Raw genomic sequence first — 57,671 nt, 5'->3', positions numbered from 1 at the left:
CTTTGCGGGCTGGATCATGAAGATCAGCCATTTACGTAAATCAATGAATTTTAGCTCTGAAGGGTTCTATAACCTGTGGCGTATTGCTGTCCGTGTGGTATTGCCTGTTTCGATTATCGTGGCGATGGTCGCTGTTCTAGGACAACTGTTCTGATGAATAATGCACTGATCTGGGTGGCCTATGCGACTCCGGAGCAACAGTTTCATCTGGCTGTACCATTTCAGCCCGGCATGACAGCATTGGATGCCATCCAGCAAAGTGGCATAGTAGAGCAGGTTACCCTACCTGAACCTTTGTCTTTGGGTATCTTCGGTGTACGCTTGCAAGATCATCAGCAGCCACTGGCAGCAGGTGATCGAGTCGAAATTTACCGAGCACTGACTATCAATCCTAAAGATATCCGACGTAAACGTGCCGAGAAAAATCCGGTGGGTCGTTATGCCAGAGGCAATCTTTTAAGAAAGCTGAAACCATCTTCCGAATAGAAAGCGGCTTGAATGAGCATTAGTTTCAATGATCTGCTCAATCAATCGACTTAATCAAAAAAGCCCCTGATGATTCAGGGGCTTTTTCATGAGAAAGCGACTATAGTGGAGGCGCATTTAAAATTGCTTCTTTTGAACCTGGTAAGCCGGGTTGAGATTCTGGAATGGTTTCCAGACCTTCAACACGTTCCACGATACCAGACTGGTTAAAGTAAATTTTCAAATGCTGGCCTTGGGCTGCCGGGATCTTGGCTTTTTTAGCGTAGGTTCCTGGGGTATAGTTATAGATGTAGTCCCAGCGTAAAGGATTCAGCGGATCGCTTACCGTTGGACTGCCCAGTAAGAAACGCACCTGTTGATGACTCATTCCCACTTGAATTTTAGCGGCTTGAGCTTGGGTTAAAGGGGTTCCTTGTGGAATATCTACTTTATAAACACCTAATGTCGAACAGCCGACGAGCAAGGAAGTGACGAATAACGTCAACATGATTTTTTGCATTTTGCTAAACTATCCCAAATTAATTATGATGCATTTGATCCAAGGATAGATCATACTGCATCTAAAGTTTGTTGCATATTCCAACTTTGATTTTGTTGAGAGACCTTTTTACATGACTATTTCAAACCAAGATTTACGAAAAGCTGGACTGAAAGTTACCCTTCCACGAATTAAAATATTAGAATTACTAGAAAATTCAAGACAACATCATTTAAGTGCGGAAGATATTTACAAGACTTTACTCGATCAGGGTGAAGATGTAGGTTTAGCAACTGTGTATCGTGTGTTAACACAGTTTGAAGCCGCGGGTATTATTGAGCGTCATAATTTTGAAAACAATCATTCCGTTTTCGAGATCATGCAGGAAGATCACCACGATCACCTAGTCTGTTTGAATTGCAGCAAAGTCGTTGAATTCATCAATGATACGATTGAAAAAGAGCAGCATGATGTTGCTGAAAAATTTGGTTTTGAATTAACCGGTCACTCTCTGAATCTGTATGGCTACTGCGATGCGCCGGCCTGTCAGGAAGTGTTTCGTAAAAAATAATTTGCGCTCCGGTTGAAACAAAAAAAAACAGGCTTCGATTGAAGCCTGTTTTTTTTATGTGTTCAATCTGATCAGGACTGGCCATCAAAGGTGATATTGGAATGTGCACGTAATAAATGACTGCCGCCTTCTTCTGCCAGTTTGATTTGCAGACGTAAGTCATTGGGTGAATCCGCATGTTTCAGCGCATCTTTATAGCTGATCTGCTTGGCCTTATACAGGTCATACAGTGCCTGGTCGAAGGTTTGCATGCCCAGTTCACGGGAACGCTTCATCAGGTCCTTGATCTCATGCACATCACCTTTACGGATCAGGTCAGCAATCAGGGGGGAGTTAATCAGAATCTCAATCGCGGCACGACGACCATTGCCATCGATGGTTGGGATCAGTTGCTGTGCCACAATGGCTTTCATGTTCAGTGACAAGTCCATGAACAGCTGGTTATGCCGGTCTGCTTCAAAGAAATGAATGATCCGGTCAATGGCCTGGTTGGCGTTGTTAGCGTGCAGGGTCGCAAAGACCAGATGACCAGTTTCGGCAAAGGCAATCGCATAATCCATGGTTTCACGCGAACGAATCTCACCAATCAGAATCACGTCCGGTGCCTGACGTAAGGTGTTTTTCAGGGCAATTTCAAAGGAATCGGTATCAATCCCGACTTCACGCTGGGTGATGATACAGCCTTTATGCTGGTGAACGAATTCGATCGGATCTTCAATGGTAATGATATGACCTTTGGAATTTTCATTGCGATAACCGACCAGCGAGGCCAGCGAAGTTGATTTACCGGTACCGGTTGCCCCGACAAAAATAATGATGCCGCGTTTGGTCATCGCCAGTTCTTTTAGAATCGGCGGTAATTTGAGTTCATCCATGGTTGGAATCACGGTTTCAATCCGACGTAACACCATACCCGGCTGATCACGCTGCTGAAAGGCACTGACACGGAAGCGGGCACTTTTATCCGGTGTACTGATGGCAAAGTTACATTCACGCGTGTCTGCAAATTCTTTACGCTGCTTGTCACTCATGATGGAATGGAGCAGTTGTCCTACTGCCGCGCCGGGTAATTTTATCGAACCAATCGGTAAAATCTGCCCGTTAATCTTGATTGAAGGTTCGACATCGGCTGTAATGAACAGATCCGATGCTTTTTTCTCCACCATATAATCGAGTAAGCCGTTAAAATCCATGTATAAAAACCCCAATACAATTAATTTTTCTTATAAGAATGCTTCTGGCTGTTTGGCTGCAGTACGTGCCACTTGCGGGCTGATGAGACCTTTAGATACCAGGGTTTTCAGAGTCTGATCCAGTGTGGTCATGCCATAGTTGGCACCGGTCTGAATCGCAGAATACATTTGTGCGACTTTATTTTCACGAATCAGGTTACGGATTGCAGGAATACCAATCATGATTTCATGCGCTGCAACACGTCCGCCGCCATTTTTCTTTAATAGGGCCTGTGAAACCACAGCCTGCAATGATTCCGATAACATGGCACGAACCATATCTTTTTCTTCGGCAGGGAATACGTCAATCACACGGTCAATGGTTTTGGCCGCAGAGGTGGTATGCAGGGTGCCAAACACCAGGTGACCAGTTTCTGCCGCAGTTAAGGCCAGACGGATGGTTTCAAGGTCACGCATCTCACCGACCAGAATAATATCAGGGTCTTCACGCAGTGCGGAACGCAGGGCTTCATTAAAGCCATGCGTATCACGATGCACTTCACGCTGGTTGATCAGGCATTTCTTGGATTGATGCACAAATTCGATTGGATCTTCGACGGTCAGAATATGGTCATAACGGTTGTCGTTAATATAATCCAGCATCGCCGCCAAGGTGGTTGATTTACCCGACCCGGTTGGCCCTGTGACCAGTACCAGACCACGCGGATATTCACAGATGTCTTTAAAAATCTGTCCCATGCCCAGATCTTCAAGGGTCAGAACTTTGGATGGAATGGTACGGAATACTGCACCGGCACCACGGTTCTGGTTAAATGCGTTGACACGGAAACGGGCCACACCGGGTACTTCAAAAGAAAAGTCAGTTTCCAGATTTTCTTCAAAATCACGGCGCTGTTTATCGTTCATGATGTCATAAACAAGTTTATGTACTTCTTTATGTTCTAATGCTGGCAGGTTGATACGACGAACTTCCCCATCGACACGAATCATTGGCGGTAAGCCTGCAGACAAGTGTAAATCCGACGCACCATTTTTAGCAGAAAATGCCAACAATTCTGTGATATCCATAAGGTCCCCGAGTTCATTAAAATGTTAATTATTTTGATAGAATAATAAGGCTTTCCCACAGCTTAACCAACCCTTAGTTTATGGGCAAGGGAAAAAAAGATGAATGAAATGAGAACCCCATCAATGAATATGTTGCAACAGTCACGAAATCGGGTTTTAGCGCAAATTGAAACAGCCTGTGCTCAGGCCGGTCGTGAGCCAGATTCGGTGCAACTGCTGGCCGTTTCCAAGACCCAGCCGAGTGCAGTACTGGCTGATATGTATCAGGCGGGACAACGTGCCTTTGGCGAAAACTATTTGCAGGAAGCGCTGGAAAAAATTACGGCTCTAAAAGACTTGGAAATTGAATGGCATTTTATTGGCCATGTACAGCGTAACAAGACCAAACATCTGGCAGAAAATTTTGCCTGGGTGCATGGGGTGGATCGTCTGATTATTGCCGAGCGTTTATCCAATCAGCGTAGAGAAGATCAGCTCGCGCTGAATATCTGTCTTCAGGTCAATATTGATGCTCAGGATACGAAAGATGGTTGCCAACCGGAAGAAGTTACTGATTTAGTTAGACAAATCAGCCAACTGCCAAATGTGCGCTTACGTGGCTTGATGGTGATTCCAGCGCCGGGCAATCCTCAAGCTTTCATCGAGGCTAAAGCTTTATTTGATAGGGTGAAAGCTCAGCATGCGCATCCTGAAGATTGGGATACTTTAAGTATGGGCATGTCGGCCGATATGCAGGCTGCAATTGCTGCCGGTTCCAGCATGGTGCGTGTCGGCACGGCATTATTTGGTGCACGTCCTCAAAAGGATTAACAGGCGTTGTCGGGTTATTTTGAAAAAGTATGATTAAGCGTTATTCGATAACGCTTTTTTTCTTTGTGGCTCCAGCCATTTTGCCATGAGCCAGGCAAAGACAATCAGGCTGCCCATACTGCCGAGCAAGGCTAAAACAGCGCCGCCCAGACCATAAGCCAAGGTTGCCGGAACACAGCCCAGAATAAACAGCAGCAAAGGGAAATGGGTTACATACAAGGTATAGGAAAAATCAGCGGATTGTACCCAGACCGGATTGTAGTGACTGCGCTGCTGCTGGAGTTGTACCAGCCAGCAGCTAAATGCTAGGCCGATACAGAAATTAAAGAGAGTAAAATTTGCAGCGCGATATTGTCGGGCTTGATCGACGATATGAAACTGGTAAGCATCAATGCAGGCGATTAGAAATGCCAAGCCAAATAACCCCAGTTTAAGCACTTGTAACCGGTTTAGAAAATGTCGCTGGATATGACGAAATGAACAGGCAAAGGCCATCAGCCAGACCAGAAAATAAATAAAAAACTGAATATTCAGGATGGATAAAACGATTAAAACACTAAGAAAGCCGATTTTGGCTATTTCTGAATCTTTGAAAAAAGGCAGAAATCCGGCCAAGACATAGAACCAGACTTCATAACTCAGGCTCCAGAGCGGGGCATTGGCTGAAACTGTAGGCGTGATGAAGCCATTCAAAAACAGCAGAGCGCCAATAAAATCACCTGAATCGAGACCATAGTCAGTCCGGATCATCATGCCAAAACTGTTTTGAAAGGCATGGCTTTGAGTGGCAAAGAGTAGTGGTGCCAACAGATACAACAACAGGCTCAGAGCCATGGCAAACAGAAAGGGTGGCAAAATCCTGCGATAACGCTGTTGGGTATAACGGCGCAGATTGAACTGACCATGCTGATGAATATTGTGCTGGATCGAATAGCCAATCAGATAACCACTCAGAACAAAGAAAATCATGACCGCGGCCTGACCAAGCAGGCGCACCCATGAATACAGGCTGAGGTCAAAAGGGGCGATAAAGGCCTGAAAGCAATGCGTGAACAGTACAACAATGGCACTGATGCCCCGTAGGCTCTCGAGCTGTAAGCTGAAATAGGGCGAGAGCTTGTCTGGGGCAGGGTGCATCATTGTCAACCTATAATCTGAATGGTACTGGCGCCAGCACCGACTGGCTTGACCTGAATCTGTACTGGAATCCGTTCATGCATTTCCTGCACATGCGAGATTAAGACCACTTTACGACCCTGACTTTGTAAATGATCCAGTGCATTCATCACCATATGTAATGAGGCTGGATCTAAAGTACCAAAGCCTTCATCAATAAATAGCGATTCCAGTTTCATCGAACCGGAAGCCATATTGGCAATCGCCAGTGCCAAGGCCAGAGAAACCAGAAAGGTTTCTCCGCCAGATAAAGACAAGACCGGACGTACTTCGCTGTTCATGTCCAGATCAATAATCGCCAGACTCAGGCTGTCTGGAATACGGTGCAACTGATAGCGCGGTGCCAGCGGTTGCAGTTGTTGGTTGGCGTATTCCACCAAGATATCCAGATGATGTTCCTGAGCAATTTTCTGGAACTTGGTACCTTCCTTATGTCCGATTAAATCGTAGATACGGCCCCAGCGATATTCTTCGGCTTTGACCTGTTCAATCTGTTGCTGATATTTGGCATAGGTATTTTGATTATTGGCATTCATACGCAGTTTGGTATCAATCTCATTGAAGCTGTTTTGTTGCTCGGTTTTTTCCTGTGCCAAACTATTTAAATGTGCTTCCACTTCCTCAAAAGCAAGTTCAGGCTGTTGCTGGAGATGCTTCTGGTATTGATCTTCCAGCGTTTGCCAGGCAATTTTGGCATTTTCCAGTGCTTGATGTTGTGCCTGTAATTGCTGCCGGATTTGCTGATGTTCACTCAGACCAATGGTCAGACATTGTTGGATCAGTTCCGCATTAAAATGTCGATGCAGATTTTGCCATGTACGGATGGCCTGATCAGATTGTGCCTGCTGTTGAGTTAGCTGTTGCATTTGGGTCAGCAAAGCCTGCTGTTTAAGCAAAGCCTGATGCAGAGCTTGCTCATGCTGTTCATATACCTGACGTTGTGCTTGAAGCTGGCTATCAAGCGCTTTTAACTGGGTATCCAGTTGCAGTCGCCATTCTGCTGCCAGCTTATAGGTCTGACCGGCATGTTGTTCGGTCAGCTGATTGAGTTGCTGACGTAAGTCTTTGCCTTGTTCAAGCAAATAATGGGTCTCGGCCTGTATTTGCGTATGCCGCTGCTCATGTAGCTGAAGTTGCTGTTGAGCCTGATTCAGTTGCTGCTTGAAACCTTGTAGCTCCTGTTCCGCAGTTTTGACTTGATTGACAAGATGTAATCGCTGCTGCAAATGTTGTTGCAGCTGGGTACAGGCAGCAGGCGCATTCTTATGCCAAGCGAGCTGCTGTGCTTCGGGCAGTACTGTAAGAACTGGCTCAATCAGTTGATCCAGTTGCAGCATTTTTTGCAGACTCAGTTGTAAGCTGTCGAGTTGCTGTTGCTGTTGTCGCCAGTTTTGCCAAGTCTGTTGCAGGATTTTGAACTGTTCGTTTGCCTGAGTGTGTTGCTGTTGCCATTGGCCAAGCTGTGTTTGCAGGGGATGGAGCAACTGAGCTGAATGATCAGGATTGGCTGGCTCAAGTCCTAACTCTTTTAAGTTTTGTTGTAATGTCTGGTGCTGTTCATTCAGTATCCGTTCAATGTGGATTAAACGCTGTTGTTTTTGCTCAAGGAGCATCTTGATTTTGGATTGTTGAATCTGGGTTGCTTTTAAATCATCTTTAAGCTGATTCAGTTGTTGTTGTGCCTGTTGCAGCTGTTGATCTTGCAGCTGGTTTAGCGCTGTGTCTAATAATGCTTGATGTTGGACAAACGGATGCTGTTGGCTGCCACAGACCATACAGGCTTCATCAGGTTTGAGCTGCGCGCGCAGTTCCTGCACGCTTTGGGTTTGCAGCAGGCGCTGTTGCTGCAGCATATTTTGTAGTTGTTCAAATTCCTGTTCGGTGTTGCTGACTATTTGCTGCAGTTGAATTTCCGTATGTTCAAGCTGGGTTAATTCTGTCTGTGCATGCGCTACGTCTTGTTTGAGTTGCTGTTGTTCGGCTTCCTGTTCCGCTAGACGTGCCACGTGCTGGATCAAGCCTTCCAGTTTAAGCAGTTGAGTCGTGCTCTGTTGCTGTACAGTCTGCTGCTGCTGAAGCTGTTGTTCCAATTGGGCTTGATTGCCAAATTGTTGCTGCAAACTTTCGATTTGTTGAGCCAGCTGCTGCCGGGAATGTTCCAGTTCAGTACGCGATTGAGAGAGTACTGCCGGCGCCTGTTGCTGCATCTGTTGATACAGCTTTTGATAGTCTTGCAGTCGTTGCAGTGTACTTTGTGGTTCCAGATCAAACACGGCAAGATCAGCCTGCTGTTCAAGTTGCGTCAGGCGTTGCTGTTGCTGCTCGGCAGCAGATGCGAGTTGCTGTTTCGATGATTCAATCTGTTGTTGCAAGGGTTGGATATACTGCTGTGCATAGTCCAATAAATCTGCTGATTTTTTCTTATAGTCATTGCCGACCAGATGCATCTCATGATCCAGTTTTAGACCTTGTTCCAGATGCGGCTGCATGGCATGCATATGTTGAACCTGGGCCTGCTGTTGTTGCTGGATCTGAGCAAGTTGTGCAAATTCAGTATCACGTTGCTGTTGTACCTGTTGCAGCTGCTGTTCGAATGATTGTTGTTGTATCGTAAGCTGCCGTTGCTGCGTGAGCATTTGATTCTGCTGGATAAACTGTTCGCGAATGCCCTGAAACTGATCCAAATGAACCAGCAACTGCTTTTGTGCGGTCAGCTTCTGATTGGCATCCAGCTGTACATCGTAAATTTCTTTTTTGGCCTGAATTTCAGTATATAAAGCATGTTTCTGCCGATGCCATTTTAGGTCATTTTCTAGTAATTTTTCACTTTGGTTAAAATGCTCAAGTATCTGGTTGAAGGCAGTATGTTGCTGTTGCAGCTGGGCAATATCGTCTTCGGATAATAATTCCAGATGACCGAGCCAGTTTTCCAGTTCATGGCGCTTTTGTCGAACCTGACTATGCTTTTCCGCTGCTTTTTTACTGACCTCACTGAAAATCTGCGAATTGGTCAGATATTCCAGCAAGTCTGCACGTTCATGATCTTTGGCTTTTAAAAATGCGCCAACTTCCGACTGCGCCAGCAGTACCGCGCGGGTAAACTGTTCAAAGCTCAGGCCCAGCAGTTTTTCAATTAAGGGAGTAACTTCAGATATTTTTTGCGTTAGCGTCGTATCATCATCGATGCACTTGATATAACGATCTACTTTTAGATTGCCATCGACTTTCTGACGTGCCCGGCGAATCTCCCAGCGTGCTGTATAGCGTTTGCTATCCAGTGCAATAAACTCCAGCTCGGCAAAACCATGCACGCAGCCACGGCGTAGAATATTCTTGGAGTCTTTAATCGAAACATCCTGACCGCCGGCATCTTTCAGGCTGCCAGTCGCACCTTTTAGACGTGGAATTTCGTTATAGAGCGCCAGACACATGGCATCGAGCAGGGTCGATTTTCCAGCCCCGGTTTTTCCAGTGATCGCAATCAGGCCGGCATGTGTTAAAGGACTGGATTCAAAATCAATATGATGGGTGCCGGTGAGGGAGGCCAGATTGTTGAGACTCAAACGTAAAATTTTCATGGCCGATCCTAGGCTTGTTGTTTCTGAGCAAGTTCGTGCTGGGCTTCAACCAGAAGTTGCTGAAAATCCTGTTGTACAGAATGATCATGTTCATAGCCCATTTTTTTCCAGATATTCAAAAACAGCGATTCCGGCGTCGGTGGTGCCAGATCAATTTTCGAATCTCCTTGCGTATGTTCGGCCTGTTGCTGATAAATCCGGCTGATGCGCAGCAAGCGGTAACGGTTGGTGGGTAAAGCCAGTTCAATTTGCTGGCGTAAATCGACTGGTGGCGGCGCATCGGTGGTGTATTCTATTTCCAGAAAATGTCGTGCCGACAGTTGTTCGATTTCTCCGGCAGGCAAGGCCTGAAGTTTAGCAATTAAATCTTCCAGCTTTTCCCGAATCCGGAACAGCTCGACGGTGCGTGGCACTTTTAGAACATCGTATTGAAAGCGCTGTTCCGGGCTTTGCTCAGGATCAATTCTGACCTCAACCACCTGATGTTGATAGTTGATTTCACTAAATGACAGCGGAATCGGTGAGCCACTATAACGGATATGCGGCTGACCAACTTTTTGTGGTTTATGCAGATGACCGAGTGCGACATAATCAATCACTTCATCAAACAGCGCCGTCGAGAGCGCTTCTTCATTACCGACAATAATTGGCCGTTCCGAGTCGGAAGTTTCGCCACCTTGCATATGTGCATGCGACATTAGAATCAGAGCTTGATGCGGCTGTTTACGGGCCTTGGCTTCGGCAATCAGTTGTTGATGCAGATAGCTAATCGCATTCTGGCTATTGCTGGTATGTTCATTCAGCCCGGTAATTTCGGCACTGCGTAAATAGGGCAGGGTCAGACACCAGGCGATAATATTTTTATCCTGATCATAAATCGGAATCAGCAAGCGATCTAGATTCAGGGTGTTTTCTGCGGTTCGGCCCACAATTCCCACAGCTTTGGCATTGAATTTAGACAGAAAAGGTTCAACCTGCTCAATCCGGTAACCGGAATCATGGTTGCCGGCAATCATCAAAGTCTGCATATGCGGGGCCAGATCATGTGCATCGGCCAGAAACTGATACAGTTGCTTTTGCGCACTTGAGGCTGGATTGATCACATCAAAAATATCACCGGCAATCAACAAGGCATGCGGCTGTTTTGTTTTAATTTGATCGAGCAACCAAGTCAAAAACTGGGCATGTTCAAATTCACGGTCATGGTTATGGAAAAATTGCCCCAGATGCCAATCGGAAGTGTGAAGAAAATGAACTGCCATGTAGATGAACCCTGAAATGTCTGCCTTGCTACTATAGGAAAAAGCTGAGGGGAAAATCTACTTAAAAAAGATATTTCAGCGAATTGTTGCTGATGTCAGGCTGAATTTATTTTAATCAGTAGGCAAAATGGCAGGATAGTCATGTCTAAATCACCCAGTCTTGAACAGTCATGCAATTCATCAGGCTGAAAAATCGGAATTTTAAAAAATAAAAACCGACGATTCGAGTGATGTGAAATCGTCGGTCAAATTTGTGTTACATGAAGATTTTGGCTGCTATTCAAAATTTCCCTGTACACTGGACTTATTGCTTTAGCTCTAAGGTCAGCAAAAATTCGTGGATGCCAGTCCAAATTTTTGTACCTTGTACCCTATATAACGTCACCTTCTGGCCGATGGTTGACAATAAAATGAAAAAAAACCTGTTTTTTTTTATACTAGCTTGATGAATGTCACCGAGTGATTCCTATGTTGCCTTTAACCCGTTATTTTATCTGGTTTTTTATTATCTGCTTTATTTTTACCTGCATTTGCGGGGTGCTGGCAGCACTGATGCCAACGGGGATGGGCGCCGTACTGACGGTTGTTCCTTATCTGGTAGCCATGATCTGGATCTTATTTAAGTTTTTAAAACAGCAAAAACGTGCCCCAACGCAGTCGGAACGTAAAAAATTCACTTTGGGGTTTAGTCTGATTTATTGGGGCTATAACCTGCTATTTCTGTTACTTGGTATTCTGATTGCTACGCGCTCTAATCCAAATGCTTGGCAGGACTTTTTGCTATATCTACAGCAGCCACAATTTATAAGTATTGTGCTGATCATGTTCTTGCTGATCGCGATTCCGTTATATCTATTGACTTACTGGTTCTATGGCAAGCAGGCACAGCGTATGGCAGATCAAATGTTTGGCAATTCGCCGCAGGCCTGATAGGTAGGTGGCTTTATGACGATTGATCTTGATAGATTGATCGCATCAGGCAGGATACAAATTCACCACGACAAAGAGGGCATTGATTGAAAAACCCCAGAATAAGTTGCGTATAATTTAAATAGAAAAAATAACAGGGCTAAGAATGACTTATGGATAAACCTGTAGTGTTGGTGACCGGAGCGAGTGGTTTTATTGGCAGTCATCTGGTGCGTTTTTTATTGGAACGTGATTATCGGGTGATTGGGCTGACCCGCCGCAAGAATCAATCTGAACCGCATCCAGATTTTCACTGGATTAACCAGCTGGATGAATTAAAACAGCCTCAGATTGATTATGTGATTAATCTGGCTGGCGAAAGCATCGGTCAGGGACGCTGGACAGCAGCGCGTAAAAAGCAATTGCTGGATAGCCGTTTAGACACCACCAAACAGTTATTTGACTATTTAGAAAAATACCAGATCAAACCGAAACGGATTATTTCAACCTCAGCCGTTGGTTATTATGGTATTGACCCGAGTGAGTGCTGGGAGCAGGTCTGTACGGAACAAAGCCCGCCACAAGATATTTTTATGTCTGAGCTCTGTGCGAAGTGGGAACAACTGGCTTTGTCCTATAGCAGTCAGAACACCAAAATTGTTCGCTTTGCTGTGGTCTTCGGCAAAGGTGGTGGAATTCTGCCGCAGATGTTATTGCCGATTAAACTGAATCTGTTCGGGCGGATTGGTCATGGGCGTCAGCCAGTCACTTGGGTGCATTTAGAAGATGTATTGCGTGCGATTGAATTCTTGATGCTTGAAACGACGACCGGGCAGATTTTTAATGTGGTTGCTCCGGAAAAAGTCAGTCAGGCACAGTTTGCCCGGACTGCTGCACAGCTACTGAAACGCAAACCTTTACTGCCACTGCCAGCATGCAGCTTGAAAATGATGCTGGGAGAACAATCGCAACTGGTTTTAAACGGTCAGTATGTACAGCCTCAAGCTTTACAGGATGCGGGATTTCAGTTTGATTATCCAACCTTGAAAGAAGCGCTGCATAATATCCTAAAGCACTAAGCGACCTGGCTCCAATAGATGGGCCGGAGCATAGGGCTGTGGATCTACAATGGTCGGCGTTTGTTCAAGCATCAATTGAGCAAGTAGCTTGCCTGAGGCTGGGGCCATGCATAAGCCATTGCGGAAATGGCCAAAATTGGCCCAGGCATTTTGCAATTCGGGGATTTTGCCAATATAGGGAATACCATCGGGTGAGCTGGGTCTTAATCCGGCCCATTGCTTGACCAGCGGAAAATCCGCCAGTTCCGGCACCATCTCCAGACAAGCCTGTAGAATATCTTGCCGGATTTCAGCAGAAGGCGAGGTGTCAAAACCGACCTGACGCATACTGGAACCACATACAACATGTCCGTCGCGCCGTGGAATCAGATACATGACCTTGTTCATGCACATGCTCGGTAGCCAGTTTTCTGGGGTTTTAAACAGCAGCATTTGTCCTTGCACCGGTTGCACCGGAATTTCACAGCCAAGCTGTTCTGACCAGCCTGCAGACCATGCGCCTGTGGCGATTACAAACTGATCTGCCTGAAAGTGTTGACCACTTTCACTGGACACACTCGTTACCCAGCCTTGCTGAATATTGAGCTGAGTGATTTTACAGTGCTCTTGCCAGGTGACATGCGGATGCTGTTTTAAATAGCTGATGACCGACTGTAATAGTCGCGGATTGCGGATATTGGCCAGTTCCGGAAAGTAAATCGCCTGTTTGAACTTGCGCTGATCAATTCGGGGATTGATTTGTTGTAGCTGAGTCTGATCAAGCAATTCGGCCTGTTGCTGAGGATCCTGATATTTTCCTGCATAGCACAAGCCAATCTCAAAATCAGCTTCATCAAAAATCAGCATACCACTTTCATGAATCTGGAAATCGATACCGGTCACTGGCTGCAGTTTTTGATTCCAGTCCTGATAGAGCGGTTTGGCATGCCGGGCCAACGTATTGACTGCAGCGGGGTAGCGCCAGGGATACATCGGAGAAAGAATCCCGCCTCCGGCCCAGGACGCAGCCTTCCCGGCAACTTGCTGATCAAAAATCGTGACAGAACATCCCTGTTCAAGCAGTTCCAGCGCCGACATCAACCCGGTGATGCCAGCGCCGATAATGGCGATATGCATTGCGCCGAAATCCTTTTACTTCATGTCTTTCAGTTTAAGCGCAGCTTCTTCGGCAAAGTAAGTCCAGATGCCATCGGCACCGGCGCGGCGGCAGCTCATCAGCGATTCAATAATCACGCTGTCAGATAACCAGCCATTTTGAATGGCAGCGGCCAGCATCGCATATTCACCACTGACCTGATAGACAAAGGTTGGTACACCAAAAGTGTCTTTAACTTCACGGACGATATCCAGATAAGGCATGCCCGGTTTGACAATCACCATGTCTGCGCCTTCCTGAATATCCAGCGCAATTTCATGCAGTGCTTCGGCACGGTTACCGACATCCATCTGGTAATTGTATTTATTGCCACCTTTTAAATTGCTGGCAGAACCGACTGCATCACGGAATGGACCATAGAAGCTGGATGCATATTTGGCTGAATAAGCCATGATTGAGGTATAGATATGCCCATTTTGTTCAAAGGCCTGACGAATTGCACCGATCCGGCCATCCATCATGTCACTTGGGGCAAATACATCTGCGCCTGCTTCGGCATGGCTGAGACCCTGTTTAATCAGACATTCGACCGTTTCATCATTTAAGACATAACCGGTCTCATCAATAATGCCATCCTGACCATGCGTGGTATATGGGTCGAGTGCACCATCAGTAATCAGCACCATTTCTGGCAGTTCTTTTTTTAATAAACGCAAAGTGCGTTGGACCAGACCATCTTCGCGCCAAGCCGCTTCGGCGGTCAGGCTTTTATCTTCTTGTGGTGTGACTGGAAACAGTGCCAGTTTATTGACACCCAGTTCCAGCAGACGCTCTGATTTTTTTAACAGCAAGTCTGCTGACAGGCGCTGGATATTCGGCATACTGGGAATATCTTGACTCTGGTTTTGTCCCGGCAGTACAAATACTGGATAAATCAGGTGATCTGCACTGATATGCGTTTCACGTACCATAGAACGTAAATGCTCATTTTTACGAATACGACGCATGCGAGTTGCAGGAAACGCGGGACGATTGAACGTATAGGTCATAAAAATCTCAGCAATCAGTATTAAACTAGGCACCTATTGTAGCCCTAACTGAAATTTTTGGGCATAAATTAGCGGTTTTTTATTGCGGTGGATTTGAGCAGAGTGATGACTAAGACAGAGAAAAGCTGGACAGGTAATATACACTTGGGGGCAAAGGTGGATATTGATGTGGTCTTAAATCAGTTGGTACATGCTTTTAATAGCTCTCCTTTTTTTAAGCATAATGGTATGAGCATGCGGGTGGTGGAAGGCCAGATCGAAGCCTATGTCGAAATGCAGGATTTTATGATTGGTAATGTCGCGTTTCAAATTTTGCATGGCGGTCTTGCGGCCACGGTACTCGATAGTGTCGGTGGAATTGTAGCGATGGGGGAGCTATATAAAAAAGCCGAACCTGAAACCATTGCCGATACCATTAAAAAAGTCTCGCGTTTGGCGACAGTGGATATGCGGGTGGATTATCTGGCACCCGGGCGCGGTAAATATTTTATCGCGCGGGCAGAAACCTTACGTTTGGGGCGTAAGGGCTGCACCATGCGTATGACCATGATCAATGATGAAGATAAGCCAATTGCTACAGCGATTGCATCTTATGCTTATTGAGGGTAAGAGATAGAAAATAAAAAGCACTGTTGAACAGTGCTTTTTTAGCTTTCGACCTTCAGATTGATACAGGTTATAGATCTTATTTGGCCCGATTTAAGGCCTTCTGCCATTTGGCTAAATGAGCTTCACGCTCATCATTTTGCATTTTTGGTTCAAAGGCACGTTCAAGTTGCCAAGACTGCGAAATTTCCTCCAGACTGGAAAATATTCCGGATTTTAATCCGGCCATGGCGGCTGCCCCCCAAGCGGTAGACTCCAGCATTTTCGGACGCAGCACCGGCACATTGAGAATATCTGCCTGAAACTGCATCAGCATGTCATTGCTACTGGCACCGCCATCGACCCGTAATTCTTTTAAAGGGTGGGCAATATCGGATTGCATTGCACTGAGGACATCCGATACCTGAAAAGCGATTGATTCTAAGGCTGCTCGGGCGATATGCGCTTGAGTCGTACCACGAGACATGCCACAGAGCAGGGCACGCGCTTCACTGTCCCAATGCGGTGCGCCAAGTCCGGTAAAGGCCGGAACCAAAACCACGCCGTCGGTATCCTCAACTTTACAGGCCAGTTTTTCGATATCATTGCTTTTTTGAATAATCCCGAGACCATCACGTAGCCATTGCACTACCGCACCCGCCATAAACACGCTGCCTTCCAGTGCATAGGTGGTTTGACCCTGCGCTTGCCAGGCAAGGGTAGAAAGCAGTTTATTCTGACTGAGCTGGATGTCTTGACCGGTATTGAACAGCATAAAACAGCCGGTGCCATAGGTATTTTTTGCGCTCCCCACTTCAAAACAGGATTGACCAAACAGTGCAGATTGCTGATCACCTAGAATACCGGTAATGGGGATATTGGCACCGAGTAAACCTGAAGCGGTGTCAGCGATATAATTATCCGAGGAAATAATTTTTGGTAAGACCGAAGCAGGAATATGAAACAGCTCCAGTAGTTCTTCGTCCCAAGTTTGTTGATGCAGATTCATCAGCATGGTACGGGAAGCATTGCTGGCTTCAATCACATGTTCTGCGCCTTGAGTCAGGTTCCAGATCAGCCAGCTATCGATAGTACCAAAAGCGACATGACCCTGTTCAGCCAGTTCACGTACGCCTTCTACATGCTCCAGAAACCAGACCAATTTTCCTGCACTAAAATAAGGATCAATCCGTAGACCGGTTTTTTGCTGAATTTTGGTCATCCAGCCCTGTTCAATCAGCTGGTTACACCAGTCAGACGTTCGACGGTCTTGCCAGACGATGGCCGGCGCGAGCGGTTTACCATTTCTTCGATCCCAAACCACCGTGGTTTCGCGCTGATTGGTCAGACCAATGGCTTTAATATCTTTGGCGAGAATACGCGCCGTAGCAAGCGCTTGCTGTACCACCGCAATCTGCGTGCTCCAGATTTCCTGAGCATCCTGTTCGACCCAACCTGAATGTGGCGTCTGAATATGGGTTTCACGTTGAGCCGTTGCCTGAATTTGTCCATGTTCATTAAAAATAATAGCCCGACTCGATGTGGTTCCTTGATCTAGGGCCAGTAAATAGCTCATAATTTTTCTGTTATTCGGCTTGAAAAGTAAAATATTAGCGCAATAATGTAATTAAGCGCATCAAGTTGTGTAAATGTTTAGAAAATGCATCGTAATTTTTGACATCTATGCTATGATTGCCTTGTACTTTGGGGGTGTTTCTGGCTTCGACGCTGGTGATGAAACTCATAGATGCATGCCGAGAGCGCATTTTCTCTCGTAAATCAAATTTGCATTTTTTAGTCGCAAACGACGAATCATACGCTCTAGCTGCCTAAGGGCAGCTTGTCCGCCTCTCCGAATACTTGTGGTTAGAGAGTCCGACTGAAGCGCACGCACACAAGTCCGTATAAAGCCAAGCCTCGGGGCTTTGTACTAAACTAAGAGGATCGCGATTTGTATCCTGTTCGTCGGGTCACAAAGAGTTAAAACAATAGACGATATCTAAGCATGTAGTATTCTCGAGCGTAGTGCTGGCGGACGCGGGTTCAACTCCCGCCACCTCCACCAAAATTCTTTCCGAAGTAATCCATCGGAATCTAAAAAAGCCTTTAAACTCAATGTTTAAAGGCTTTTTTTTATGCCTGTTTGTCCGAGTTTATCCGATATGATTTGACCCTATATTTGCTGTTTGTGGGTCAATATTGGGACAATTTGACCCACTAAATAAGTTTAATTACGTGGGACAAAGATATGTCACTTACTGATGTGATGTGTAAAAAAGCACTGCCGCAGGAAAAACAGTACCGCCTTTCTGATATTAATGGTCTGTCTTTACGAATCGATCCGAATGGGAAAAAATATTGGTCTATCCGATATACAGAAAATGGACAAAGGAAGTCAAAAGCATTAGGCATCTATCCTGAGCTGAGTCTAAAGCGTGCTAGAGAGATAGCGCTTGATCTTAGGTATAAACTCAAAAATACGACTGAGGTCGAGCAGGAGCAGCCTTATTTTAAGGAAGTCGCAGAGGATTGGTTCAATAATCAAAAAGAAACCTGGTCATCCAAACATATCAGTAATGTTCGAGCTTCATTGGATGAGCTTTATATTGCTCTTGCTAATAAGCGTATTAACCAAATTCAAGCACCTGAGATTTTGCAAATCATTAAGAAAATTGAGGCCAGAGGCTCGCTTGAAATTGCAAAACGTACCTTGTCTCGTTGTGGCATGGTCATGAAGTACGCAATTGCGCATGGCTATCGTTATGATAATCCGGCAGGTGATCTGGTTTATGCTCTCAAGAACAAAAGAGTCAAAAACTTAGCTTCGCTTACTGCTGCTGAGATGCCTGAGTTTTTAAGGAAGGTTAGAGCATACCCAAGTGATGCTCAAACACATCATGCCATTATTCTGATTATGCTGACAGGCGTTCGGGTTAGTGAGTTGCTGCAAGCACGCTGGGAGGAATTTGATCTAGAAGGACGTAAGTGGGATATCCCTGAAGAGCGTATGAAGAATCGACTTCCACATCGTGTGCCGTTGACGGACATGATGATTACTGAGCTTCAGGCTTTGAGACTTACTCATAATCAGGAACTCCTCTTTCCACATCGTTTAAATAACAAAGAACCTATGCGTAGCGAGTCTATTTTGGCCGTGATCAAACGTTCGGGCTATGCAGGTCGGATGACCACACATGGTTTTAGATCACTATTCAGTACAGTCATAAACGAATCGAATTTGTTTAATCCAGATGCAATTGAACGTCAGCTTGCTCATGTGCCTCAAAATAGAATTCGCTCGGCATATAACCGAGCGCAATATTGGGATGAGCGGGTGAGATTGATGGAGTGGTATGGAGAAATGGTCAGGATTTGGTTGAATTAAAATGAGTAAATATACCAAGGATTGAGCTCCTTGGTATGAGAATTATGCTTAATATTTTGATCTTCCATTTTCATCTAAAATGGTTATTCGATATTTTTCTTCAATCAGATTTTCTAAAATCTGGCTTTCTGTCTTGTTCAGTACTTCACTAAGAGCTTTGAGTTTTCTGTTTGTCTCTTTTGTCAAAGGGAGGTGGTAAGCTTTCTTAGCTTTTCCACTCATTCTAAATTTCTGTTGGGACCATGCTTTTTTTAATTTTAGAATTAATAGCTCTTGATTTGATAATGGAATTGAAGCTATGAGTAAAAAAATGAATTCATAATTATTACATTTTCTCTTGATAGTATTTATATAATGGATTTGATTTAAACAGATTTCAAACTTCAAAGTGTCTTGGAAATAATATAGTATCCATTGAATTTGTTCATGATTTTCTTTATCTATCCATTTATAATTTTTTTTCTTGGTTTTAACTGTTTCATAATAGTTTAGTAAGTTTGATAAGTATTCTTTCTTATGCTTTAAATTTATTTCATATTTATCTAGTAGGAATATAAAAATATCAAAAAGATTGTCAGAATGTTTGATATTGTTTAAATGATTAATTTTTGGAATTATAATGTTCTTTTCATTTAATGTTATAAAATTATTTTTTTTAATTAAGTTTTCATATTTATTTGTTTCTGGAATAAAAATTATTTGGGTGTTTGAATCTAAAAGGGGTTTAGGGAAATAAGTATCTGATAGTTCTTGATAATTGATATTTGTAGAAGGCCTTAAAAGATTTATAATTAAATATGAAATAAGTATATTGTCTTTCTTATCGATTGAATTCAGGAAATCTTCTTCAATTATCATATTTTTAATAAATAGGTGAGTAAACTCAAGCATCTCTTTGGGATTATTTTGCTTTTTGATTTGCTCAATAACATCATTTTTAATCATATCATTGTTAGGGAGACTGACAGGTGGATTTTCCTGAAATACATCTTGTTGTAGGTTAGTTGGATTGCAAGGAAAATAGACCCAAGCAAGTGTAAAGCCTCTTTCTCCAAAATCATTAAAATATTCTTTGTACTGTTTTTCAAAATCTTCATTAAGCATTCTTAAGTACCGTTGTTAAAATTTTAACAAATTATACAGATATTTTGATTTAATTTCATAAAGATTATTTATTTAATAAAGTAGAATTTATGAATAATTTATGTAGATATTCTGTAGAGTTTATAATTATTGATTTATGAAAAAATTATTATAAATCAATATAATTGTCCTTTGATTGTTGGTGGTTTATAGGTGTTTCTTAAAGATCGTGATTTCTTGTAGTTGCGTGGAAAATTTTTATAGAAAATACCCGCGCTTTTGTGTTTATGGATATGCTATATCAGTACCAGTTCTGAAAATTTTCCCAATGTTGCTGCTGTTTCTGGGTATAAGTAATGTATGATTTTTGCCTCGCACTTTGAGTGATAATTTTTCAGAATAATTCTTGTTGAGATTGGGATGCATAAACGTAATTTTTTTCAACATGCAAAATGGAACTAGAGAAGGGAGCGGGAGACAAGACTTGTATTTTTAGAGTAATCTTCAGGTAAGATGGCTTTGGTATTTCTGATGATAAACTTTAACGCTTATATTTATATTTATAAGATATTCAAATTATTTTAAAAAGATCACTGTTTGGGTTAATAAGTGGATATATTGAATTTGAATAGATAAGCTAATTGGGTGTGAAAATTATTTTTAATGATGGCGATCGTGGGTTATTATGTGCAAGAGATTTTTTTAATTTATTTCCTAGTTTTATCTAAAAATCACAGCTAAAAAAATAAGGTGTTATTCTGATTTATATATAAATATGGTAGGAGAACCTATCTAAAATTGTTTTTTTGGGTTATATGTGTGGTGCATATATTTATGATATATAAACAATAAGATATATAAACAATAAGATATATAGACTACTCTATGAAGAAAAGTATTACTACTAATGACTTGGTATCTATTATTCATATCTTTATGTATACAAAGCATAGTACAGCATTAGGCTAAATCTAAGTACTAACATAAAAAAATATACAAAACAGCTTCCTATGATTTTAGTAGTCATAGGAAGTCTGACATGTCAGTTGAAGAAAGATCAGAATCAATTGATTCTTTACAACTCGATATTTTGATTCAAAGTTTTGAACGTGCCTTGAAAAGAGCTTCGTTTAGATGGGAGCAAGATCCTGAATTAGATTATAAGCTGTCTTCTTGGATCAAACCTTGGGTAATTAATTTTGGTACTACATTTCGAGGCTGGTATTGGTTACTCAATCTCCCAGACCGGAGATACTGTCACCGTATCCAAATATTCTCAGACTGCGTCCATGCCTGTTTTGCAGAGTATAGCGACGAGGAACGAATAAAGGTAATCAAGTGTCATGCTTATGGTGATCTCCCTTCTATTCTAATGGAGTTAGCATTAGCCTTAAATAGTAGCCAATACAAGCGTAGGTGTCATGATAATACCTATCAGGTTAAAGTACGTAAAGCTGAACTCAAAAAGAAAATTGAAGATGTTTTGCCGCGGCGTTGTCGAATATTACCTTATCGATTCGAACTGTATTATCGAGAAAAGTTTATAAATGAAATCAGTAGTGTTGAATTTTATCAGCAGCTGAAAGAATTTACTCAAGAAATCCATAATACGACTAATTTTGCTCAACCAGGTAAACAGGATGTCGAAATATTATTCTTTGCCCGTGTAGCAGAACAAGGGGCAAGGGAAGGACATTTTCATGTACATTTTTTAGTGATATTAGATGGGAAGCATCATCCAAATGTACATCGCTTCAGAACAGGAGCAGAAGCACTTTGGATGCGTATTACTGGAGGAAAAGGGTATTTGAGTGATTACCAAGGTGAAACCAGTTATGGTCGACAAAATATTAGTAATCGTGTGATCCAAAACACCGATTCTGTGTTGTTGGACAGTTTATTTGAGTCAGCCTACTACTTAGCTAAAATAGGCACGGAAAGTAATCAACATCAATACCTAAGGATTCGGCCAAAAGGAATGGATGCTTTTGCCTGTAGTCATCACAGAAAATAAAAAAATATGGGGTGGGTACTTCTATGAACAATAATCTTCATGGAGTACCCAACATGATACAGCATCTAGAACATGTCGTGGCAGTTGAGTTGGAACAGACCCTACAACGCTATTATAAGGCCGTACGATTTGACCAAGGTTCGTTAGATCCAGAACTTTGGTACGAACGATTTGCAGAATTGATTCCACAGTTCAAAGGCGTTCTTTATTCTCAGTACGAGTTTGAATTTGATATTTGGCTAAGCTGTTTTATGCTTTGTTATAATCATACCTTACTGGAATTGAAGCTTCGGTACTTGCCAGTGAAAACCGAGCTAGAGTTTCAACAATGCATTCAATTATTGATGCATAAATTGCAACAGCAGTTCTGCAGCGTTAATTTCATTGAACAACTAAAGAAGCGTGGGGATATAGCGGCAAAGAAAAGAGAAGGTGAACTCGAGAAATACCATCAAGTCACGCAATACATGCATGATCAGACGCTGATACAGTTCTTTTGTCGTTATCATCCTGATGTAGTACCTCAAATCTCAATTTTAGCAATGGCTCAGCATCTGAGGACCTTTGAACGGCAATTGAAAACGTTAACAATACAATATGGTCTTATTTACCAATATCGATCCGTCTTGCGAGATTGTGAGCAGCAACAATATGTAGCGGTGTATAGTTTAGCCTTTAACGCTAAACTCATGAATGGATTAGCGAAGGCTCAATTCATCAATTTAATGAACCAGTTATGGCAACAGAGTAGTCAAGGGGATGGCCAATGGATGACAGTTGAATTGATCCATACATGGGAGGATCGTCTGATTGATCCTGTCTGTCTACTCCTCCAGCAAGTTCAAAACTTAGAAATGGAGGATATGATTCAACGCAACTTCAGTCTCATGGGAGGGAAGATTGACGAATTGGTGGTTCGACCTAAAGGGTTTAAGCTGGCTCAAGCTACGATCATGAAAGGATTTAAACTTTAGGGCTTAAAGTTGTTTTGATTCCTTGCAGGTTGATTGCATCCAATGTGACACTTGGTGATAGAGTTATCAATTTAAGAAATCAATTCATGCGATAAAACACAGACAAACAATGACTTGTAATTGAAATCTCCGCAATAAAAAATATCATCAATCAAGATGTTAGCTTGATGATTTTGATCTCGAATATTAGGAATTTTCAACGCTGACCTACATCTTCAGTGGGTTTTGACAGACTCTCACACAAGCACATCAAAAAAGAATTTTTTTTGGTGGAGAATCTGTTTGTACCCCCTTTGTTGCGGTAGATTGACAGTTATTGGGTAGAGCTCTTTTAGCACAAAGATTATGCCATGCGTCTTATCTGTACATACCCGCCTCTTACTCTTCACTTTTTATATCTTTATGCCCTTAAGTTTGATAAAGACGATGCTGTGCTGTAAGGCATAGCTGTGTTGATGACTTTCTAACAATAAAAAATTTTCAAATACATATTACCGATATGAAGATGAATCTCTAAAGCTGTTTGAGCGAAGTGGATCAATGCACTTTATCGCCTAGAAAAATTCAAACACTCCGATATTCATTACAACATTTACTGCATGGGGCACTGGGGATTTAGGGGGAACCATCCTAGGCGTACCTATAAAAAGAGAAATTCATGATGAACATTTTAATAAAAACCATACTGCTCACCACTTTTTTTGCTGCTTCTGGATGGATGCTATCAGGATGCAGCTCAAGTTTAGACCCGAATACTTTCACCGTTGAACTGAGTGTTGAAGATACCAGTAACTGGTATGCTCAAAATCAAACCGCTACGGTACTGACGATTCGCTCCAACTCTCCTGACCATATTGATGCGACCAATGTGTCGATCAATAATGGTCAATGCAGTTATGAAGGTTACCGAAGAGAAATTCAGTATCCACAAATATTTAAGATGGGACAGGTATTGAAATTGCAGCTTACAGGATGCGGATATAACAATGTAGTGAAAGTGGATGTTGAAACTGAACAGGGTACAGCCAGTTATAGTTTTCAATAAATGATCTAAAAAACCAGTCACGGCTGACCTAAAGACCAAACCGCATCCTTCGGGGGGGCGGTTTTTTTATGTCTGCACCATACCGTATTTTTATAAGGAATTGATCAATGTCCTTTATCCACTGTCCGTATTGCCAGTCTGCCAATATCAAGCAGACCGAATCTGGACACCCTCATGAACAGTATTTCGAACAGCTGCGGCATTTTATTTCCCCCGCTCAGATGGCGCTGTTCGGAATCAAGATCGCAAAGCAGACCGGTGCTCCCCCTTTAGCCGGTGCGATGGTTGGTGTCGTCATCGGTGGTGTGCTGGTGATGGTGAGTCAGTATTGCTTTGAACGGCACTATGGTAATGCCATGAATTTTATCTGCCAGGACTGCCAGCAGCATTTTGCCTGGGCCAAACCAAATTAAATGGCCTGTTCAGTAGATACATGTACTTTTAAACACTATCCAGCTTTGATTTCACCATCTCACATTTTTCATCACTTGATTCATTTCACACATTTTACTTTTTTAAATTAAGGAATATTTACTATGGCACATTTAATCGAAAACATGGCCTATGTCGGTCAAACCCCTTGGCATGGTCTAGGGAATCAATTGACGCAACAACAACCGATTGACGTCTGGGCGAAGCAGGCGGGTATGGATTGGCGGATTGAATCATCCGATGTCAGCTACATGGCAAAGAATGAACGTGGTCAAAGCATCATCATGCCTTATGAAGAACAACGGGTGCTGTATCGCTCAGATACACATGCACCTTTGTCTGTGGTGAGTCAGCGTTATCAGGAAGTTCAGCCTAAAGAAATTTTAGAGTTTTACCGTGACCTGACAGAGCAGTCTGGCTTTGAACTGGAAACCGCAGGCGTACTGAAAGGGGGGAAGAAGTTCTGGGCATTGGCACGTACTGGACAAAGCACCGCTTTAAAAGGCAAGGATGTCAGTAATGGTTATATTTTACTGGCAACCGCTTGTGATGGAACCTTAGCCACCACCGCACAATTTACCAATATTCGTGTGGTCTGTAATAACACCTTAGCGATTGCCTTACGTGGACAAAACATTAGTGCCGGTGTGGTCAAAGTACCGCACAGCACCAAGTTTGATGCGGAAAAGGTAAAACAGCAGCTGGGTATCTCAGTCCGTGCATGGGATGAGCACATGTATGAAATGAAACAGCTGAGTCAGCGTAAAGTGACGCAAGGTGAGGCAGCAGCTTTCTTTGATGCCGTGTTCAACAATACAACGATGAGCGTGGCAGATCAGGAGGAGAACATCATTCAGTTCTATCGCAATGTGGCTACTCCAAATCCAGCGAAAGAAAAGTCTGAGCCGAATGGACGTGCCATGAGCAAAGCCATGAATATGTTTAATGGGCAAGGCCGTGGTGCAGAACTCAGCTCAGCGAAAGATACTGCCTATGGCTTACTCTGTTCAATCACCGAGTTTGCCGATCATGAACGTCGCGCCATGAGTACAGATCATCGTCTCGATTCAGCTTGGTTTGGTGCAGGTGCTGCGTTAAAGCAGCGTGGCCTAGAGCAGGCATTACGTTTAATCGCCTAACCAGATTAAACATCAAGAAAACCCAATATAGCTTAAACATGAATATAAGCCATGTCCTTCGGGATGTGGCTTTTTTATGCCGCAAATTTAGAACAGTAAACAATATTGATCAGGAATAAAACTATGAATCAACTCGCAAAGTTACCCAACCCACCGACTTCACAACCTTTTAACTTGCCGATCCCAACAAGCAAACCATCTAAATCGATAAAGCCTGCTGTAGCGAAACGCTTAGCCAATACCAAAAACATGCAATACCAAGAATGGCTTGAAGTGCGTAAACAAGGCATTGGCAGCAGTGATGCCGCAACTGCATGTGGATTGAATCCCTATATGTCGATGCTGGAACTGTGGATGATTAAAACCGGTCGAACTCAGCAGAACATTGATGATGATAGCTCGGGCGTTGCACCTTTATATTGGGGGAAGCAGCTAGAGCCACTCGTTGCTGAATACTACAGCATGCATACCAACAACAAGGTCAGACGTGTCAATGCCGTGCTTCAGCATCCCGACCCGGATAAATCCTTTATGTTGGCCAACCTAGATTACTCAGTGATCGGTAGTGATGAAGTGCAAGTTCTTGAATGCAAAACCGCAGGAGAATATGGCGCAAAACTTTGGCGTGATGGCGTACCGCTTTATGTGCTGTGTCAGGTGCAACATCAATTGGCCGTTACAGGTAAACAGGCAGCGCATATTTGTGTCTTACTCTGTGGGCATGAAACCAAGATATTCAAAGTCACCCGTAGTGAATCGGTGATTGAACATCTCATCAAAGCTGAACGCTACTTCTGGGAATGTGTAGAAAAGGACGTACCGCCTGATGTTGATGCCTCTGAATCAGCCGCTAAGGCCCTACAACAACTTTATCCGCAACACACCCCTTTAACTGTAGAGGATTTAAGCCAGGACGAAATGGCTAATCAACTCTTTGATCAGTTGATTGAGACCAAAACGCAGATAGAACAGCAGCAACAAAGCTTCGATCAGATCAAGCATCAAATCCAAGCCCTGATGAAAGAAGCAGAACGAGCCACCTTTCAGGCAGGCTCGGTGACGTGGAAGAAAAGCAAGGACTCGGTCAGCTTAGACAGTAAAGCGTTGCTCAAGCTACACCCTGAAATGCTAGAACAATTTCCACAAAGCAGAGTGGGGAGTCGACGTTTTCAAATCTATACCGATTAAGCCATTTCACTTTAGCCTAAGTACTTAACTTGACTATCCATCAAAAATCCCATGGCTCCGTGCATGGGATTTTTATTTTCAAATTTAAAAAACTGAAAGTCAAAAATCAATTTATAAAGGAAATCAGCATGATTAAAGGTCTAGCAATCGCCCCACCTATTTTAGGACGGATCAGCATTGGTCGAGTGGTGGAAAAGAATGGCAAACGCCTGCCTGAAAAAGATGATCAATTTACCATTACATCACAAATCCAAAGTAAGGAGAGTGGCTGGGTAAAACATCCTTTAGATGAACAATTACGCAGTCAAACCCCTAATCAAAAGTTGCGCACTATTCCAGTACGGATGATCTTTAACGATCCAGAGCTAAACCTGCGTGCCGAGTACAGCTTATTCGATCGGCAGACCGGGCGGCCTGTCTGTGTAGGAGATGGTCAAACCTGTCGCAGATTGACCAATCAGGGTGTCGAGCAACATCCATGCCCATCACCGGATTTATGTTCTTTGGCTCAAGGAGGACATTGCAAACCTTATGGACGTTTACATGTCAATTTAGATGACTCCGATGAGCTGGGTACGTTTATCTTTAGAACTACAGGCTTTAATAGTATTCGAACGCTTGCAGCTCGCTTGTCTTACTACAGTGCAGCGTCAGGTGGACTGTTGTCTTGTTTACCGTTGCAACTGACCTTACGTGGGAAATCGACAACGCAAAGTTATCGCCAGCCGGTGTATTACGTGGATCTAACCCTAAAGGATGGGGTGAGTTTGAATGATGCGATTCGGACAGCCAAGGAAATTGATAAGCAGAGTAAAGAAGCAGGATTTTATCAGGAGGCCGTAGATTTCGTAGCAAAGCAGGGTTTTGCTAATGCGCAGTTTGAAGTGAATGGTGAAGAGGGGTTTGATGTTTTGGATGAGTTTTATGCAGAGCCTGATCAAGCGGAAGTTCAACAATCATCAGGCTTAAACAAGCCTGATGGGTTTGTTCAAGATATTCAACAGGGGCTACAACGCAGTGTGAGAGCAGTCAATTAGATGCTATTGGATCGTTATGGAATAAATTTTTACAGAACTTCCTGATTATTTGAGCTGAAGACAGCTCGCTTAAATAATCTAAGGAGAACTCGTCATGAATGCCTTTGTAGGTCAAACATTTCAAATGAATCAACTTATCAATATCAAGCAAGTTGTATTGTTTACAGGGGTTGGGCGCTCAACTGTCTATGAGATGATGGATGAGAACTCGCCCTACTACGATCCAACTTTTCCAAAGAAAGTGAAAATCACACAGAACCGTATTGGTTGGTCTGCTTATGAGATCCATCAATGGATTGAAAATAAGTTGGCGAACCGTGCATAAAATTGGGAGCTTCGGCTCCCTTATTTTTTTTTTGATGAGAAATAGAGCTTCACCAAATGTTTACTTCTGAGTAAGTTGAAGGAAAAATTATCCTTATACTCAATAGTTCAAATATGTTCTTATTTTGAATAATTTTTTTAAGGTCGGAATGTTTTACGAAGAACAATCATGTAGCATTATAGGATATGTATCCAGTATCGTATTAGGGGTATAAAAGTGAAAGAAATATATTGTTATTTGAAGTGTAAGTGTTAAGTGTTTAATAGGATGTTTTAAATGGGCTATAGTTCGAAAAACATATATTTTACCTTCAGATAGTAAGTAATTTACTCTCCCCTAAGTAACGAATGAATAGTTGAGAATTGAAAGTTATGGCTAAAACACCTGAAAAAAAGAATGATAAATCATTTGAAGAAGCACTTTGGGATGCAGCTAATAAATTGCGTGGCAGTGTTGAATCATCAGAGTACAAGCATATTGTTTTAAGCCTGATTTTCTTAAAATTCATCAGCGATACTTTCGAAAAACAAAAACAGAAACTCATTGATACAGGCTATGAAAAGCACATCGACCTGGTGCAAGCTTACACTAAAGATAATGTGTTCTACTTGCCAGTTGATAGCCGTTGGAGCTTCATTCAACAAAATGCAAAGCAAGAAGATATCGCTCTTAAAATTGACACGGCTTTAAGTACGATTGAAAAGACGAACAAGTCCCTGAAGGGTGCATTACCTGATAACTACTTCTCTCGTCTTGGTTTAACCGCGAGTAAACTTGCGGCATTGATTGATGTGGTCAACAACATCGATACTTTAGAGAACCCGGAAGAAGACACCGTAGGTCGTGTGTATGAATACTTCTTGGGTAAGTTCGCTGCGACTGAAGGTAAAGGCGGCGGTGAGTTCTATACACCTAAATCAGTGGTCAATCTTATTGCAGAAATGCTGGAGCCGTATCAAGGTAAAATCTATGACCCGTGTTGTGGCTCGGGTGGTATGTTTGTACAGTCTATCAAGTTTATTAAAAGTCACCACGGCAATACCAAAGACGTATCTATTTATGGGCAAGAATATACCAGCACGACCTACAAACTTGCCAAAATGAACCTTGCCATTCGGGGTATCTCTAGCAACTTGGGTGATGTTGCAGCCGATACCTTCTTTAAGGATCAGCACGAAACACTTAAAGCTGATTTCATCATGGCAAACCCACCCTTTAACCAAAAAGATTGGCGTGCGTCTGATGAGTTAGTAGATGATCCACGTTGGGCAGGTTATCCCACACCGCCTACAGGGAATGCCAACTATGCATGGATATTGCACATGATATCCAAGCTCTCTGAGCACGGCACAGCTGGCTTTGTACTGGCAAATGGTTCGATGTCTACCACTACCAGTGGTGAGGGTGAAATACGTCAGCAGATTATAGAAAATGATTTGGTAGATTGTATGATTGCTCTACCAGGTCAGTTGTTCTATACCACTCAAATTCCTGTGTGTTTATGGTTTATCAGTAAAGATAAACAAGCCAAATCAGCCAATAGTCAAGCGCGTGGGCTTCGAGACCGTCAAGGCGAGACTTTATTTATTGATGCCCGCAACATTGGCAGCATGGTTGACCGCACTCATAAAGAACTCACCAATGAAGACATTGAAGCGATTGCCAAAACTTATCACGCATGGCGTGGTGAGCAAGATGCTGGTGGATACGAAGCTTATGCCGACAAGGCAGGCTACTGCAAATCTGCAACCCTTGATGAGATAAAAGCCAATGATTATGTACTCACCCCTGGGCGCTATGTCGGTGCTGTCACTATAGAAGATGATGGTATACCATTTGAGACAAAAATGCTTGAACTCAGCCAAACGCTATATGTACAAATGCAAGAGTCCGAAAAGCTAGATTCAGTCATCCGTAAGAACTTGGAGGTGTTGGGTTATGGCGAGTGATTGGAAGGACTATCGTTTATCTGATATAGCAAATTTTTCTTATGGAAAAATGCCTAAACAGGAAATTTTAAATACTGGTGAATATCCAACATTCTCTGGGTATAAATACCAATACACATACCCTGAATATAATTGTGACAAAGGCGAGATTATTGTAGTTGCTCGTGGTGTTGGTGGAACAGGTGATGTAAAAATTGTGAAGGAAAGGTGTTACTTAACCAATCTTTCAATCAAAATAGATTTAGACAACTCGGAAGTAGTTAGTAGTTACTTTTATTATCTATTTCTTAATAGCGGACTTAGACATCTTGATAGTGGCTCGGCTCAAAGTCAAATAACTATTAATGACTTAAGTAAAGAGGTTATATCGTTACCAAGTTTAGATACTCAAAAAGCCATCGCCTATGTTCTTGGTTCTTTAGACGATAAAATCGAGCTCAACCGAAAAATGAATGAGACGCTAGAAGCTATGGCGCAGGCATTGTTTAAAAGTTGGTTTGTGGATTTTGACCCTGTGATTGACAATGCCTTAGCTGCTGGAAATTCAATTCCTGATGAACTTTTTGAACAGGTCGAGAAACGTAGAGTAGTTCAGAAAAATAAAAGCCAAGATGATCAAGGGCCTCATTCTTTATTTCCTGATGAGTTTGAATTTACAGAGGAGATGGGATGGATTCCAAGAGGATGGGAAGTTACACCAGCCTATGAAGTTGCAGACTTTATTAATGGATCATCTTTTAAAAGCCAATATTTCTCAGATGAAAATGAGGGCTTACCAATAGTCAAAATTGCAGAAATAAAAAATGGTATTTCGGAACAAACTAAATTCACTACTCAGGAAATGCCGGAAAAATACTTAATTAATGACGGTGCAATCTTATTTTCATGGTCAGGTAATCCGGATACTTCCATTGATACATTTATTTGGACTGGCGGAAAAGGGTGGTTAAACCAACATATTTTTAATGTTGTGTTGCACAAAGCTAGTGATAAAACCTTCGTATATTATTTATTGAAATACTTAAAGCCAATCTTCACAGAAATAGCTAGAGATAAACAGACTACAGGACTTGGTCATATAACTGTAAAAGATATGAAGCGAATTTATACTATAAAGCCATCTGATTTAATTTTAGAGGTTTTTGGACTTCATTCAAATTCAATTTTTGAAAGATGGTATCAAAATTTATGCTCCTCAAGAGAATTAACCAAACTCCGCGACACACTTTTACCAAAGTTAATGTCAGGTGAAATACGTATTCCAGATGCTCTTGCATTAGTGGAGGACGTATAGTTGAAATTCACTGAAGATAGGCTTGAACAAGCTATTATTGAGCTGTTAGCGGCTGAAGGCTACCCACATACGTGTGGTGACACCATTGATCGTACCCCTGAAGATGTGCTGATTAAGTCCGATCTTCGTGAGTTTCTAACGACCCGTTACCAAGCCGACTCAATCACTGAGTATGAGATTGAGTCGATTATTCATAAGCTCGAATACCTTCCTGCTTCCGACCTCTACGATACCAATAAAGCCATCATGAAGTTTATCGCTGATGGCTTTTTATTAAAGCGTGAAGATCACACGCAGAAAGATTTATACATCCAGTTGATCGACTATGATGTGATTGGTGACAGCTCAATTGATAGTAATTGTTATCGCATCGTCAGCCAAATGGAGATACAAGGCTATGAGCTGCGTATTCCTGATGGCATTCTCTATATCAACGGCCTACCACTGGTGGTGTTTGAGTTTAAGAGCACCATTCGTGAAGATGCCACCATGTTTGATGCCTACAAACAACTGACCACCCGTTATAAACGGGATATTCCAGAGCTATTTAAATATAACGCCCTATGCGTTATTAGTGACGGGGTCAACTCGAAGATGGGATCTTTCTTTGCTCCGTATGAATTCTACTATTCTTGGCGCAAAGTGACAGGTGAAGAGAAGCTTGAAAAAGATGGTATCAATTCACTACTGACCATGATCAGCGGCTTATTCAATAAAGAGCGCTTGGTCGATGTCATCCGTAACTATATCTATATACCTGATACCTCAAGCAAAGATGAGAAGATCGTCTGTCGTTATCCGCAGTATTATGCCGCAACCAAGCTATACGCCAATATTAAGCAACATATGAAGCTGGTTGATGATCAGGGCAGATTGGTTGATGTAGATAAATTGCGAGATGGTAAGGGTGGTACATACTTTGGTGCTACAGGTTGTGGTAAGAGTTTTACCATGCTGTTTCTGGCACGCCTGTTGATGAAAGATGTCGAGCTGGGTAGTCCAACTATTATCTTAATCACTGACCGAACAGATTTAGATGATCAGCTTGCTGGAATTTTTACAAACGCTAAAACCTACGTGGGCGACGAAAGCATCATTAGTGTGGAAAGTCGTGTTGAGCTGCGTGAACAGCTTAAAGGTCGTAAAAGTGGCGGTGTGTTCCTGACAACTATTCACAAGTTTACTGAAGATTTAGCATTACTGACCGAACGTTCTAACGTCATTTGTATCTCGGATGAGGCGCACCGTAGTCAAGTGAACCTAGAACAAAAGATTACCGTTACAGAAGACAGTGTCAAAAAGACCTACGGCTTTGCTAAATATTTGCATGATTCTTTACCCAATGCTACTTACGTGGGCTTCACAGGCACACCAATTGACGCCACCCTGGAAGTGTTTGGTGCAGTGGTCGATAGCTACACCATGGTTGAGTCAGTATTTGATGAAATCACTGTACGGATTGTTTATGAAGGTCGAGCTGCCAAAGTTTTACTAGATGGCCGCCAGCTTGATGAGGTAGAAAAATACTACAAAGAAAGTGCAGAAGCTGGTGCAAACGAATACCAGATTGAAAAAAGCAAAAAGACCATGGCGAGTATGTCTACCATATTGGGTGACCCAGACCGTATTAAAGCCATAGCAGAAGACTTTGTTGAGCATTATGAAGCCCGTGTTAGTGAGGGCACGACTCAAAAAGGCAAGGCGATGTTTGTCTGTAGTAGCCGTGAAGCTGCCTATCAGTTGTATAAAGACATCATTGAGCTGCGTCCTGAATGGAATGAGGTAAGAGCATGTGAAGAAGGCTCAACTTTATCTGAAAGCGAGCAGAAAAAGGTCATGCCAATGGAACGAGTCAAAATGGTCATGACTCGGAACAAGGATGATGAAAAAGGCATGTGGGATAGGCTTGGTAATAAAGAATACCGAAAAGAGCTGGATCGTCAGTTTAAAAATGGCAAATCAAACTTCAAAATCGCTATCGTGGTGGATATGTGGTTAACAGGCTTTGATGTACCGTTTCTTGATACCATCTATATTGATAAGCCACTACAAAAGCACAATCTGATTCAAACTATCTCTCGGGTAAACCGAAAATTTGAAGGCAAAGAAAGCGGCTTAGTAGTCGATTATATCGGTATTAAGAAGCAGATGAACCTTGCCCTCTCACATTACACGGGTAGTCAAATTCAGGACTTAGAAGATATTCAAAAGTCTGTCGTTGTTGTGAAAGACCACTTGAGCTTACTCGATAATTTATATTATAAATTCGATTCCAAACTTTATTACAGTGGTACACCACTTGAGCAGCTGCATTGTTTAAATGCTTCAGCTGACTATGCTTTGCGGACCAAGAAATTTGAAAAAACCTTTATGGATTTAACCAAGCGTCTTAAATCTGCTTATGATATTTGTGTAGGTAGCGAAGATTTAACCAAAGCACATAAAGACAAAATTCATTACTACTTAGCCGTACGTACCATCATCTTTAAAATTACTACTGGTGGTGCACCTGACGTTGAACAGATGAATCAAAAAGTACGTGACCTAGTGAAAAATGCTCTGATTAGTGATGGAGTAGAAGAAATATTTAAGCTTGGTGATAGTACGGATGGTGAGATCGATATCTTTGATGAAGATTATCTCGCTAAGCTGGAGGTAATTAAACAGCCAAACACTAAGCTGCAATTGCTTCAGCAATTACTCGCTAAGGCGATTGGTGAACTCAAAAAGACCAATAAGATTAAGGGTATCGATTTCAGTAAAAAAATGAATGCTCTTGTTGAGAAATATAACGAGCGTGATGAGCAAGATGTACTTCAGGCTAAGGTAATCGGAGACTTTTCTGATGAGATTATCAAGCTGTATAACGAGCTTCGTGAAGAGATGGCATCATTCGGCAAGATGGGGATAGATTTCGAAGAAAAAGCCTTTTACGATATCTTGATATCATTAGCTCATAAATATGATTTCACTTATCCAGAAGATAAATTATTGGAGCTTTCTAAAGAAGTGAAAGAGATCATCGATGACAAGGCAAAATACACCGACTGGAACAAGCGAGAAGATATCAAAGCTGAATTACAGTTTGATCTAATGGTGTTGCTAGATGAGTGGGGCTATCCACCTATTGATCGACGTGAAGTCTATAAAGAGATATTTGAGCAGGCTGAAAACTTTAAGAGAAATAGAAATGTTTCACTATCTTAGCTCTGAAATAAGGTGATCAGCTCTCACATTTAATAAAGTGATATGATTTCAGAGTGAAGTTTTTTTAAAGAGTTCTAATTGTCAGAACGTACCTCTAAGCTTTATGCTAAAAATTATTCTGTAAATAAACATAAAAATTTTGCCCTAAACGGTCATACCGAAAGGGCATAGAGGTACGTGCCATCCAGCGCTCCAAAAGCTTTTCATAAACATCTGCTTTTTTCATTGAAGTCGCACTAAAAGTCCAATATTGGATTTTGTATTTATAAATGAGTTGTTCGATACGTCGGCTAACGAGGTTGAAAATTTTTAAAGCGGGGAGTTTTAAATTTACATCTTCATAAATAGGGTCATCCCGAAATAGGGCCATTTCTGGATGTTTCTTAAAATTAATGTTTAATCGAGTACGGGGAGGGCGGTCTAAATAAAAGGAAAAATCGTGATGATTGAATCTAAGGATATAGTGTAAGTCCTCTATATATAGATCCTCTTTAATGATCATTCTGAATCCTTTTTGAAATGAAAGTGTAGAAAAGATTTAAACATCTCTTGGAAGAGTTTTTGACTGGTATCATCTTGAAAAACACCTGAAAAATAATTCAGATCAGTTTCATTCACTAAACGCAAATAAACACTCTTTAGAGGTGAAAAACCTTTGCGTTTACAGTAGGCAAAATATGCACTGGCATCTTCAAATAAGATCCACCACTCTTGTGGGCTGCCGATATTTACGCCGCCAATTTTATGTTGATAGTCGAACATCACATTAAGTAAGTATTGAAAATTTTGCACAGCATTTTGATAATCAAATTTTGGATAATCATGATTGATATCTAAGCAATCAATATGTTTATGAATACTTTGTGCGCTTAATAAAATATCTTTAACTTTTGAATATTGGCGTAGTCGTGCAAGATCTTTTACTGAAATAGTCGCCAATCGAGATAAGTCCATATTGTCACTTAAATCAGCCAGCTTTACCGTGCAAGAAATTGGATTTTTTACAGTACGCTGTACTGCTTGAAAGCGGTTTTCACCGTCTTTTTTAGTAACTGCTAGAACGGCATTAACAATATTGGTACTAAAGCCAAGTGCAAGTAGATCTTCAGCAGAAGTCGGTGTATCTTCCAAAACATCATGTAGTACCGCTACGATTTTTGCATCGGTATCTTGTACTTTATGCATGATCCGTAATGGATGAAGAATATAGTCCTTACCTGCTTTATCTAACTGTCCCTGGTGCTGTTCAGTGGCAAAAATAATTGCTTTTTCTAAAGTGGAAATAACAGTGTCCTCAGTTTGTTTTCTTTATACTTTCTCCTGATATATTAACTAATTAGTAAATTATGATCTATGGTTTTTCACTGCCAAGCGACAATTAAGGTCGCTTGGTTTCGTATGAATTATTTTTGGTTTTTAACTGCTCTAAAATCTGATTGGCTTTGAGTTGGCGTGCCAGCCTACCGAAGTTGGTTTGTGGCTTACTTACGGCCTCAGTTTCGTTAGCAGAACGAATATCTAGAATCTGTTGATGCTGATCTTTAAACAATGGCCAAAACTCAGTCATGAGTAAATCTGTAACCTTTTGCGTTTCGTCATTCACTTTTTTAACTACATTGAGATCTGAAATAGAGAGAGTGGTTTGGTTGTCTGTGAATTCAATAAAACAGTTCGGTTTAATTTGAAAATAATGACAAATTTTTTGAATATCCTGATGGAAAGTTGTATCTAACGTATGCTCGGGTTGTTTAACTAAAAAGAAAAATTTATCCATTTCAGTTTGATCGTCAGTATTACTTTTTGAAAATTGAAGAATAAGCTGCTCGAAGGGGTATTTCATACCAAATAAGGCTGCAGCAATATCAACGATTATCGCTCGATCATTTCTCACAGCATTTTCTGACTGCGTAAATCCTGGAAGAACATACCAAGAACAATTTTTCTCAGCTGTAGGGCGTAAGAGAGATTTATTTAAAAAATCAGAACTAAAAGATGTTTTTGATAATTGCTCAGTATTCATAATTTTTCACATTCCAGATTGAACTCTAAAAGTTCATGAACTATTTCTTATTAGGTTTAAAAAGTTATTTCTCTATTTAAAGCAACCCAAATATTGGATAAGAGCCTACAGTCCCAATATAGCATTTGTTAAACAATCTGCCTTCATCACTTAGCAATCAAAGCCGATTAAGAGAATCAATCAACAATCTATATTTTGAATAAAACGACATATATTGTCGCTTATGCTTTAAAAAAGCATTTTCAGGAAATGGGTTCTTTTTAATTTATGTTAAAATTTATTTAAGATCAGAGATTTGATTTTAAATAACTTTAAAATTAAAAAACCGTTAATTTAACTTTAAGTCAGTTATTTGTTCTATCGATTAAACATCCTATAACGTTGTTGAAAGAACCAAGCAAAAGATATTCCTCGATAAAATTTTAATTAGGGTGATGTATGTTTTATCAGTATTACGAAGAAATTAAAGACTACAATTTTGCAGAAAATGAAATTCTGGTTTTTGGCTGCCATGAGTTAGGGAAGCATCGTTCGGGGTACGCACAGATTGCCTTACACAGTTTTGGAGCTAAAATTGGTCAAGGTGAGGGTAGACAAGGTCAGTCATATGGGATTCCAACAATCGGAAGTGATGGTGAGGTTTTAAGTATTTCAGAAATTCAAAACTATATTGAGAACTTCAAAGTTTATGCAAAGAACCACAAGAACTTAATATTCTATATGACTGAAATAGGCTGTGGATTTGCAAACTACTCATCGTCGCAAATCGCTCCTTTATTTAAAGACTCACCTATAAATATTAAATTTCCAATCAATTTTATTCACTTTGTGGAAGATTTAATACCTTTCTCGATCAATGATATTGAGCAGGTTTGGAAGATGGATGAGACACACATTGAATTACCTTTGGATCATGGCGTTGTTGCCCGGATGAAATTTAATGACCATGAGCAACTAATCAATAAACTGAATATTTGGGAGAAATATTCGAGTGTTAAGCAAAACTCACAATATTTAAAATTAGATGATAGTCAATTTTCTCAACTACATCATTGTGTTGAAAAGTATAAGAAAGAAGAGGCAGCTTTATTTGAAGGTCTTTTCTGATTTAAGTCTATATTCTTTAAAGTATGAAGAATGGACTGCTCCCAGTAACCTAGACATGAGATAACTTCATTTTGAAGCTGCCTCAAATGCTTCGAGCATAGTTTTCCATGCAGACATTCAACGTAAAGTTATAGAAAATAGAATTTCAATCAGATCTACTGTAGAGCATCTAATACTTCTTTATATATGAGGCACGTGTGGTTACGGTAAGTCCTATCAATAAGCTATGAGAAATTAATCTTTTAGAATATCTACGAGGAGGGCAAATGATGAATACAGAACAGTTACTTATACAAATTAAAAATTTACTCCATGAAAATCCGGATTTAACCGAGATCGCTGAAAATTCACTAAGCGGTATTATCGAGAATCTAAAGACAAGAGAAAATAGCCTGGAACTTAAAGCTATTGCAGAACTGGAGGGACGTAATTTTTTTGTCGATAGTTATCAGCGTGGTTATAAGTGGAAACCGCAACAAGTCGAAGCCCTACTGAATGACATTGATGAATTTGAGCCAAAAGACGAGAATGAATTCTATTGCTTACAGCCTGTCGTGGTTAAACGCAAACCTATACAGCATGAAGGCAAAGAAACTGTTTTTTGGGAATTAATTGATGGTCAGCAACGCATGACCACTATTTTCATCATTCTTAGTCATTTATTAAATAAACCCTATTTCACTTTGCGTTATGAAACTCGACAAGAGAGTTCTCAATTCTTAAATGACTTGGTTCAACTCAACTATACTGAACAAGCACCCAAGTTTAGTCATATTGACAACCACTATTTCTATCAAGCTTATAAAACTGTTCATGATTGGTTCGCAACTAAATCACAAGAAAAAAAAGATATATGGCGTGATAAGCTGCTCCACAAAACAAAAGTCATTTGGTACATGGTACGCAGTGATCACAACAAGGACAGCCAACAGCATTCGATTGAAATCTTTACTCGACTCAATCAGGGCAAAATTGCCCTTACGGATGCAGAGCTAATAAAAGCGCTTTTTTTACAGAGTGTAATAAAAGCTTATCATCATCCAGGGATTGCCAAACAAAAACAATTTGAAATGGCTAGCCAATGGGACTTAATTGAACAGACACTGCAGGATGATGAATTTTGGGCATTTTTAAGCCCGCATAAAGGAACCAATAAACATACCCGTATTGAGCTAATTTTTGATTTGCTGGCTGGAGAAAGTAAAGACAAACAGCAATTAAATCATAAGACATTTCTCTATTTTGCGAATCAACTCAAAAATGCATCGAGTTACCAAATAGAAGAGCAGTGGACAAAAGTGCTGCAGGGTTTTCATCGTTTAGCGGAGTGGTTTAAAGAGGATCAACTGTATCATTTGATTGGCTTTATCATTGGGCAGAAAATTAAAACCATTAACGTACTCTGGCAGGAGTCCAAAGATGCGAAACGAGATCAATTTGTTCAAATCTTAAAATCACATATTCAGAGAGATTATCTGGAACGATTATTTAAGGTTGATAAAGATAGTACACGGTTAGATTTTACCAAAGTGGATTATCTTTCACCTAGTCAAAGACCAAAAATCATTGGTTTGCTGATGCTATTTAATATTTATATTAATGAGAAACATAAAACCCGGTTTTCTTTTAGAGCTTATAACAATTGTCAGTGGGATATTGAGCATATTCATGCACAACAAAGCTTGGATCTACCAAGTGATGCACAAAGGGAAATCTGGCTGAATGAGCAAAAAGCCATTCTCGATGCTGTACCGGAGTCTTATAAAGGATTGTTGGATACCAAACTGACTGCTTATCAGCAAGCTTTAGCGGTAGAGCCATCCGATACAGAATCACTTAAAAAAGAATATCTTGACGAGCTGTCCAAAATTGTCGGTGACGTTAAAGAAGCAATTCAAACACTCGACAATTTGTGCCTATTGCCAGCATCAGTGAACCGATCTATCGGAAATCAGATCTTCCTGACTAAACGGCAACGTATTGTGGATTTCGAAAATAAAGGCAAGTTTGAGAAAGAACATCAGGGAAAATTTATTCCTTTAGCTACGCAACAGGTCTTTTCAAAATATTTTAGTGATGATGTCAGCCAAATGTACCAATGGGATGAGATCGACCGCAGCAATTATAAAGCCCAATGGTTGGAATGTTTTAAAGGATATGGTTTAGATTTTGGGGGCAAAGCATGAGCAGTCAATATACATTCTGGCGTTTAGTAGAAGAATTTAAAATTATCGTACCGATCATTCAGCGAGATTATGCGCAAGGCCGCAAGGATGATCTTAAGATTGAACAAATCAGAAAAACTTTTATCCAGCATTTATTGGAAAAGATAAATCAAAATAGTCATAAATCTGATTTGGACTTCGTTTACGGTTCTGTTGTCGATGAGCAGTTAAAACTTCTAGACGGTCAGCAGCGATTAACAACCTTGTTTTTGCTGCATTGGTATTTAGCCTGGAAATCTGATGTGATTCTGGATAAAACAATACAAGAAAAACTACTGCGATTTAGCTATGAGACTCGTACAAGTTCAAGAGACTTTATAAAAAGTTTGATTGAACAGGCACCCAATTTAAAGTGTATTTGGGATCATGACCACACGAAGAAACTGTCGGAACGGATTGAGAATGAAGCGTGGTATTTTTCGATTTGGAAAAAAGACCCGACTGTACAATCTATATTGGAAATGCTGGACGAAATAGATTTGCAATTCCGCGCTAAAGAGCAGGATTCGCAACCCTATAATGCAGCACAAATGTGGGACAACTTGGTCACACATCAAGTACTGACATTTTACTTTTTGCGTATGGATGACTTTGCATTAACAGATGAGCTCTATATTAAAATGAATGCTCGTGGTGTGCAATTAACAGAGTTTGAAAACTTTAAAGCTTGGCTACAAGGCTATACCGAAGATGAAATTGATGCCCAGGTCAGAAAAGATTTTTTCTCTAAACTGGATCGGGAATGGACTGATTTTTTATGGAATTTGAAATGCAAATTTGGTGATTCTAAGGAAAAGAATGAAGCATTTGATTTCGATTTCATGTTTATGCAAGTTTTTAAATCAGTATTGCTGTGTCATTTTTACAGAAATGAAGACATTGACCATAAGAATAAACAGCAGCCTGAACAATCATCAGATCCTACACCTGAAGCTGATGAAAAATCATTGTTAAGTCGATTAAGAAAGAACTTATTTGTATCAAGTGAAGAATATAAAAGAATCTTAAAAGGTTCTGATGGAAGTCTAAAAGAAATCCTAAAGAATATTTCACGATTATTTAATTTGCTAATTCATCATAACGAAGAATTAGAGATTGAAACGATACTCAGGCAAGTGTTCAAGTCTGGTACAAGTTCATATTTAGATCAGGCCCACTTTGCTATTCTATACTTTTATGTTCATCACATTGATCAACCCGAACAATTTAGTGACTGGTTTAACATCAGTACAAGACTCGTAAATAATGCGAAGGGTTACTACAATGCTGAAAGCAATTTGGTCAAAGTAATTCATGTTTTAAATAGTTTAGCGGCATATATTGGTAAGGAGGAAGTGCTGGAAAAACTAGCTGTTTTACAAAAAGATTCGCAAGAATTTAAAACATTTGAAATAGCTTTTGAGGACCATCATCTTCTGCATGAAATAGAAAAAGCACAATTAATTTTGCAAGATGGACAATGGAAGTCATTATTTAAGCCTTACGAGCAACATGATTACTTCTATGGACAAATTAATTTCCTAATTGAGCTCAGTAAGAATGAAGACAGAAAAAAAGTCTGTCCAGAAACATTTAAAAACTATGCGGATAAAGCGTTTAAGCTATTTTCTAAAGAGTTTTTAGATGATGATCAATACCGCCTGCACCGAAGTTTATTGAGTTTTGACAATTATCTGGTCAAAGATGGAGCAAACAGAACTTTCTGTCGAGAAGTGTATAGAACAGTACGTCATAGGAATGAAAATTGGCGTAAAGTCTTTGAGAATTTAAATACTTTCGATAATATCAATGCACTACAGACACTTCAGCGATTACTGGATGAGCTTCCAGCAGATTTTAATGCTAACAGTTTAGATGGCATCATCGAAACCTACGGATCTCAAGTTAATGACTGGCGAATTTATTTTATCAAGCATCCTGAAGCGATTCGCTACTGTCAAAAATATCAAATCCGTTTTATCAGCCATGATGAAATTTATTTACTGAGTTCTAGACAGATGAATGGTGCACATGCCGAGCTCAGAACTTATGTCTTGTATTTAGAGCTGCTAAAGCAACAAGGTATAGATAATAAAATAAATGATGCGAATGCGAATGCGATTCTCGATTATGAATATGTTGCAAACAGTATCGATAAACCAGCTGTTTTAGTCAAAAATTGGAACAATGGAACATTAAAAATTAAATTTTCCCAAGGTCAATTTTTAGCTGAGTTTTATGGCCTGGATCAGCATGGCAATGAACAGTTGCTGGAACTGAACCAAGATATTGATCCATTCAGTCTTTTCAAGAACGTTCAAAATGTGATCTTGAGTTTGGTTAAAGTAACAAATGCTGTAGAAGGAGCAGCATAATAGTCAGTCAAATCTATTATCACTTTTTTAATCAAACAGCATATTTTGGCTTTTTTGTGAAATAGTATCGATATGCTAACTTAATAGTAGTCTTTGATAACTCCTTTTTTTACTTAATTTTTTTGATGAACTAGCCACTTTTAAATTAGCAATCTTGCATTCAAGTTTTAACGATAAATAACTATGCACATCAATCTGCTTAAATTCACATGCGACAGTTAATGTCGCATGTGTCTTGTCGATAAAACAGATGATACTTATACTGACCATTAAAATAACTAAAGGAGTTTTTGATGGCATCAATAAAAGTAATTGAAAAAATTATCAAACCTAAAGAAAACTTAAAACGTGCAACGCTTCCTGCATTTATTTGCAATGGCAGCTATTTTTTAACTGATTTAACTATCTATGAAGATGGTGATATTGACTGTTGGGGTATCGTCAGTTTTGAAGAATTTCTACAGAAAGTAGAACAGGGATGGGTCACTGTTGAATTACCAGAATCAGATAATCTAGAGATTTCGATTCATGACCTTGGTGAGGTATCTCCAGGATATACTTATCAAAATTATAAAAGTAATGCAGACTTAATTGCCGAAGTTCAAGATATCTTAAATGAACTCAATGGTTTGCCTGATAGTTCTAAATTGTGCAGAGCAGCGTGGGAAAATTACCAGCTGGAACCTACTGAAGAAAAATGCTTAGCATTGCGTCAAGCCTATGAGGCTATTCCAAGACACAAAAGACGTTATGTCCTTAATGACCAAGACCGTAAAGATTATCCAATTAGAAGGGTCATCTATCCAGATGATGACTACTCGTTCGGAGAGCTAATTTTTGCGTCAGAGTACAGTGAAGCAATACAGCAAAGTGTTGCAGAGTTAAACGATCAAGTGATCAATTCAATGAGTCAGGAGAATGATATGGCGAATACATTACAACAAAGTATTAATGAAGTTGTTTCTATAAAAAAGCAGTATGAAGATGAGATTAAAGATTTTATTAATCAGAAATTAAATGAATTTCAGCAACGTGTGAATTTGCCAATTAACTACCTAGAATCAGATATAGATACAGAACAAGAAGATGAAAAATATTCAACTACTGTTTCCGATTTTAAAATCCAAATCCTTTTAGAACTCTAATTAAATCCGAAGTAAAAACTTGAGTACGCTTGAGAATAAAGTACAGGGATGTTTACTCGGTTTAGCGTGTGGAGATGCGGTGGGAACATCTGTAGAGTTTTTGCCAAGAAGTCGATTTAAACCGCTCACTGATATGGTGGGTGGTGGTAAATTTCAGCTTAAAGCAGGTATGTGGACAGATGACACCTCAATGGCATTGTGTCTGGCAGAGAGTTTGCTGATATGCAAAGGATTTGATGCTGATGACCAGATGCGGCGTTATCTTCGTTGGATCGATGAGGGCTACTATTCAAGTAAAGACCATGCATTTGGTCTTGGTAAAACGGTGATCAATGCTTTATTCCGTTATCGAAAAACCGGGAATCCTTATAGTGGCCGTGCCGAATCACGTTATTCCGGCAATGGTTCATTAATGCGTCTGGCACCCATAGCAATTTATTACCGAAACAATCCATTACAAGCATGGAAGTATGCAAGCTTAAGTTCGAAGACAACCCATGCCTCACCTGAATGTATACAAGCATGCCAATATTTTTGTTATGTGCTTCTGAATGCTTTAGTCGGAAAAGACAAACGACTGCTTTTCGATATTCAGGATGTTTCCGAATTATCTTGCTTAACGTCGATTGTAAGTTGTGATTTTTTCAACAAATCTATAGGTGAAATTAAAGGCAGTGGATTTGTTCTAGAAAGCCTAGAAGCTGCTCTATGGGCATTTTGGCACACTGATAATTTCAAAGACGCAGTATTGGCAGCTGCAAACCTAGGTGATGATGCTGATACAACAGCCGCAATATGTGGTCAATTGGCCGGTGCATATTATGGTGTAGAGCATATACCCGTTGAATGGCTTGCAAAATTATATCGTAAGGATGATATTGAGCAGATGGCTAGATATTTAACCAATAAAATTCCCTGAACCCTAGTTGATGTAGGAAAGTATTAAAGTGACCGATCAAGACACCGCTCAAGCTAGCGGTCAAGTTAAACGTCTCATCCAGAATATGGAGCAGACGGAATATAGCTTAACTGAGCTGATGGCTTTATTGGATTTATCCAGCAACGTTTCAAAAAAATTATCTTAACCCAGCTTTAGACGCAGGTGTGATTGAACATACCCTTTCTGATAAGCCTAAGAGCTCTAAGCAAAGGTGGGCACTAGTTCCCTAAATTGAAAATTTAGATTGGATCATAATAGGGTCTATAAATATAAAAAATTTAGAATGAACTGTTATAAATCAAAATATTATATTCTTGGTTCAACTGCCACCATCTCTGTAATAGGTATATATGTAAAATACCCTTAGCTGATAATAACAACAGTGAACGCTTTTATCAGTTAATGGCTCAGGTCATACCAGATTGGGAAAAAATCAAGAAGCAATTGGATGGTAGGGCGAATCGGTTTTTTGGTATAAAAGTAGAGTTTTAAATATTTTTTATTTCCTTTAAGATCATTAAATTAAAAAATTCATTTTACTAAATGGTCTTTATAAATAGGTAGATTTGTGCAGAAAACTGAGGAGTCAATACTCCATAATTTAAAAATTAATGATTGGTTGGAAAGTCTTCAGAATTACTACCTTAGAACAGATGGGCCATATGGGACTACAAAACTGACTTCATTGGATGTCACTCCCGCTGGTCTTGCTGCGGCAGTTGGTGTTGAGAATTTTTCAGATGAGACAGTGCTTCAAGCCTTCATGTCATTATTTACCAGAAATTCTGTACAAATAGTATTGGGGCAAAAAAATCATGAATATAGTGGCCTTTATGCATATAACAATTTTCATTACCTTGTTCTTTCTTGTGTGGTTGCTGCTACTACGACCAACGCAGGTGATAGTAAACAATATAGGGAACGCTTAGGTACATTGCTAGATGATGGTAAAGGAGCAGAGCAAAAAGTCGATGGTGTAAATAACCTATGGAAAGCTTTAGCTATTTGGATTAATAAAAAAGATGATTTATATCGAGAAATAGTTCTTCCTGAACCAGGTAGCTGGACTTTAATTGGCTATGCAGCAAAATTAGCATATCCTTCTAGAAAGGATCGAGCTGATCTAAAAAAAATTCTCAAAGAATTACCCGATAAGGCATTGGATAATCAAAATATTTTATTGAATTATTTAAAGAGTTGGTCTTATTGTCTTCCTGAGCGCATGAGCGAAGACTTAGCTGATTTATTACGATGTTATCGTAATAATCAATCTTTAGAAACACATCATTTTTGGCACTTAATTGAAACTATTCTCGTTGAAATTTCTAGAGAATCACCTAGACACTTCACATTGTTGTGGTCTATTTCAGTGAGTTTTAGCGGGTGGGATGGTGATGAACTAGATGAAGTATTTATATCAAAAGGTAACAGACGATCAGATTTAGAAAACTCTTTTTGGCATGGGACTTTTAGCCAATTACTGAAAGAGTATGGAATACCTCCTCAAATTAAAAAGCTTTTAGATTCAGGCTGTCTTATTTTGTGTGAAAGTTATGGAGGTTTATGGACACAAGATGATAGAAGGCCTCAAAAAAATCAAAGCACTATTATTTTAAGTTCTTCTGAAAAAATCGTAAGAGAATTCAAAAAGCCATTAAAGCTAGGTCATAGATGGTATTGTTCAGAACGAATGTCATTTAATTCAGCATTACGTATTACTGCTGGAAAGGGTGTTTCTGAGTCGAATCATAAAAATACTGATTTAAGAATCGAAGGTGGTATTCCTATTGGGAGAGGGAAGTGGCTTTCTCGACCTGGATATCTCCCTAATATACATCTTGAGTCAGATACAGAGCTAACGACATCACCACAGCTTAAACTCGAAATGATGGGGAATATAGCTAAAATAATAGAGCCTATAACAGAGGGTGAATGGCGAATAGGGCAAAAACAAAAAAATAACCAGGTGGCTTTTAAATTAGTTCGGTTCTTAAAAAGTGCACCATTGATCATGAAATGGTCTGAGAGATCAGACCGATATGAAGCTGCGGTAGAACTTTCCTACGAGGATGGAATTCCATTAAACAATAGTGAAATAGCTTTATCTTCATCAGCTAATTTTCCTAACCGTTTATGTGATGCTCTTGAAGCTATTTATGCACGTGCAGGTGCACCACGATCAGAAACTGAAATTATAAAGATTCTAAAAACAGTACTACCAGATGCCCCAAAGTTGAAATACTTGGTGTGGGATGTGATACGGTCCTTAGAAGAAGCAGGCTGGTTAGAACAAGATATTAAACGAAGTTGGCGAGGTCGAGTTTGGCGTGTATTACCTCCACGTCTAGTAGCTACAGGTGAAAATATAGCTTTAGTGGAAGGCGCTATTGCGACAGCTGAATTTGATTTATTAAAGGTCGAAGCAGAAAAAATAGGCATTAATGTTTATGTTAATGCAACGTCACCATTTGCTGCACCTGCTGTTAGTTTGATTGGTACTGAATTACAAGCACTTGCTGAAAAACTCGGTTGGTCATTTGTAATAGCCAGAATGCCAGTAATGGAAACAGCACCTATTTGTTGGCCGCTAGAAAATAGAACGGATATGGGACGTAAACTAGCTGGAGTATGGAAAGCTGATCCTGGTTTATTTGCATCTGAACCTCAACAACAACTAAATGGGCCGATTCTTTCCAGATTAGTACGAGAAGATGACCGAGATGTTTTTCTAATCAAAGATAAAAGTACTACTTTTATTTCAACTCAACGGACTGTGGCATTACTTGAATATGCCAGAAGAACCAATACTCCTCTTTTTGTTTATCGTAATGGATTTTTAGAGCGTCAAGGAGTTGGAGGACATCTTCCTTTACCAATTGCACAATGGTTACGGCGTTCCACCAGAATTCAATCTGGCCCTCATCTTACTTCTGATCAATCTTATTCCTATCACTATGGTGTTAATGAGCAACAGCTTGCAGTTTTAAAGGAAGCCTTTGGTTGCGCGATTCAAGGGTGCGAAAAAATCACATCAAATAATCAAGTCATGAGAATGGCAAAACAACGTCATCGTGGTATGAGATTAAGCCATTTTATATACGGGAATTAATTAACTATGTCAGAAACATTTTATTTGGGGCACACAGATTACAAACCTAAACCTTATACCCGGATCAACTGTATTGCTAAGGCTATAAATGGTGCATGGAAGAAACAAAGCTTAATCGATGAATTACCTGCTGTAGGTAAAGTATTTGCTCCATCACTTGCATGGGTTGAAGAGAACCAACTGATTGCAATTACAATTCAAGCAAATCCAAAGCAGGTTGATGATGGTCAAGATCATTATATTGTTAAAGATGCTTTTAGTCCAAACATAGTCCTTGATTATAGATCAAGGAGTATGGAGCAAATTCGTTACACATTAATTGAATCAGGGCTAACTAATATCTCTCCTCATACTGATGAAATTATTGTTGCCTTATCTGATACAGAATGCTTAGTAGTAAAGGTTAAGCCACATCCTAGCCATGGTCGTTACGTTACGTCTCCTGGAACAATAGATATTTATTCATTTAATAAAGCTATTTTTGAAGGTGATACTTTTAATGGGCAATTCCTAGAAATTCCTGAAGATACGGTTGGTGATTTTGTTCGTGAGATAACTTGGAAATTAGATCAAGAATTACTAGGTGATGTTTTAAAAAAAATAAAACAATTTGATGAAATTGACTTATCTAAACGTGATAGAGAAAAAATAATATTTATCCTTCACCGTGCTCTAGAGATAATAGACGAAAATGAAGATTGGGATTCTATAAATGAATGGATTGTAGATTACAGTCAGCGAGTCACACTTTCATTAGAAACACCTGAGCTGATAGCTAATACTCTTTTAGGGATGAGTTCAGTACGTGAAGAGTTGGAGAGATTAAAATTACAAGATCGTGAAAAATATCTTAATGAAGAGAAACCTGTCATCAGACAGAAAATTGAGAGTGAACTAAAGGACTTAAATGATCAGCGTGAGACACTTAATGTTGAAATCAAGAAAAATGAAGAAAATCTAACGGATTTAAAAGCAATTGTTAACGATTTTCAGGATCGTATTTCCAATCTAAATAGCCAATTAGTTTATGAAATTAAACAACTTAATCAAACTCTAGGTGATATTCAGGATTTGGACTCCCAAGAGTCTTCAGAACTTTTAAAACGGTTTAAAAAAGCACTTCAAGACTCAGGTAAATTAATTTCACCTGTCGACTCGAGTATACCCCCTTGGTCTCGAGGTATTGAAGCTAAAAATATATCATTGATTGATAATCTTGAATTTCGTACGAAACTTGAGAATCAAGCTAGAAAAACAGGTATTCCAACTGAAGAGATGAAGTTCTTAGATGCATCTCTGCGCTCTGGTGTTTTAACGATATTACCGCAGCAATCAGCAGAAATTATGATACCTAAATATGCCCAAGTAATAGCAGGGGGCGTATTTTTCAGAGAACCACTTGGTCCAAACATTCTTAATCTTGATGACTTGTGGGTTCAGCCATCTCGAGGTATGAGTACAGGTTTTTCGAGAGCTTGGTCTACAGCACTTCAAAATCCAGAACAATATCACCTTATCTGGCTAGATGGTATTCAGCGCACAGCCGTGGATTTATGGTTACCTAGCTTGGTAGGTATTTTATATGGCTCTAATAGACCTAAAAATCTTTTAATTGTTGCAACTATTGCGGACAACTTTTTAGATGTTGATCGTTTATGGCGAGATCTACCTAACTTTAGTATGCCTATCGCTTCTGAGATTGAGAGCATTCGTTCTAAAAATTTAGTACAACAAATGTCTAAAAATGATGAACAATTAACGCGATTACATAGACAAGAATCAGAATCTTGCATAGATCTAGATGAATACAGATATGAAATGGAAGAACGGAAGCTTGCCCCACATGCTTTGGAAACAGAAATCAGGTTATATCTTGCTGAGAGTTTAATTGTTGATGAAAAAACTTCAATAAGTGATAGGTTGAAAAAATATTCGACCTTACGTGAAAGTGGTCAAAAATGGCTTAGAGGCTTATTAGAGAAATAATTACAAGGATAACAATAGTATGTTAGATCCAATCGGTGCATATAACGATATTTTAGATCTATATCTTTCTTACTTGGATACTGTATATCGGTTGCGTCGTGACGATCTAAGTAAAGAACGGCAGAACTTATTACGACAGCCGGGAAACTTAATGCCCGAGCCTTTTATTGAGCCAATTTTACGTTACCAACCAGCCAAAATCAGATTAGAAGAGTGCCTTGAAGATCAAGAGGACAACCCTCTTAGCAAATTCAAACGTGCAGAGCGACGAGCCATTATTGAAATGATATTTTCTGGTTTGTTCCCAGGGAAACCTGCTGATGGTGAGCTGTCACGAAAAGGGCTTTTTGTTCCATATTCTCACCAAATTGAAATGCTTCAGCATGGTATTACTTCAGGAAAACCAGGGATTGTTACTTCAGGAACTGGCTCAGGTAAAACTGAATCTTTCTTACTTCCAATTTTGGCAGAGATTACAGCAGAAGCGACACGATGGTCTGCTCCATCTGCCGATTATTTGAAATCACAGTGGTGGCGTGAAGATGGTGGCTTTACTTTACATCGTAAAGGAGAAGCATCTGATCGGCCTAAAGCAGTACGTGCACTTCTACTTTACCCAATGAACGCACTCGTCGAAGACCAAATGGTACGTTTACGTAAGATGTTGGATTCACCTGAAGCGCTCAATATACTTGATCAGCGTGCTAATGGAAATCGAATTTTCTTTGGTCGCTATACTAGTGCAAGTCCAGTTCCAGGTTATCTGGTTCATCCACGGCGTTCGGATCAGCAAGAAAAAACTCGAGCAAAAAGTCGTCTAGACAGAACTAAAGTGGCACTGCGTACTATTGCAGAAGACCAAGAAAAAGCTCGCATTTATGATCAGCAGAATCAGCATTCAGATCCGACTCGTTATCTATTTCCATCACCTGATGGTGCTGAGTTAATCACTCGCTGGGATATGCAGGAAACGCCTCCTGATCTTCTTATTACAAACATTTCTATGTTGAATGCGATGTTGTCCCGTGAAGTAGATGCTAGAATTTTTGATCAAACGAGAGAATGGCTCGAAACTGATCCTGATGCTTATTTCTTCCTTGTATTGGATGAGCTTCATTTAATACGGGGTTCCACAGGAACAGAAATGGCAGCTCTGATCCGAACTCTGATCAATAAACTTGGTCTAGATCGTTCTGAATATCGTCATAAACTTCGTATTTTGGCATCAAGTGCTTCATTACCGCTCGAGGGTCCAGAACGTTTACATAGTTTGAATTATCTGTATGACTTTTTTGGTCCTTTTGGCACATATGGTAACACTGAGAGTAAAGGGGCAAAGCAACCGGAAGATTGGGCTTCAGGTGTAGTATGCGGGCAAGCGAAGGTACCACAGCCTGCTACCAATGATTATGTTGATCCAAATCCATTTGTAACTTTGGTTGACTATCTTGTACCTGATGGGCGTTATCTCGGATGCTTAGATTATCAATTAGGTCAAAATAGTGAATTGGATATTCGGTTATCTTTTTGCGCTACAGCCTTAGGTCTAGTTCATGATTTTAAACTGAGTGATCTAGTCGATGAAGCTTCAGCAAGGCTTACTTTTGGTTGTACTACCGATGATGGAAGTATTAAAGCAAGATCAGTATCGACAATAGCGAAAAAAGTTTTCGGTGATCCTTCAGCAGCAAATGCTGTAAGAGGTTTGACAATTATTCGTGGTTTAGGTGATGGTGTTGGCTCGGATGCGATTGCCTTTAGAGAACACTTGTTTTTGAGAAGTCTTGAAGGTTTATTTGCTAGTCCTTTGATACAAGAAGGAAAACTTATTTATGAAGGAGTATCTGTCGAAAGTGGTACAAGTCATGTGCAGACTTCTAATGGTACACAAAGGATATTTGAGCTCTTCTTGTGCGAAGGGTGTCATTCGGAGTTTATTGGTGGTCTGCGTGGCCGAAGTTTCCAGAACAGTCCCAATCCCGCTCTAGAAATTCTTCCCCAAACCCAGGATTTGGAGCGCCTTCCAGAATTTGGTACTGGAGCAGGAATTGAAGATTTAAGTCATGAGGAGTTTGTTCTTTTTTGGCCATCTGCTCAAGAACCAAGGCAGGGAGACAATGATAAAGAAAGTTGGAATCCTATGTGGCTTGACCCACATAATGGGCAATTACGACCAGGGAGTTCAAAAGGGAGTACTCATGAGTTAATTCCTGGACGAGTATTTTCACTTATAAACAGTTCTGAAAAGGAGAAAAGACACACGCGTACAGCAGCTCCTAATTGTTGCCCAGCGTGTGGTGCGGATTATTCTCATCGTAGTGAACAATATCGACGATCTCCAATTCGTAGCTTCCGTACCGGATTTGCAAAAACATCCCAGTTGTTAGCTACAGAGGTTCTTGAACTTCTCAAGCGTGCGGGTAATGCTCCTAAAGCTGTTTCATTCTCTGACAGTCGACAGGATGCAGCTAAAACAGCTATAGATATAGAGCGCCATCATCATAACGATACTCGTCGTAGAATTTTAGTTGATGCTTTAAAAAATAATCAGCCAACTGAGGATTTAGAAACGTTAATAAAACGTCAGCAAGAAGCTGAAAGAAATGGAGAGTATGAACTTTCTGATGAACTCGATGATCACATAAAAAAAATTAGAAGAAAAAAAGTTGGTTCAGATCGAATCGCATTAGAAACTATTTTGGAATCTGATGAGAAAGGGGTCAAGAGAGGTTTTAAAGCTGAGCGTCTTCTTGCAGGTATGATTGATATTGGTGTTCATCCTACAGATGAGACAGGGGTTAAACGTATTCTAGATTATGAATGGCCAGATCTGTTCAAAGTTCGACAAGATGTTATCTATTGGAATGATGATATTGATAGTTTAAAGATCACTGATGCAAAAAAAGAAGTAGCAGAAGCTCAAAGGTCATTAGTTGAAGATGTATTATTTGCCCGTAATTACTTTGCTTTAGAGGAAACAGGTATTGGTTATCCTTGTTTTACGCCAAGTAAATCAAGCAATACGGATACACTTGATGCCATTTTACGCGTACTTGCTGATAATTATAGAGTACTGGCAAATAAGTGGGTTAGAGAAGGTAACATTAAAGAGTGGATGGATGGGCATGCTGTAAGCAGTCGTAGAGTTAAAAGTTTTATGAAAGCATCTGGTATTGATGCGAATGCTATGACCAAAATTTTGCAAGAGCTTGCTGAATTAAAACATCAAGGAGGAATAATCCGCATTGAGCGGCTCTATATTCAGCTAGTTAAGCCAGATGCCCCAGCTTATGAATGTGTCACTTGTGGTCGGGCTCACTTGCATCGTGGTACAGGCATTTGTACGCGCTGTCATACACCCTTGCCGCAGATGTCTAATACTACCGCAGCAGACCTGCGACAACGTAATTATATTTCTAAACGTCTTGATAAAGCACTTGCTGAAGAACAACCAACTTTTAGATTACGTTGTGAAGAATTAACAGGGCAAACTGGCTCACCTGCTGAACGTCTTCGTAGGTTTAGGGGAATTCTGATTGATTCAGAAAATAATAGCCTGAAAAGAAAAGCAGAAGAAATTGATGTACTTTCTGTAACGACAACTATGGAAGTGGGGATTGATATCGGAGCTTTACAAGCTGTGTATCAAGCAAACATGCCTCCACAACGATTCAACTACCAACAGCGAGTAGGACGTGCGGGTCGACGTAAACAGGCATTTTCATTAGCTATGACACTTTGCCGTGGTCGTAGTCACGATATGCATTATTTCCGGCATCCAGAGGCAATCACTGGTGATGCCCCACCACCACCATTCCTCACGGTAGACCACATAGATATTAGTTTACGTTTGTTGCGTAAGGCATGGTTAACAGCAGCTTTCAATCAGTTAAGAGAGGAAGATGGCAGCAACTATCCAGGTGATCATACTGCATCTGATATTCATGGTGAGTTTATTCCTACCAAGGAATTCTATAGTGAGTCCGGCAATTGGTTGAAAAGACTCGAATCTACATTAATCAAAACACACGATGTCCCTGAAAAACTTGCATTAACATTAGGTGAGGGTATTGTTGGGCGTGGTGAATTACTTTTAGAGAAGTTGCAAACAGATCAACTCATCAGAGAAATAAGCATATTGACTCATGAGGGCAAAAGTAGAGAAATAGGGTTGGCACAATTTTTGGCCGAAAGTGGGCTTTTACCTATGTTTGGTATGCCTACCAGGGTTAGACCGATGTATCTTGGTGTGAAACCAATTGGACAAAAAGATGCAGAGTGGGATTTGGTTGATCGAGAAATAGATATGGCTATTTACGAATTTGCACCAGGTCAGAGTCTTGTTCGAGATAAACGCATACATGAGAGCATAGGCTTTACTGATCAACTTGGATTTATTCAGCCAACAAAGGGAGGAACCAAAATCATTCCTGAACCTAGGGAACAATGGTGGACTGATAAGGTTGAAATTGCTGATTGTCCATCTTGTGGTGCAATAAAAGTTTCTTCGCAAAAAAATAGTAGTTTAAATTGCGAGGATTGTAAAAATTTAATACCGAAGGATCACTTCGATACTTACTATTCTCCAGCAGCATTCAGAACAGATTTTCAGCCTAAAGTCTCTGATGGAACCGAGCCACCAAGACCATTAATACGTCGTGAAACTGGCTCAATTATTGAACCGATGAAAATGGTGAATGTTAAGGGCACAAATTTTTCTTTAGCTAGTGGGAGTGAAGCGTATGTCATACGACGTAATCGTGGATCAATGAACTTGGCTGGCCAACATGAGAGTTACGAAATTGTCACTCGAACACAAAGCAGAATATATTGCCAAGATCGCAAAAACATAAGAATTGATAGTCTACCTAATCAAGCTATCCTAAATGAAAAAGCGCGTAATCGGGAGCGTTGGATTGAACAGCCTGATGGACCAGCGGTACAGAAAGTTAAGTTGTTTTCACGGAAACGTACAGATGCTATTAGTCTGGGTATGCTGAATATTGCCAATGGTTTATCTATGGATCGTATTGGTCCTAGACAGAGATCTGGAACTAACTTACGTGCTGCAGCGATTAGTGCTACCCATCTACTGGTGCAAAGAGCAGCGTTTGCTCTAGACATTGCGCCTGAGGAATTTGAGCCATTAGAACCACGACTAAGAGATGGGAAACCTATTCTACAAATTGCTGATATGTTGGTGAATGGTGCTGGTTTCTGCCGTAGATTGACTGAAACAGGAAATAATGAACCACTTATTGTAGAATTAATATACTCAATGCTTAATGATGTAGAAGACCCTATTGTGGCGTCTTTCTTTGATGAAAAGCATAGAAAAGAATGTGGTCGCTCTTGTTATCGCTGTATTCAACGTTATGGAAACAGAGGCTACCATGGACTTTTGGATTGGCGATTAGGTCTCAGTTTTCTAAGATGTTTATTTGATTCTGAGCACAGGGTTGGATTGGATGGAAGTTTTGAGCGATATCCCGAATTGAAAGATTGGCCTGAACTTGCGAGACAGGCCGCACAAGATATCCAGCGTTTAGATCCGAATAAACGAACAGTTGTTTACTATGGTTCATTACAACTTCCGGTAGTTTTACATAATGCTGATTCAGTAAACCCTGAAGCCTTCATTATTGTGCATCCTTTCTGGGATATAGTGGATAATATGGCTTCTGAGATACAAGAAACTAGGTCGCTGATAGATCAAAAATTCTCTATTAGATTTATTGATACGTTTGAAACAAGTCGTAGATTGATGGGGGCTCTTGAATATGTTCGAAGCATAGCAAGTTCTAAAACTTAAATGGGATTGTGAAATAATGAGCATAATTAAGCTAATTCAATATATAAAGTAGAAAATTACCTAGGATGGAAAAAATGAAAGCACAAAATTTATTGGATATGGCTGATCGTGAAGGGAGTATTCAGGTCGATGACTATGAAATATGGATTTATACACAATCAGCTATAGTCGAAGATAATGGTTCAGAGTTTGCCGAACCAAATTCACATGAAGAAAAGGGTGATATTAACTTACTTACAGCACCTTATTGGTGGGTATCAGTAGGTATAGGGAGTTGTACTTATCCAATTAATAGTGCCGACGATCTGCAGAAATATTTGGATCGACTATCAAAATAATATTTAGGATCAACTAAATAGATTGTACTAGTCAAACCTGATCTGGCAGTTACCCATTTTTAGAGTTTCTGTCAGGTTAAATTTGAGTTAGGATCAGTATAGGAGAGTGCTGACAGTCCAAGGATCAATTATTATTACCCCTTTATTTATAATTTAAATTGTCGAATTCATTAATTAGCATAAAATTATGAAAAGTAAAACTATTATTAGAATATAATTTGAAAATATTGATAAATTGTGATGTTTAAGATGAATTGGCAAGAAATTAGTCAAATTAGAAAGAATGGTGATTACCTGCGAGCTAGAGATTTAGCAAGAGTAGAATTACAGAATTTCCCAAATTCTCTTCAACTAAAAAGCCAAATTGAGTGGACATATTATTCTGAAATAAAAGAAATCACTACCAAACTAAAACAAACAGATCCAGTTGATCAAAGACTTGTTCAGCAATTAATAAAAACTTATGAGGATTATATTAAAGGAGAAACGCGTCGACCAGAAATGGCATTTTCAATGATTTTGCAATTGATCAGTCCATATGCAATACATTTTCCTGATTTTTATAATTATGTACACTGGTTTGGCAAAGCTGCTTTGAGGGCGGAAGATTGGGAAGTTACTACTTATATAGATAAGCAGGGTAAAGAGCGTCGCAACCTCCCTGTAGCTTATGAAGTCTCTAGAGGTCTATGTAAATGGGCGAAAACTGCTCAAGATTTAAAGAAAGAACAAGCAGATTTTTGCTTGGAGTGGGCTAATCAGGCACGATCTAAGTTATCAGATGAGGATGCTATTTGGTTAGATTGGGATGCTGTCGCTGTCTTAAGACGTATGGGAAATTATGAAAATGCAAGTCAAGTTCTATCCTCTGTCTTAAAGTTAAAAAAATCTGAATTTTGGGTTTGGGCCGAGGCTGCAAGAATTTATCAGTTCGATCAAAAAGATTTAGCTTTGGCATGTTTTTGTAAAGCCATGCTTTGTAAAACTGAAGAAAAATTTTTAGTTACTGCTCATCTTGATTTTGCCAAACTTTTGATTAGCTTAGAGATGTTTGATGAAGCAAGTTTTGAAATTAATCAATCAATTAAAATTAGAAATGAGAATCAATGGAAATTACCGGAAGAGTTAAATCATTTAATACAAAGCAATTGGTTTGATCCTAACAAGAATGATTTAAAAGCAGCTAAAGAATTTTATGAAGAGCATGCATCAGATGCCTTATCTTTATGTTTTGATGAAATTAGGAAGGTTTCAGCAACATATCTTGGGCAGTTAAAAATAAAAAGAGAAGGCAAAAAGCCTAAAGAGTTTGCTAAATTTTCTATTAAAAATGGTAATAAATTTGAGTCATTACTTGCTAATGGTTTTAATCATCTCAAAATGAAGAAAGGAGCTCCAGTATTGATTACTTTAGGTATTCAAGAAGACTCTAATCAAAATTTAGTTGTAAACGTTGTGGAGCAGATGGAGGGAGAAGAGTGGGGGTGTACTAACCAACAATTTGGCGTTATTAGTTATATTAGTGATGATTATGAAAATATAAAAGTTTTTCTCAATAAAGATCAAGAATTAAAGCTAGATCAAAACATATTACGGGGCTTAAAAGACAAAATATCGATAGGTTCTAAATTGAAATGCTTTTCAACAATCAATGCTAAAACACAGCGGGTTGAAATTTCACATGTGGAATTAGCTAATAGTGCAAAAATTTCTGATATGAAAGAAGAAAAAGGTGAGCTACGTAAAAATCCAAAAGGGTTCGGATTTGTTAACGACATCTTTATATCACCAAACTTAATCAAGAATACTGAGGATAAAACACTAATCAATGTACAGGCTATCTTCAGTAAGCAAAGAGATAAAGATACCTACAGTTGGAAAGCGATATCAATTTCATAAAAATAAGCCACTCTATCTGAGTGGCTTATTTCATTTTAAATATATTTTATAGCTTTTGAGTTTTTGGGAATCTCTTTAGTTTCATCAATTTCAGGGAATCTTATCCGTAAGAAAGATTCATTTGAAAAAGTGACAAAACCGATACCCCATAAAGGGTGTTGTACTGAATTTTGATGTATGGCAGAACCATCTGATACATCTGATACATCTGATACATCTGATACATCTGATACATCTGATACATCTGATACATCTGATACATCTGATACATCTGATACATCTGATACATCTGATACATCTGATACATCTGATACATCTGATACA

General features: G+C 40.1%; 42 protein-coding genes, 1 other RNA gene and 2 pseudogenes (1 of these 45 running past the window's edge). 31 read left to right on the top strand and 14 right to left on the bottom strand.

The genetic code is table 11. The features are described 5' to 3' along the window. Both FTU90_RS03480 and FTU90_RS03475 read left to right on the top strand, forming a co-directional pair. A protein-coding gene (locus FTU90_RS03480) for a hypothetical protein (RefSeq protein WP_159138472.1) crosses the window boundary here: on the top strand, positions 1–154 show its 3' end. Its footprint begins 926 nt before the window's first position; the window shows 154 of its 1,080 coding nt (coding positions 927–1,080); the start codon falls outside the window, past its left edge; it ends in the stop codon at positions 152–154. Continuing rightward, the gene (locus tag FTU90_RS03475; protein ID WP_005096050.1) at positions 154–486 is read left to right on the top strand and encodes an RnfH family protein; all 333 of its coding nucleotides are present in this window, start codon (positions 154–156) and stop codon (positions 484–486) included. Before FTU90_RS03480 ends, FTU90_RS03475 begins: the two co-directional genes overlap by 1 nt. Before the next feature lie 100 nt (positions 487–586). Here FTU90_RS03475 and FTU90_RS03470 read toward each other — a convergent pair whose 3' ends face one another. Further along, a complete protein-coding gene (locus FTU90_RS03470; RefSeq protein ID WP_004279275.1) occupies positions 587–985 on the bottom strand; it encodes an outer membrane protein assembly factor BamE in 399 nt (132 codons plus the stop codon). A 112-nt stretch (positions 986–1,097) separates the two neighbouring features. Here FTU90_RS03470 and fur point away from each other — a divergent pair, with 112 nt between their 5' ends. Beyond that, positions 1,098–1,535, top strand: coding sequence for a ferric iron uptake transcriptional regulator (fur, locus tag FTU90_RS03465; protein WP_005096051.1), 438 nt, complete (start codon positions 1,098–1,100; stop codon positions 1,533–1,535). Between the two features lie 71 nt (positions 1,536–1,606). Here fur and FTU90_RS03460 read toward each other — a convergent pair whose 3' ends face one another. After that, positions 1,607–2,728 carry a PilT/PilU family type 4a pilus ATPase gene (locus FTU90_RS03460; RefSeq protein WP_074384137.1) on the bottom strand — a complete coding sequence of 374 codons (1,122 nt, stop codon included), beginning with the start codon at positions 2,726–2,728 and terminating at the stop codon, positions 1,607–1,609. A 30-nt stretch (positions 2,729–2,758) separates the two neighbouring features. Further along, entirely contained in the window at positions 2,759–3,796 is a 1,038-nt protein-coding gene (locus FTU90_RS03455) for a type IV pilus twitching motility protein PilT (protein ID WP_004279279.1), read from the bottom strand. Positions 3,797–3,919: 123 nt separating this feature from the next. On the opposite strand from FTU90_RS03455, the gene FTU90_RS03450 reads away from it, so the two are divergent. Beyond that, positions 3,920–4,606: a YggS family pyridoxal phosphate-dependent enzyme gene (locus tag FTU90_RS03450; RefSeq protein WP_159138479.1), complete on the top strand. Its 687-nt coding sequence runs from the start codon at positions 3,920–3,922 to the stop codon at positions 4,604–4,606. 33 nt (positions 4,607–4,639) lie between these two features. On the opposite strand, the gene FTU90_RS03445 is transcribed toward FTU90_RS03450, so the two are convergent. Genes FTU90_RS03445 through FTU90_RS03435 form a run of 3 tightly spaced genes read right to left on the bottom strand, consistent with a single transcriptional unit; the run spans position 4,640 to position 10,622 of the window. Beyond that, a complete protein-coding gene (locus FTU90_RS03445) occupies positions 4,640–5,743 on the bottom strand; it encodes an acyltransferase (protein WP_159138478.1) in 1,104 nt (367 codons plus the stop codon). 5 nt (positions 5,744–5,748) lie between these two features. Continuing rightward, on the bottom strand, positions 5,749–9,360 hold the full coding sequence (locus FTU90_RS03440) for an AAA family ATPase (RefSeq protein ID WP_159138471.1): 3,612 nt from the start codon (positions 9,358–9,360) through the stop codon (positions 5,749–5,751). Positions 9,361–9,368: 8 nt separating this feature from the next. Beyond that, positions 9,369–10,622, bottom strand: a complete 1,254-nt coding sequence (locus FTU90_RS03435) for an exonuclease SbcCD subunit D C-terminal domain-containing protein (RefSeq protein WP_005096057.1) — start codon at positions 10,620–10,622, stop codon at positions 9,369–9,371. Positions 10,623–11,090: 468 nt separating this feature from the next. Between FTU90_RS03435 and FTU90_RS03430 the strand changes: the two genes are divergently transcribed. Further along, complete coding sequence (locus tag FTU90_RS03430; protein WP_005096058.1) at positions 11,091–11,552, top strand: ABZJ_00895 family protein; 462 nt, start codon at positions 11,091–11,093, stop codon at positions 11,550–11,552. Between the two features lie 152 nt (positions 11,553–11,704). Beyond that, on the top strand, positions 11,705–12,610 hold the full coding sequence (locus tag FTU90_RS03425; RefSeq protein ID WP_159138470.1) for a TIGR01777 family oxidoreductase: 906 nt from the start codon (positions 11,705–11,707) through the stop codon (positions 12,608–12,610). Here FTU90_RS03425 and thiO read toward each other — a convergent pair. Continuing rightward, complete coding sequence (gene thiO / locus FTU90_RS03420; RefSeq protein ID WP_159138469.1) at positions 12,599–13,726, bottom strand: glycine oxidase ThiO; 1,128 nt, start codon at positions 13,724–13,726, stop codon at positions 12,599–12,601. The two genes, FTU90_RS03425 and thiO, sit on opposite strands and share 12 nt — an antisense overlap. Positions 13,727–13,741: 15 nt before the next feature. Beyond that, complete coding sequence (gene hemB, locus FTU90_RS03415; protein WP_159138477.1) at positions 13,742–14,755, bottom strand: porphobilinogen synthase; 1,014 nt, start codon at positions 14,753–14,755, stop codon at positions 13,742–13,744. Positions 14,756–14,860: 105 nt separating this feature from the next. Here hemB and FTU90_RS03410 point away from each other — a divergent pair, with 105 nt between their 5' ends. Beyond that, positions 14,861–15,358 carry a thioesterase family protein gene (locus tag FTU90_RS03410; RefSeq protein ID WP_005172294.1) on the top strand — a complete coding sequence of 166 codons (498 nt, stop codon included), beginning with the start codon at positions 14,861–14,863 and terminating at the stop codon, positions 15,356–15,358. 82 nt (positions 15,359–15,440) lie between these two features. Here the strand turns inward: FTU90_RS03410 and glpK are convergent, their stop codons facing one another. Then, positions 15,441–16,916: a glycerol kinase GlpK gene (gene glpK, locus FTU90_RS03405; RefSeq protein ID WP_159138468.1), complete on the bottom strand. Its 1,476-nt coding sequence runs from the start codon at positions 16,914–16,916 to the stop codon at positions 15,441–15,443. A 130-nt stretch (positions 16,917–17,046) separates the two neighbouring features. Here glpK and ssrA point away from each other — a divergent pair. Together ssrA and FTU90_RS03395 are read left to right on the top strand one after the other, a co-directional pair. After that, positions 17,047–17,405, top strand: a transfer-messenger RNA (tmRNA) gene (ssrA, locus tag FTU90_RS03400). Positions 17,406–17,588: 183 nt separating this feature from the next. Beyond that, a complete protein-coding gene (locus FTU90_RS03395) occupies positions 17,589–18,725 on the top strand; it encodes a tyrosine-type recombinase/integrase (protein WP_180071954.1) in 1,137 nt (378 codons plus the stop codon). 48 nt (positions 18,726–18,773) lie between these two features. On the opposite strand, the gene FTU90_RS03390 is transcribed toward FTU90_RS03395, so the two are convergent. Next, positions 18,774–19,829: a hypothetical protein gene (locus tag FTU90_RS03390; protein ID WP_180071953.1), complete on the bottom strand. Its 1,056-nt coding sequence runs from the start codon at positions 19,827–19,829 to the stop codon at positions 18,774–18,776. Between the two features lie 1,018 nt (positions 19,830–20,847). On the opposite strand from FTU90_RS03390, the gene FTU90_RS03385 reads away from it, so the two are divergent. From FTU90_RS03385 to FTU90_RS03335, 11 genes are all read left to right on the top strand, one after another. Then, positions 20,848–21,822 (top strand): hypothetical protein, encoded by a 975-nt coding sequence (locus FTU90_RS03385; RefSeq protein ID WP_180071952.1) that lies wholly within the window; start codon positions 20,848–20,850, stop codon positions 21,820–21,822. Positions 21,823–21,845: 23 nt separating this feature from the next. After that, positions 21,846–22,796, top strand: coding sequence for a hypothetical protein (locus tag FTU90_RS03380; RefSeq protein ID WP_131270959.1), 951 nt, complete (start codon positions 21,846–21,848; stop codon positions 22,794–22,796). 661 nt (positions 22,797–23,457) lie between these two features. Beyond that, entirely contained in the window at positions 23,458–23,841 is a 384-nt protein-coding gene (locus tag FTU90_RS03375) for a hypothetical protein (protein WP_180071951.1), read from the top strand. 107 nt (positions 23,842–23,948) lie between these two features. Continuing rightward, positions 23,949–24,254, top strand: coding sequence for a hypothetical protein (locus FTU90_RS03370; protein WP_180071950.1), 306 nt, complete (start codon positions 23,949–23,951; stop codon positions 24,252–24,254). 123 nt (positions 24,255–24,377) lie between these two features. Then, entirely contained in the window at positions 24,378–25,412 is a 1,035-nt protein-coding gene (locus tag FTU90_RS03365; protein WP_180071949.1) for a DUF932 domain-containing protein, read from the top strand. Positions 25,413–25,535: 123 nt separating this feature from the next. After that, positions 25,536–26,600 (top strand): YqaJ viral recombinase family protein, encoded by a 1,065-nt coding sequence (locus FTU90_RS03360; protein WP_180071948.1) that lies wholly within the window; start codon positions 25,536–25,538, stop codon positions 26,598–26,600. A gap of 128 nt (positions 26,601–26,728) precedes the next feature. After that, complete coding sequence (locus FTU90_RS03355; protein WP_180071947.1) at positions 26,729–27,637, top strand: hydrolase or metal-binding protein; 909 nt, start codon at positions 26,729–26,731, stop codon at positions 27,635–27,637. 94 nt (positions 27,638–27,731) lie between these two features. Continuing rightward, on the top strand, positions 27,732–27,962 hold the full coding sequence (locus FTU90_RS03350; protein WP_131270952.1) for an AlpA family transcriptional regulator: 231 nt from the start codon (positions 27,732–27,734) through the stop codon (positions 27,960–27,962). Positions 27,963–28,333: 371 nt separating this feature from the next. Next, positions 28,334–29,911 carry a class I SAM-dependent DNA methyltransferase gene (locus tag FTU90_RS03345; RefSeq protein WP_180071946.1) on the top strand — a complete coding sequence of 526 codons (1,578 nt, stop codon included), beginning with the start codon at positions 28,334–28,336 and terminating at the stop codon, positions 29,909–29,911. Continuing rightward, on the top strand, positions 29,901–31,205 hold the full coding sequence (locus FTU90_RS03340) for a restriction endonuclease subunit S (RefSeq protein WP_180071945.1): 1,305 nt from the start codon (positions 29,901–29,903) through the stop codon (positions 31,203–31,205). The genes FTU90_RS03345 and FTU90_RS03340 overlap by 11 nt, the downstream gene beginning before the upstream one ends. Further along, positions 31,206–34,412: a type I restriction endonuclease subunit R gene (locus FTU90_RS03335; RefSeq protein WP_180071944.1), complete on the top strand. Its 3,207-nt coding sequence runs from the start codon at positions 31,206–31,208 to the stop codon at positions 34,410–34,412. A 106-nt stretch (positions 34,413–34,518) separates the two neighbouring features. On the opposite strand, the gene FTU90_RS03330 is transcribed toward FTU90_RS03335, so the two are convergent. The 3 genes and pseudogenes from FTU90_RS03330 to FTU90_RS03320 form a co-directional block, all read right to left on the bottom strand. Next, positions 34,519–34,914 (bottom strand): hypothetical protein, encoded by a 396-nt coding sequence (locus FTU90_RS03330; protein WP_180071943.1) that lies wholly within the window; start codon positions 34,912–34,914, stop codon positions 34,519–34,521. Positions 34,915–35,279: 365 nt separating this feature from the next. Beyond that, positions 35,280–35,696: pseudogene (locus FTU90_RS16045) on the bottom strand (HD domain-containing protein); the annotation flags it as partial. 94 nt (positions 35,697–35,790) lie between these two features. Further along, on the bottom strand, positions 35,791–36,432 hold the full coding sequence (locus tag FTU90_RS03320; RefSeq protein ID WP_180071941.1) for a hypothetical protein: 642 nt from the start codon (positions 36,430–36,432) through the stop codon (positions 35,791–35,793). 438 nt (positions 36,433–36,870) lie between these two features. Here FTU90_RS03320 and FTU90_RS03315 point away from each other — a divergent pair, with 438 nt between their 5' ends. The 11 genes and pseudogenes from FTU90_RS03315 to FTU90_RS03265 all read left to right on the top strand — a co-directional run bounded on the left by FTU90_RS03315 (position 36,871) and on the right by FTU90_RS03265 (position 57,347). Beyond that, positions 36,871–37,539, top strand: a complete 669-nt coding sequence (locus FTU90_RS03315; protein ID WP_180071940.1) for a hypothetical protein — start codon at positions 36,871–36,873, stop codon at positions 37,537–37,539. 269 nt (positions 37,540–37,808) lie between these two features. Continuing rightward, positions 37,809–39,725 carry a DUF262 domain-containing protein gene (locus FTU90_RS03310; RefSeq protein ID WP_257222384.1) on the top strand — a complete coding sequence of 639 codons (1,917 nt, stop codon included), beginning with the start codon at positions 37,809–37,811 and terminating at the stop codon, positions 39,723–39,725. Beyond that, the gene (locus FTU90_RS03305; RefSeq protein ID WP_180071939.1) at positions 39,722–42,118 is read left to right on the top strand and encodes a DUF262 domain-containing protein; all 2,397 of its coding nucleotides are present in this window, start codon (positions 39,722–39,724) and stop codon (positions 42,116–42,118) included. The genes FTU90_RS03310 and FTU90_RS03305 overlap by 4 nt, the downstream gene beginning before the upstream one ends. 293 nt (positions 42,119–42,411) lie before the next feature. Further along, a complete protein-coding gene (locus FTU90_RS03300; protein WP_131270942.1) occupies positions 42,412–43,263 on the top strand; it encodes a hypothetical protein in 852 nt (283 codons plus the stop codon). Between the two features lie 19 nt (positions 43,264–43,282). Continuing rightward, positions 43,283–44,182, top strand: coding sequence for an ADP-ribosylglycohydrolase family protein (locus FTU90_RS03295; RefSeq protein ID WP_131270941.1), 900 nt, complete (start codon positions 43,283–43,285; stop codon positions 44,180–44,182). Between the two features lie 19 nt (positions 44,183–44,201). Next, positions 44,202–44,433: pseudogene (locus FTU90_RS03290) on the top strand (Fic family protein); the annotation flags it as partial. A 338-nt stretch (positions 44,434–44,771) separates the two neighbouring features. Then, complete coding sequence (locus tag FTU90_RS03285) at positions 44,772–47,312, top strand: hypothetical protein (RefSeq protein WP_180071938.1); 2,541 nt, start codon at positions 44,772–44,774, stop codon at positions 47,310–47,312. A gap of 6 nt (positions 47,313–47,318) precedes the next feature. Next, positions 47,319–49,298 carry a hypothetical protein gene (locus FTU90_RS03280; protein ID WP_180071937.1) on the top strand — a complete coding sequence of 660 codons (1,980 nt, stop codon included), beginning with the start codon at positions 47,319–47,321 and terminating at the stop codon, positions 49,296–49,298. Between the two features lie 19 nt (positions 49,299–49,317). Beyond that, entirely contained in the window at positions 49,318–55,110 is a 5,793-nt protein-coding gene (locus FTU90_RS03275; protein WP_180071936.1) for a DEAD/DEAH box helicase, read from the top strand. Between the two features lie 74 nt (positions 55,111–55,184). Beyond that, a complete protein-coding gene (locus tag FTU90_RS03270; protein ID WP_104516348.1) occupies positions 55,185–55,448 on the top strand; it encodes a hypothetical protein in 264 nt (87 codons plus the stop codon). 249 nt (positions 55,449–55,697) lie between these two features. Continuing rightward, positions 55,698–57,347: a hypothetical protein gene (locus FTU90_RS03265; RefSeq protein WP_180071935.1), complete on the top strand. Its 1,650-nt coding sequence runs from the start codon at positions 55,698–55,700 to the stop codon at positions 57,345–57,347. Between the two features lie 35 nt (positions 57,348–57,382). On the opposite strand, the gene FTU90_RS03260 is transcribed toward FTU90_RS03265, so the two are convergent. Further along, positions 57,383–57,671, bottom strand: a 289-nt coding sequence (locus FTU90_RS03260) for a hypothetical protein (RefSeq protein WP_180071934.1), incomplete at its 5' end; no start/stop codon positions are given.

It is taken from the genome of Acinetobacter sp. YH12200 (assembly GCF_013418175.1).
Taxonomy (GTDB): Bacteria; Pseudomonadota; Gammaproteobacteria; order Pseudomonadales; family Moraxellaceae; genus Acinetobacter; species Acinetobacter pseudolwoffii.
Note: the sequence above shows the minus strand (reverse complement) of the source record. Positions and strands in the feature narration are given on the sequence as shown.

Bases quoted from the DNA above. Each gene is read 5' to 3' on its own strand.
- FTU90_RS03320 (WP_180071941.1), bottom strand. From the start codon at position 36,432: ATGAATACTGAGCAATTATCAAAAACATCTTTTAGTTCTGATTTTTTA.
- FTU90_RS03390 (WP_180071953.1), bottom strand. From the start codon at position 19,829: ATGCTTAATGAAGATTTTGAAAAACAGTACAAAGAATATTTTAATGAT.
- FTU90_RS03375 (WP_180071951.1), top strand. From the start codon at position 23,458: ATGAACATTTTAATAAAAACCATACTGCTCACCACTTTTTTTGCTGCT.
- FTU90_RS03445 (WP_159138478.1), bottom strand. From the start codon at position 5,743: ATGCACCCTGCCCCAGACAAGCTCTCGCCCTATTTCAGCTTACAGCTC.
- FTU90_RS03370 (WP_180071950.1), top strand. From the start codon at position 23,949: ATGTCCTTTATCCACTGTCCGTATTGCCAGTCTGCCAATATCAAGCAG.
- FTU90_RS03425 (WP_159138470.1), top strand. From the start codon at position 11,705: ATGGATAAACCTGTAGTGTTGGTGACCGGAGCGAGTGGTTTTATTGGC.
- FTU90_RS03340 (WP_180071945.1), top strand. From the start codon at position 29,901: ATGGCGAGTGATTGGAAGGACTATCGTTTATCTGATATAGCAAATTTT.
- FTU90_RS03360 (WP_180071948.1), top strand. From the start codon at position 25,536: ATGAATCAACTCGCAAAGTTACCCAACCCACCGACTTCACAACCTTTT.
- FTU90_RS03365 (WP_180071949.1), top strand. From the start codon at position 24,378: ATGGCACATTTAATCGAAAACATGGCCTATGTCGGTCAAACCCCTTGG.
- FTU90_RS03455 (WP_004279279.1), bottom strand. From the start codon at position 3,796: ATGGATATCACAGAATTGTTGGCATTTTCTGCTAAAAATGGTGCGTCG.
- FTU90_RS03450 (WP_159138479.1), top strand. From the start codon at position 3,920: ATGAATATGTTGCAACAGTCACGAAATCGGGTTTTAGCGCAAATTGAA.
- FTU90_RS03280 (WP_180071937.1), top strand. From the start codon at position 47,319: ATGTCAGAAACATTTTATTTGGGGCACACAGATTACAAACCTAAACCT.
- FTU90_RS03470 (WP_004279275.1), bottom strand. From the start codon at position 985: ATGCAAAAAATCATGTTGACGTTATTCGTCACTTCCTTGCTCGTCGGC.
- FTU90_RS03440 (WP_159138471.1), bottom strand. From the start codon at position 9,360: ATGAAAATTTTACGTTTGAGTCTCAACAATCTGGCCTCCCTCACCGGC.
- fur (WP_005096051.1), top strand. From the start codon at position 1,098: ATGACTATTTCAAACCAAGATTTACGAAAAGCTGGACTGAAAGTTACC.
- FTU90_RS03380 (WP_131270959.1), top strand. From the start codon at position 21,846: ATGAACAATAATCTTCATGGAGTACCCAACATGATACAGCATCTAGAA.
- FTU90_RS03275 (WP_180071936.1), top strand. From the start codon at position 49,318: ATGTTAGATCCAATCGGTGCATATAACGATATTTTAGATCTATATCTT.
- FTU90_RS03355 (WP_180071947.1), top strand. From the start codon at position 26,729: ATGATTAAAGGTCTAGCAATCGCCCCACCTATTTTAGGACGGATCAGC.
- FTU90_RS03305 (WP_180071939.1), top strand. From the start codon at position 39,722: ATGAGCAGTCAATATACATTCTGGCGTTTAGTAGAAGAATTTAAAATT.
- hemB (WP_159138477.1), bottom strand. From the start codon at position 14,755: ATGACCTATACGTTCAATCGTCCCGCGTTTCCTGCAACTCGCATGCGT.
- FTU90_RS03435 (WP_005096057.1), bottom strand. From the start codon at position 10,622: ATGGCAGTTCATTTTCTTCACACTTCCGATTGGCATCTGGGGCAATTT.
- FTU90_RS03270 (WP_104516348.1), top strand. From the start codon at position 55,185: ATGAAAGCACAAAATTTATTGGATATGGCTGATCGTGAAGGGAGTATT.
- FTU90_RS03330 (WP_180071943.1), bottom strand. From the start codon at position 34,914: ATGATCATTAAAGAGGATCTATATATAGAGGACTTACACTATATCCTT.
- FTU90_RS03345 (WP_180071946.1), top strand. From the start codon at position 28,334: ATGGCTAAAACACCTGAAAAAAAGAATGATAAATCATTTGAAGAAGCA.
- FTU90_RS03310 (WP_257222384.1), top strand. From the start codon at position 37,809: ATGAATACAGAACAGTTACTTATACAAATTAAAAATTTACTCCATGAA.
- FTU90_RS03475 (WP_005096050.1), top strand. From the start codon at position 154: ATGAATAATGCACTGATCTGGGTGGCCTATGCGACTCCGGAGCAACAG.
- FTU90_RS03430 (WP_005096058.1), top strand. From the start codon at position 11,091: ATGTTGCCTTTAACCCGTTATTTTATCTGGTTTTTTATTATCTGCTTT.
- FTU90_RS03300 (WP_131270942.1), top strand. From the start codon at position 42,412: ATGGCATCAATAAAAGTAATTGAAAAAATTATCAAACCTAAAGAAAAC.
- FTU90_RS03350 (WP_131270952.1), top strand. From the start codon at position 27,732: ATGAATGCCTTTGTAGGTCAAACATTTCAAATGAATCAACTTATCAAT.
- FTU90_RS03315 (WP_180071940.1), top strand. From the start codon at position 36,871: ATGTTTTATCAGTATTACGAAGAAATTAAAGACTACAATTTTGCAGAA.
- glpK (WP_159138468.1), bottom strand. From the start codon at position 16,916: ATGAGCTATTTACTGGCCCTAGATCAAGGAACCACATCGAGTCGGGCT.
- FTU90_RS03410 (WP_005172294.1), top strand. From the start codon at position 14,861: ATGACTAAGACAGAGAAAAGCTGGACAGGTAATATACACTTGGGGGCA.
- thiO (WP_159138469.1), bottom strand. From the start codon at position 13,726: ATGCATATCGCCATTATCGGCGCTGGCATCACCGGGTTGATGTCGGCG.
- FTU90_RS03265 (WP_180071935.1), top strand. From the start codon at position 55,698: ATGAATTGGCAAGAAATTAGTCAAATTAGAAAGAATGGTGATTACCTG.
- FTU90_RS03385 (WP_180071952.1), top strand. From the start codon at position 20,848: ATGTCAGTTGAAGAAAGATCAGAATCAATTGATTCTTTACAACTCGAT.
- FTU90_RS03460 (WP_074384137.1), bottom strand. From the start codon at position 2,728: ATGGATTTTAACGGCTTACTCGATTATATGGTGGAGAAAAAAGCATCG.
- FTU90_RS03395 (WP_180071954.1), top strand. From the start codon at position 17,589: ATGTCACTTACTGATGTGATGTGTAAAAAAGCACTGCCGCAGGAAAAA.